Genomic DNA, 57,671 nt, shown 5'->3' on the forward strand with positions numbered 1-57,671 from the left:
AGATGATCCCCCTCCTGTCAGGCCTTGCGCGGCTTTCGCAGCCATAGGTCGCTGCAAAACAGCAGCACGCCGAGCCAGATCAGACCAAACGACACCAGAGATCCGACGCCAACGGGTTCATGATACATGAGCGCTCCCACCAAAAACTGGCCGGTGGGGGCGATGAACTGCAGTACACCCAGCAGTGCAAATGGCAGCTGCCGGGCACCATGCGCAAAACCGAGCAGCGGAATGGTGGTGATGACGCCCAGCCCCGTGATGAGCAGCAAGTCGTGCGCCGAGGCCGTGCCCCAGATGGGCGTGCCGCTCTGCTGCGTCCAGATCAAATAGATGACCGCCACCGGGATGCCGACCACGGTTTCCACAGCAAGACCCGGCAATGAGCCCAGGGGAGAACGCCGCCGCGCCAGGCCATAAAGCGCGAAGCTTCCCGCCAGCAGCAGACCGATCCATGGGATGCGCCCCACGAGCACCAACTGAGTCCCCACGCCAGACGCCGCGGATGCGATGCTGAGCTTTTGCAGCCTCGACAGGCGCTCTCCCAGCAACCGGCTGCCGATGAGCACATTCAGCAGCGGATTAATGAAGTAGCCGAGGCTGCACTCCAGGATGCGCCCATGCTGTGCCGCCCAGACGAAAACGCCCCAGTTGATGGCCAGCAGAAAGGCGGACCAGGCATGTGCTTTGACCAGGCGCATGTCCCGCATGGAACGCAAAAAGCCCGGCCACTCGCCGCTCAGCACCAAAACAGGCAGCACGGTCACCATGGTCCAGACCACGCGCTGCGCCAGCGCCACATCGCTGCCGAGGTGGCCGAGCTGCTTCCAGTACACAGGCAGCACACCCCAGAGACCAAAGGCGACCACGGCGCTCAGCACGGCATTGGCGGATGGTTTTTCAGGATTCATGAGCTTGAGATTTACGTGTGTAGAGAATGAGCAGTGCCGCCAGAATGCCTAGTGCGGCATTGATGCTCCAAAGCAGGGATGGATGATGATCGTAAAGCGACATGCCAAGTGCCGAGCTGGCGGTATTGCCCGCGCACCACGCCAGACTTTGGAAGCCCACATAGCGGCCGCGCATATCCTCGGGAGAGAGGCTCGCTGAATAGGCCTGCTGCCGTGAAAAGGCGGACATCTCCCCGAAGGTGAACACCACCATCATCAGCACAAAGGCCGTGAGCGATCCGCTGACAAGGAAGGTGAGGAAGCTGAACCCCATGAGGATATAGCCGAGCGCCAGCACCCGTTTCACAGGCCAGTGCCGCAGCCCGCCGGCCAGCGGCACCTCAAGCAGGCAGATCATGACTCCGTTCAGCGCCAGCACGAGTCCCAGCTGGTCCACCGGCAGGGCGCTCCGCTCAAAGTGCAGCGGGAAGGTCGTGTTCGTCTGGCGGAAAATCCACGCGGTGCAGATGCACGCCGCGAACAGCGCCAGGAAGGCGTGATTTCCACGGATGGACTCCCACGCCCGGCCCCAGCCCGCATGCTCCCGCGCCGTCCGTCTGCCGCGCGGCAGAAACACCCAGGCGATGACACCAAACACGACCGACGTCGCGGCATCCACGGCGAACAGCCAGAAGTACGATGAGTTTTTTGCCAGAAAACCGGCGGCTGCCGGTCCCAGCGACCATGCGAGATTAATGGCAAACCTTTGCACCGCATAGGCAATCACGCGATGCTCCGGCGGCACAAGGTCCTGCACCAGCGCGGCACTGGCCGGACTGCCCGCCTCATTAATGGCGCCGGTAATGAACGCCAGCACGGCCAGCGCCTGCCAGCTCACCGCCTGAGACATGGCCATCATGCATGCAGCCCCGGCAAGAGACGAAACCGCCATGGTAACGTTCCGCCCCAGACGGTCCGCCATCCAGCCACCGCACCAGGCGGCGATGAAGCCCCCCACGGAGTAGGCTGCCACGGCATAGCCGGCCTGGGCGGCCGTGTTGCCATTGTGTGTGATGAAGAGCGCCAGAAACGGCACGACAAAGACGCCGAACCGATTCACAAAAGTCGCGCCTACGAGAACCCAGAAGGGTCTGGGCAGGAAGTGCAGTTGAGAAAACAAAGACATGGTTGGAAGATGAAAAAAGAAGTCATGGGAAGCAGGGAGGTGAGCAGGAACGCAAAACGGGCCGGCTCTGGTGAGCCGGCCCGTCGAAGGCTTTGAAGGGTGTCTGTGTTCGGTTAGATTACAAGCCTTTGCTCACAATGTATTTCACGAGATCGACGACTCGGTTGGAGTAACCCCACTCGTTGTCGTACCAGCTCACGAGCTTGAAGAACTTGTTGTTCAGCTCGATGCCGGAACCGGCGTCAAAGATGGAGCTGTGCTGGTCGTGCATGAAGTCGGTGCTCACCACTTCGTCGGAGGTCCAGTTCAGGATGCCCTTGAGGTAGGTTTCGCTGGCCTTCTTCATGGCGGCGGAAATTTCCTTGTAGCTGGTTTCCTTCTCCGTCTTCACGGTCAGGTCCACCACGGAAACCGTCGGCGTCGGCACGCGGAAGGACATGCCGGTCAGCTTGCCCTTCACTTCGGGGATGGCCAGGCCGACGGCCTTGGCGGCACCGGTGCCGGAAGGAATGATGTTGATGGCGGCGCTGCGGCCACCTTTCCAATCCTTGGCGCTCGGGCCGTCCACAGTCTTCTGCGTGGCGGTGTAGCTGTGGATGGTGGTCATGAGGCCTTCAGCCACGCCAAATCCTTCCTTCAGCAGCACGTGCACGATCGGCGCGAGGCAGTTCGTGGTGCAGCTTGCATTGGAAACGACGTGGTGCTTGGCGGCGTCATACTTCTCGTGGTTCACGCCCATGACGACGGTGATGTCCTCGTCCTTGCCAGGAGCGGAGATGATGACCTTCTTGGCGCCTGCGTCGATGTGGCCCTGGGCCTTGGCACGCTCGGTGAAGAGACCGGTAGACTCGATGACGATGTCCACGCCAAGCTCTTTCCAAGGCAGAGCCGAAGGACCCGCGCGCACGGCGAGGCATTTGATCTCATGGCCATCGACCACCAGGATGTCGTCTGCAGCCGCGTCTGGGCTGGACTTCTTGGAGGAGACGTTTTCACGGGCCTTGCCCTGGGTGGAGTCGTATTTGACGAGGTAGGCCAGGTTGTCGGCAGGCACGAGGTCGTTCACGGCGACGACGTCGATTTCCTTGCCCAGGAGGCCCTGGTCACAGATTGCGCGAAACACGAGGCGGCCGATGCGCCCGAAACCATTAATGCCGATTTTGACCATGTTGTTTAGAGGTAGTTTGGATTTTGAGGGGAATCAGGCTTACCGCCGGGGAGGGGGGGTGTCAACCGCGAGGCAGCAGGTTTCGGGCCGGATTAGGCTTTCCCAATGCCCGTATCCTGTCCTAGTCTGTTCCTATGAATAGGTTCGCCGCCGGGGTCTTTTTGGTTGCAGGCATCGCCCTGACCCTGTGCTGGCTTTGGCGTGACAAAGCCGTGCCTGTGGCGGGGCGGAGAGTAGCGGCTCGGAGCCAGACCTCTTGTGACACTCTCCCTCAGTAGCATCTCGCTTCATGACGCCCTTTGATACATCGCGGAGCTATCAGGCCACAGGCTCTCCCTGGAGAACAGACGTTATGTCCTGAGTCCTCCGTAAGGTTTGCGACAAATAATCGCACCCTTTAAAAGGAGATTCACTACATTTGTAGTTGTCACATCACGACAAATGTAGTGAAATGCGTTTAATTCCAATAAATCATGCCAGACGCACCTGACATCTCCGAATCTGAATGGTCCATCATGGAGGTTCTCTGGGAGTCTTCCCCGAAGACCGCTTCTGAAGTCACCAAGGCTCTGCGTGCCTCCACGAACTGGGCGGAAAACACCGTCCGCACCCTGCTGACACGCCTGGTGGAGAAGGGGGCGCTGAAGACCGCCGAAAACGCCAGCGGCACCCGCACCTTCCTCCCCGCTGTAAAACGCGAGGCCTGCGTGCGTGCCGAGAGTGAGTCTTTCATGCAGCGCATCTTTGGCGGCGCGGCCAAGCCCTTGCTCGTCCACTTCGCACAAAACAGCAAGCTCACCGCTGAAGAAGTGAAGGAGCTGAAAAAGCTGCTCGACCAGTCCCTCAACTCCTGAACTGCCATGAACACGCTCACCCACCTCTTCGACTGGCTCCTCGCCGCGAGCCTGCGTGCGTCGCTGCTCACTCTGGTGACCTTGCTCATTCAGGCCGCGGTGCACCGCCACCTCGGCGCACGCATGCGCTACGCCCTGTGGCTGCCCACGCTCATCGTGCTGCTCATGCCGGTGCTGCCACAGAGCCGCTGGAGCATCGAACGTGTGTTTCAGTCACCGGCACCAGAGGTAAACCTTTCTCCGCTTCCTGTGTCACCCGTGACGACAAACTCGGAAACTGTCGTGTTCGAAGCGCCTGCCCCCCACGTCGAGCCGATTCCTTGGGAGCGGCTGTTTCTCGTCGCATGGGCAGTCATTGCCGCCTCCATGCTCCTCCTGGGGAGCTTCTCCTTCATCCTCACCTTGCGCCGGTTCAAGCACCTCCGGCACCCAGTCAGGAAGGAACTCCTCGACACCCTCGCTCAAATCGCCTCGGAGGTGCGCCTGAGCTGCGTGCCGCGCGTTCTCATCGCCCCGGCTGTCAGCAGCCCTGCTGTCACCGGCCTTCTGCGTCCCACCCTGCTGCTTCCCGCCGAGTTTGACCATGAGTTCACACCTGCCGAAGCGAGGCTCGTTCTCAAGCACGAGCTCATGCACATCAAGCGCGGAGATCTCCCTCTCAATGCCCTCATGTGTGTACTGATGGCGCTGCACTGGTTCAATCCCCTGCTCTGGATCGCCTTCTTCAAAGTGCGTGCAGATCGCGAAGCCGCATGCGATGCCCAGGTGCTGCATGATGCGCCCAGCGAACGCCGCATCGCCTACGGCCATGCCCTGCTGAAAGTCGAAACCGCCTTCTGCCCTCGGGGCCTCAGCCTGGGCTTTGTGGGGATTTTTCAGCGGGGTGCCGCGCTGCGTTCACGCATTCGTTCCATCGCCGCTCACCGGAACACCCATCCCGTCATGAAGTCGCTGCTCATGTTGTGCATGGTGGTCATGACCTTCTTCGGGATCACCCGCGCGCAGCAGCCAAAACCCGCTGAGGACGCACCGCTGATCGCGCTCGAAATCAAGATCATCGAGTTCAAGAAAGCGACCGACTGGAATTTCGGCGGCAGGTTGCCACCAGAAGAAACATTGTCGTTCCTCTATTCAGAAATGTCCCCTGAGGATCTCGCGGTGCAACTGCGTGAAGCCATGAAGAGCGATGATAGCAGCGCCACCTCTTATCCACGCATCGTCACAGCCGACAAAAAAGAAGTCGTGGTGAAGAGCGTCGTAAACACCCCGGTGAAGGGCACCTACCTCCCCATCGGCCTGGTCTTAAAACTCACCCCTGCCCTGCATGGCACCCATGTTGGCCTGAACATCGACATCACTGACTCCGATCTCATTGATCCCGCAACCGGCGCGGTCATTTCAGAGCTCAAGGGCGACTATCCCACGGCGCGCAGCCGGGTTTACAATGGCAACCACGAGATACGCGACGGCCACTGCTGCGTCATTGCTGGCTGGGAGAATGGCAAGCCGCAAAGCAAACTGCCGCTGATTTACGTCATCACGCCGCATGTGATCGATCCCAAGAAGGGCGGCCTCCCAGCCGGCATGAATCTCACCAGCGAGCTAACCGTCGGGAAATCCGCATTCCGTCCCGGAGACTCCATCGTCATCACCTCCATGTCCCGCTCAGACGACGTGCTCACCATCGGGCTGGATTATGAACTCGCCAGCACGGACCAGGCCGTGGCGGGATTGTACTTCAAGTCAGCCCCTGGCAGTGAACCCCCGCCCTTCAATGCCGGGCAGAATATGCTCGTCAACCGTGGCCGCGGCAGCGTGACCCTGCGGCACTCCATTCCATCCGAAGGGCTGCCTCATGTCTTGCTGTACGATGCAAAAACGCGTGCTCCCCTGGGTGGAGTCTATTTTGGGGACGCCGAACAGGCCGCCAGGTCTCAGACGCTGGATCTGAGTTACCTGACTGCTTCCGCCCCAAAGGCAGCAGCACCTTCCACCAATGAGAAAGGCAGCGAACTCGTGATCACAGCGGAAACGATTTCAACCGACAGGCAGGGCGAAATCCAAACCGCTGCAGGAAACGCCATGTGCGAGGTGCCCGGCATGTCCGTAAAGGCACAAGAACTGGTCTATGATCGCAAAGCACGCCAGCTCACCATTCGCGGTCCGTTCAGCATCCTCATGGGGTCCGGAATCAAGCACAGCAGCACGTCATCAAGTGCATCCGCCGTTGTGGATCTGTCCACCGGAAAGCTGACCACCTCCGGCCGGCATGAAACGGAAATGCCCACTCTTCCCACGGGAAAGATCGTTCCCTCAAGCGTTGCCGGGGTGCCCGCGAAAAAAGACGAGATTCCCGCCGCAGCGGCGAACGGCGCCGAATTCAAAGCTGCAGAACTTCGCAAAGCCCCTGCCCAGCAATATGACTTCAGTAAAGCGTCCCTTGGCGATGTCCTCCGCTTTGTCGCCACCGATGCCAGGATTGATTTCTTCGCCCTCCCGGATGACAATCCTGTCAATCAAAGGCTGGTCACCTTCAGCATCCGCAGCAGCCCGTTTGAACTGCTGGAAACTCTTTGCCGCGCCAATGACCTGGTGCTGATGCTGGACCACGAACGCTGGTTCATCCGTCCATCGGAAGATTCGGCGATGGTCGAGAGGGCCTACGCACTCCCGCAAACGCAGGCAGGCATCGACATCATTCTCAAAGACATCAGCCTGCTCCTGGGGGACCAGGAAGCCAGGCCCGGAGCAGACGCCGCCAAGCCAAGTGTGACTTATAGCAAAGAGAAGAACGCATTTCTGGTGAAGGCCAGCAGAGTGCAGCAGACCTGGGTCGGCGGCTATTTTCGGGGACTGGCAGGCGGGGCACAGGCCGGCAAGACCAGGTGATCCCCGGTTGAACTTGCCCCAATGCTCGCTCTGGATGCCACGCTCATGGCATCCACTTCTGACCTCGACCTCACCCAGCGCCTCCGTGAAAACGCCTGGATTGGCGATGCCGTGCTGGAGCTGTATGTCCGCAGTTTCATTCTGCGGCAGTTTGGCAAAGTGGATGCCGAGATGAAGATGCGCTTCACCTGCAATCAATTCCTCTCCTGCACCGGCAATCCCACCGCTGTGGAGGCAGACATCGGCGTGATCTATCAGCGCGAAGGCTTGGAAGCCGCGTTCACCTGGATTCGTGACACCTTGGAGCCGTTGTTCCTCAAACAGGAAGCCAAACGCAAGCGCACTGGCAAGTAATCACACCCGCTGCCCGAGCGCCTTCAGCTTGGCCTCGGCTTCACTCCATGGGACATCATGCGGCAGGCGCCTGGATATTGCCGCCAGCGCCGCCGTCACACCCGCAGCCTCGCCCGTCGCCACCGAATTGCCGGTGACACGATAACTTGCATGCGCGATGAAATCTCCGCTGATGTTGCGCCCGGCCATCATCAGGCCGTCCACATCTTTCGCAATCAGGGCTCTCAACGGGATGTCATACGGCTGCATCTTCACGCCCGCGTTGCTGTAGGCGGACTTCTTGTTTACCTCCGCACTGAGCGCATGAATGTCCACGCTGAAGGTCGGACGCACCACCGCGTCTTCATGGCGCGCCCCGGCGATCACATCCTCCTTGCTGACGACATACCGCCCAGCAATGCGCCGCCCGTCGCGCACGCCGATCTGCTCCGCTGTGGCTGCAATTTGGAGGCCTTCCCATGGGCCGCCAAGCTTCCGCAGGCCGTTCACGATCTTGTTCATCTCCAGACGTGCCTGCACCGTCGCCTCGGTGATCTTGGCTGCATCAAAGCAAGGGACCGCATATTGGTGATTCATCATCACCAGCAGCAGATTGTCCCGGACCTGCCACAGCGTCGGTTTTGCATAGGAGGGAAAGTGCCCGGAACGCTGGATCTCCGCCAGAAAGGCGTCCTTGGACAGACCGTCCGTTTTGCTCGGGTCAGAGCCATGAATGAAGGTCTTCAATGCCGCAGCCTCCTTGCAAACCAGCAGTGCATTGAGAGACATCGGCTGGCACGGGCAGGAGCCTGCCTCGCCGTACTCAAACGCACATCCAGCAAGCGCCCCAAGATCGCCGTCGCCAGTCGTGTCAATGAATACGGGCGCCTTCCACGCCTGACGTCCCGACTTGGATTCCGTAACCACTGTCGTAAGCCGCCTCCCTTCGCGGTATGCAGCACAGATCTTTGTATGGAGCTGAAACTTAATGCCCGCTTCGACAAACATTTCCTCCAGCAGCAGCTTCATTCCTTCAGGCTCGTAGACGACGCTCTTTTTGTTCGTGCCGCGCCGGATGCCGCCATCCTCCAGGCGCTTCAGCAGTTCCTGGTTGAAGCCAGGCTTGTCGAAATCCAGCAGATACCCCAGCAGCCCCGCCGTCCACACGCCGCCGAGACACCCGCGCCACTCAAACACTCGCACCCTGGCGCCAGCGCGCGCCGCAGTGATCGCCGCAGCAATGCCCGCCGGACCCGCGCCACATACGATCACGTCTGCATCTTCCCCCAGTGGCAGATCTTGCGCGGGTTCATGAAACTTCCCCACAATGACTTTCTCCACCTCCGCAGCGTTCATCACCCCCGGTGTGACGAGCGCGCCGGAAAAGGCGGCACGCAGAAAGGATCGGCGTTTCAGATCAGGGGAAGACGGCTGGGGTGTCATGATGGATGTTTAGTTATCAGGAGGACGGCCTTGGACACCATTTCTTTTCCTGGAGATTGAAGCGGCAGCCAGACCGCGCCAAGGCTCCCAGATGCAGCACTACCTTGTCCGCCCAGTGAGTCAATCCGGCCTGAACTGGTCCGATGCCGATCTGTTGACCCAGTTTACTTTCGCCTGGGAGCAACGCACTGCCCCTCTCACCGAGTTTCGCGCCCTCTGGGATGAGACAAGCCTTCACTTCCGCTTTGACTGCGTGGACGACGATCTCGTGCTTCCCGACGGTGCGACTCCAAAAGATCGCGTCCTCGGCTCCGACCGGGTGGAAATCTTCTTTGCTCCCGATCTCAGCCTGAAACCGTACTACTGCCTCGAAATGTCTCCGCGTGGAGATGTGCTGGCCTACGAGGCGAATTATTACCGCGAGATGGACTGGGACTGGAAATGCGAAGGCCTGCAGCTCACCGCCAGGGTCGAAGGCAGCCGCTACTCAGTCACCGGCAGCCTGCCTCTCGATACCTTGCGCAACTTGAGAGTGCTGAAGCCGGATGCATCCGAACTATATGCCGGGCTTTACCGTGCTGAATTTCATCACAAAACGGATGCCACTGTTCATTCAGGATGGATGCCTTGGGTGAATCCCAAAACGGAACGCCCGGATTTTCATGTGCCTGCTTCATTTGGGGTATTGAAGCTTATTCAATGACCGCGTTTGGAAACAAGGCCCGTCCTTTAAGCCCGAGATAGATCACCGGGGTGACGATCAAAATGTGCAGCAGACTGCTGGCCATGCCGCCAATGATCGGCGTGGCGAGCGGCTGCATCACCTCGCTGCCGGCCCGATGGCTCCACATGATGGGCAGCAGGCTCGCAATGATGGTGGCCACGGTCATGATCTTCGGGCGCAGGCGCAGACGCGCGCCTTCTTTGACAGCGGCCAGGAGATCCGCCTGCGCAAATGCGGCGCCAAGCTGCAGTCGTTTACGGCTCACCGCCTCTTCGAGATACACCACCATCACCACAGCCGTCTGCACCGCCGTCCCCAGCAGGGCGATGTAGCCCACCCACACCGCCACGCTGAAATGCCAGCCGAGTGCATATTGGACAAAGACCCCGCCGCTAAGAGCAAACGGCACCGCCAGCAGCACATGCGCTGCATCACGAGCACCACCATAAAGCTGGAACAGCAGCAGAAAGATGATGAGCAGCACCGCCGGCAGGATGAATTTCAGCGTGCGTGCCGCATGAAGCTGCTGCTCATACTCACCACTATACTCCAGTGTCATTCCTTGCGCGGCGAGCCGGGGTGCCATTTCTTTTTCCAGGCGTGATTTCACATCTTCCACGAATCCTGCCAGATCACGCCCGTTTACGTTGGCCTGCACAAAAGAGCGCAACTGGCCGTTCTCGCTGGCAATTTCATTGGGGCCTTCCATGCGGCCGATGGTGGCCAGCTGGCCCAGCGGAATGACTTTGCCATTGGGCGCTGTGACCAGCACGTCCCCAAGCCGCTGAATGTCTTCTCTCTCACTGCGTTGCAGCCGCACCTGCACCGGCGCTCGCCGGCGGCCTTCGATCACGCTGGTCACCGTTGCGCCACCGAGTCCGGCCTCCACCACCTCGAGAACATCCTGCGCATTCATGCCCATGCGGGCGATGGCTTCACGATCCACCTCAATGTTCAGATAAGGTTTCCCTATGACCCGGCTGGGCGCCACTCCCGCGGCGCCAGGGACTTCTTGGATGATGCGCTGCACTTCCAGAGCTGCGTGCTGCAGTTTTTCCAGATCCGCCCCATAGATCTTCACCCCGAGCTGGGAACGGATGCCCGTGGAAATCATGAGCACACGTCCTTCAATGGGTTGCAGAAATCCCGGAACACTTCCAGGCACAAGGCGCAGCGCTTGCATCATCTCGGCCACCAGCTTGTCCCTCGTCATGCCTCCGCGCCACTCGCTCTCAGGCTTGAGCATGATGGTGGTCTCGATCATTTCGGTGGGCGCGGGATCTGTCGACGTGTCGGCCCGTCCCAGCTTGCCCACGGCGCTGCGGACTTCCGGAAAGGAGGCCAGCACCTGATCTTGCCAGGCCATGACGCGCTTCACCTCATTCAGCGATGTGGCAGGCACAAAGCTGGGCATGAACATGAGGCTGCCTTCATTCAGCGGCGGCATGAACTCGCTCCCCATGCGCGGCACCAACGCGAGCGCTACCGCCAGAATCACACACGCGATGCCGAGCACGGCCTTGCGATGCCGGAGTGCGAAGTCGAGCGCGGGGTCATAGAGCCGCAGAAGAAAGCGCATGACCACATTGCGATCCTCCGAGTGAAACGGCCCGCGCACGAGCAGTGTGCACAGCGCCGGCACCAGCGTCACGGCGAGCAGCGTGGCGCCGAGCAGCGCACACGTTTTCGCATAGGCGAGCGGATGAAAGAGCTTCCCCTCCTGGCCGTTCAGAGCGAAAACCGGCACAAATGCGAGGATGATAATGCCCATGGCATAGACGATGGGACGACCCACCTGCTTCGCGGCTATCAAAATCACAGACTCGTCGTGGCTCCCAGCCTGCTCGCACTGGCGGATGACATTTTCGGTGATGACGATGGCTGCATCCACCAGCACTCCGATGGCGATGGCGATGCCAGAAAGGCTCATCAGGTTTGAGCTGATCCCAAGCTCCTTCATGAGGATGAACGAAATCAGAAGGCTGACCGGCAATGGCAGCGTGACAATCAGAATGCTGCGGAAATGAAACAGGAAAATGATGTGGGCGAGGATGACGAGGATGATCTCCTCCGTCAGCGCGGTCTTGAGCGTATCGATGGTGCGGTCGATCAATTCGCTGCGATCATAAAACGCCTTGATGCTGATCCCCGGCGGCAGGCTGGGGGCTATCTGCGCGATCTTTGCCTTCACCCGGCCGATGACCTCGCGCGCATTGGCCCCGTTGTGCATGACGATCATGCCGCCGACCACCTCGTGTCCGTTTGAGTCGAGTGTGCCGCGGCGGAAGTCGCCTCCGAGTTCGACGCGGGCGACATCCTTGAGATAGACTGGCGTGCCGCCCTTTTCCATGAGCACGATCTTCTCGAGATCCTGCGCACTCTTGACCAAACCGATTCCACGCACGACGAACTCCATGCCGTTTTCCTCGATGGTCTTGCCACCCACGTTCAGGTTTGAGCGCCCGACAGCCATCATGACCATGTTCAGAGACACTCCGGCGGCACGCATCTTTTGCGAATCCACCTCGATCTGATACTGCCGCACGAAGCCGCCCACGCTCCCGACCTCAGCCACTCCCGCCACACTGTTGAGCTGATAGCGGATGTGGTAGTCCTGCAGGGAGCGCAGCTCACCCAGATCATACGTGTGGCCGGCCGCAGGGTCCACATCGAGGTAATATTGATACACCCAGCCGAGCCCTGTGGCATCCGGTCCCAGCTTAGCCTTCACCCCGGCTGGCAGTTCCAGCAGATCAAGGCGCTCGGAAATGCGCTGACGTGCCACGAAAGATTCCACCTCATCCTCAAAGATGACCGTGACGAGCGAGAACCCAAACATGCTCGTGCCACGCACGGTCTTCACACCCGCGATTCCCTGAAGATTCACGGACAAAGGATGCGTGACCTGATCCTCCACCTCCTGCGGGCTGCGCCCCATCCAATCCGCATACACGATGACCTGCCGCTCGCTGAGATCTGGAATGGCATCCACGGCGGTCTCGCGCAGCGCTTTGATGCCAAAAGCGATGATGCACAGCGTTGCGCAGACCACGAGGAAGCGGTTGCGCACTGACCAGGTTATCAGTGCGTCGATCATGGCTTCACTTCCGTTCCGCACTCCAGCATCTCCGCACCCCAATAGGGATTGCGCGCTTCGGCGCCCAGCTGGATCCAGGCCGCGCTGGACGGCGCCCCCTCCCACAGCTTCCCCGTCATGGCGCAGCGAAACACACGCAGCTCTGGCATCTGAGCCTTTCTTTGAAGCGCTTGCACGGCTATTTCCTGGCTCCAGGGCAGGAACACTTTGCGCAGCGCTTTAAGATCAGGGCTTCCGCTTGGTGCGGTAGTTTTGATGAGGCGGTCGGAAGCCTGAGGCAGCCTGCTCAAGATCGCGTTTGCAGCCGCAAGATCATCAGCAGCCAGCGCTGAGCTGAGATCGGCAGCGACCTTCAGGAGATTCATCCACACGGCATCATTCCCCGCCTGAGGTGCGGACGCCATTTCCTTCCCGTCCGGCCGTGCCATGGCATCCAGCTGCGCCTGGCTGTCGAGGAGCATGCCGCCACTGATGACCACCTGTTCGCCCGCTTTTACTCCATCCAGCACTTCATAATGACTGTCTCCCACGCGGCCCACCTTCACCAGGCGCTGCTGATACGACCCCGCTGCTTTCATGACATACACACGCGCCTCATTGCCAGGCCAGAGCACCGCGCTGCGGGGAACCGCCAGCACTTCGGGAGCTTCAACTTCCACGACCCCCTGGGCAAACGAGTTGTTCTTGATGCGGCGTTCAGGGTTTTCGAGCACCACCCTCACCATGGCTGAGCGGCTCATGCCATCCAGATTCGGGCTGATGAAGGCGACGCGGGCCGTCAAAGTTTCCCCTGGAAGAGACGTCGCACTAAGCTTGGCGATCTGCCCAACTTTCACCAACGGAAGGTCCTGTTCCGCGACCATGCCCGTGAACCACATGCGCGTGAAATCCGCGATCTCAAACAGCCTCTCGCCTTCCTTCACCTGCTGCCCTTCGTGTACATAGCTTTTCACGATGACGCCGGAGAGAGGCGAGAGCACCCCAAAGTAAATGTCTCCAGGCTGGCGCTGCGGGATGCTTTTAATCTGCTCCCACACCAGCCCGTATTGTTCCAGCGTTCGTTTGGCGGGTTCTGCGGCCTGCTCCCCCTGCGGCAGCATGGCTTTGTAGGCATCCGCTGCTTTCAGCAGCGTGCGACTGAAAATCGTGGCCAGCGGCTGCCTTCGCGTGACCTGCTGGCCTTCGTGGTTCATCGAAAGGCCGTCGATGCGGCCCTCGACGGGTGCGCTGATGATGCCGTGCCTCGATTCATCCTCGCCGATCATCCCGGAAATGCGCAGCGTCCGCGTCAGCGTCTGCAGTTTCACCTCCGCCGTCTGCACCCCGATCACATTTGGACTGCCGGGCGGCAGCATGACGATATCCGTGACCGCATTCTCAAAACCTGTGCCGCCTTCATACACCGGCACCAGGGCCATGCCGCAGACGGTGCACTGCCCCGGCTGCTCAGACTTTACCCAGGGGTGCATGGGACTTTGGTAGAACAGGATCTTGCGCCCGCTTTCAGCCGCATGCCTTGATGAGGAGCCGTAGTGCAGGCCTGCAAACCAGCCGCACGCTGCAGCCACCAGGCCGATGATAAGAAGAGTCCGCTTCACGAGCCCATGATGCTGAACGGACCCGCAGCCACAACGGGGAAATTCACACAAGCCCTCTCTCGTTGGCTGCTGACCGGGATGATCACCCGGCGGAATCCGACCGTCGACCTCCCCGAATTTCACGCGCGGGAATCATTTGAAGCGCTGGGACCGGCCTGAGGCGGATCTTTCAAGCCGGCCGTGGGGGGTATTTTTTTCTTGCGTCGGCCCCCATTTTTTTGGCAGCATACGCAAATTCCCGAGCTGGCACCTCCCTTCTCCTTTAGCGGATGATGCCATCCCAACCTAACCACGCGCCTCATCATGCACACCACCCGACCCCGTTATTCCCGTCTTTTGACGATTGCGGCATCGCTCCTTGCCTGCCTCAGCCTGCATGCGCAGACCACGACTGCTGATGACTATGGCAACACGACGTCCACTGCGGCCTCGGTCACTTTGCCATCGGTGAAGACGGGTACTTTGGAGAAGGCTGGGGACGTGGACTTTTTCAAGTTCACCCTCACTACTCCTTCAGTGGTGACGGTGACCTCGGGAGGCACGACCGATGTGGTAGGCACACTCTGGCTGGGAGGCGCAAAGGGCGCTGCCACAAATATTGTCACCGACAACGACAGCGCGGGTGCGCCGAACTTCCGCTGTCAGCAGCTGCTCCCTGCGGGGACTCATTACCTGAGCGTGTTTCCGGCGGTCTATGGCACGCTGGGCGGTTATACCGTGAATTTCACGGTCAGCGCTCCTTCCATTCAGCAGCCGGACATCTCACTGGGCCTGGGTGGCGCAGATTTGCCCGCAGGCACGACGGTGGATTTTGGCACTGCGGCTCCTGGCGGCACGGTGAACAAGGATTTCTCGGTGGGGAACGCCGGTAACGCGACACTCATCGTGTACGGACTGCGTTTGAGCCTCACGGGCACACTGCCGGCTGGCGCTTCGTTTCCGTTCCGCATCGTCACCTCGCCTGCGCCATCGGTGGACGCCGGGCGTCAGACGACCTTCCGCATTGCATTTCAGTCAAACGTGGCGGGCACCTACTCGGGCAAGCTGACGGTTGTCAGCAATGACGGCGATGAAATCTTCTATGATATCCCGCTGCAGGGCGTGTCCTCCGGTCCTCTGCCACCTCCGGAAATCGAGGTCCGCGATGGCACGACCAGCGTGGCCAACAATGGCACCATCAACGTGGGCTCCACCATCCAAAACACCCGCCTGAACAAAACGATCACCATCGCTAACACCGGAACAGGCGAGCTCAAGATCACCAGCAACAGCCTGATTCCCGTGAGCACGACCGGCACGACAGGAACGGCTGCCGACTCAAACGCCACTGCAACGGCGGTGCCGATGGCCTTCTCGATCTACAACTCGACCATCCCGACCTCGGTGCCCGCAGGCGGGCAGGCAACCTTCCAAATTTCGCTCTTCAATCTTGTGGCCGGAAACTATGCGGCCAAGCTCACGCTCTATAACAATGACACCGATGAAAACCCGACTGTCCTCAATTTCACCGGCACCGTTTCGCAGGATCCAGTGCAGGGTGAAATCGGCCTGAAGGTGGCAGGCACGGATGTGGCGACGAACAGCACGGTGGCCTATGGCAACAACGTCACGGGCGTGGGCATCTCGAAAGATTTTGTGTTCACCAACTCCGGCACCGCGACGCTGAACCTGACGAGCTGGCAGCTTTCGATCCCGCCGCCCGTGATGGTTTCGACCGCGACCACCACCACGGTGGGCAGCACGACGGCGACGGTGGCTAATGGCGCGGTGCTGGCGGCGGGCATGGGTGTCTCGGGACCGTTCGTGTCCGGCACTTCGATCACCGCGGTCTCTGGCAACACGGTGACCTTCTCCAGCCCGGCGACAGTGGCCATCAGCAACGCTGTGCTCTACTACTACGTGGGCGGGCCGAATGCGACGGTGAATGCCTTTCGCTTTGACTCGGGGCTGCCAGCCTCCCTTGCCGCCGGAGCCAGTGCGACCGTGAAGGTGACCTACCTGCCGCTGCAGGCGGGGGATCACACTGCGACGCTGAAGGTCTACAACAATGATGCGGACGAAAATCCCTACACCGTAACGCTGACCGGCCATAGCGATGCGAACCCCAATCCGGGCGACATCGCGGTGACACTGAATGGAGCCAATGTGGCCATGGATTCAACGGTGGACTGGGGCGGCCTGCCGGTGGGCATGACGGCGCTGCGCTCCTTCCTGGTGTCAAACACCGGCACGGGCGAACTGCGCCTGACGGGCTTTTCCGCTTCGCCAGTCCAGCCGCTGCTGAGCAGCACAACACCGATGTACTTTTACTTTGGCGGCACGCCATCCGCGGTGCTGCCTGCGGGTCAGTCGGGCTCGCTGGTGATGATCTTCAAGCCCAGCGTCGCGGACACGGTGTACAAATCCACGCTGGTTATCTCCAGCACGGACCCGGATGAAACACCCTACCGTATCAACCTGACTGGAACGGGCACTGCCAGCACGTCTCCTGTGCCAGACATTGATGTCACCGTGAACGGCGGCTCCGTGGGGAACAACGGCAGCTTTGCCTTTGGCTCGTCAAACTCCGGGACGATGGTGCAGAAGTCGCTGACCCTTTACAATACGGGCACCGCCACGCTGACCATTACCGGTGCAACGGTGACGCAGCCGGTTGGCACCACGACGGGTACACCGCAGCCTTTCAGTGCGTGGGTCACTCCGCCGGTGTCCATCGCTCCAGGATCGAGCTACAGCACATGGTTGAACTTCGCCCCAACGGTGGCCGGCACTTACAACGCAACCTTGCAGCTCACCAGCAACGACCCCGATGAAAGCCCCTACACCATCAGTGTCTCCGGCACCGCCGTGGGCACGGTCACTGCGCCTGAGATCGATGTCTCTCTCGCGGGTGTGGACGTGCCAACGGGAAGCGGCGTGGCCTCATTCGGCAGCACCGCCTCAGGCACGCCGGTCAGCAAGCAGTTCACCATCAACAACACGGGCAACGCGGCGCTGACCTTGAGCAGCTGGGCGTTCCAGCAGCCTCTTGGCACGACCACCGCTGTCGCCACCACCACCACCCTCGGCAGCAATGTGGGCACTGTGAGCAGTGGCAGCACGCTCGTTGCCGGAATGACGGTGGCAGGGCCATTCCCGACAGGCACCTCTGTTGTTTCAATCTCTGGCACCAGCGTCACCTTCTCAGCGGCGGCCAGTTCGACGACGTCCAATTCCTTCCTCACCTACTACCAGCCAGGGGTGCCGGCGGTCAATCCCTTCCAGTTTACCGGCACGCTGCCCACCAGCGTGGCTGCGGGTGCCAGCGCCACTTTCACCGTCAATTACGCGCCGCAGAGCGCCGGCAGCCACTCCATGATCGTGCGCTTCAGCAACAATGACCTCAGCGAAAATCCCTACATGTTCACCGTCACGGGTTCCGCGACCGGAATTGCCCCCACGCCCGAAGTTGCTGTGGCGGTGGACGGTCTGGACATCCCGGTGAATACCGGCGTGGCTTACGGTGGCACCTTCATCGGTGTGCCGGTCTCGAAGCAGTTCATCATCAGCAACTCTGGCACCGCTGCTCTGAGCCTCAGCGGCTGGAGTTTTGTACAGCCAGTCTCTCCCGTGGCGACGGTCACAGGCGCCACGACGCTCGGCTCTCCCACAGTGACCTTCGGCAGTGTCAGTAATCTGGCCCCCGGCATGGTCATTACTGGTCCGTTCCCGGTCGGCACCACGATCTCTTCAATATCCGGCAATGTGGTGACGTTCTCCGCTGCGGCGACTTCGACGCTGAGCAGCACCACGTTCAGCGTCTACCCAGCGGGAACCAACACGCTTAATCCCTTCGTCTTCTCCGGCACCCTGCCCTCCAGCGTGGCGGCCGGCAGCACCGCCACTGTCACCGTGAACTACTCACCCACTGCGGCTGGCACTCACAGCATGAATCTGCGGTTTACAAACAACGACAGCGACGAAAACCCCTTCAACATCACACTGACCGGCTCAGCCACAGTCAACACCGCGGCTCCAGAGATCGGGGTGGCCGTTGCGGGCACGGATGTGCCGCTCAATGGCAGCGTGGCCTATGGCAGCACCAACGTCGGAACCCCTGTCTCCAAGCAGTTCGTCATCAGCAACACGGGCAACGCCGCTCTCAACCTCAGCGGTTGGAGCTTTGGGATTCCAGGCACACCGGTCACTTCGACCGGATCGACGACAGCCGGCAGCACTTCGGTGACGCTGGTGAGCACCAACGGCCTGAGCGCCGGCATGGTCGTTCTTGGCCCATTTGCTGCCGGCACGACGGTGACAGCGATTTCTGGCAGCACGGTGACCTTGTCCACCGCCGCTACATCGACGATCGCCAGTGTGGCCCTCAGTTTCTATCCATCGGGGACGAACACGCTGAATCCGTTCCAGTTCGTTGGCACTCTGCCCACCACGGTCGCCGCCGGGGGCAGCGCCACCATCACGGTCAATTACGCCCCCTCTGCTGCAGGCACGCACAGCATGCTGCTTCGCTTCACGAACAACGACAGCAACGAGAATCCCTACGTCATCACCTTGAGCGGCTCGGCCACTATGCTCGTGCCTGAGATTGGTGTTTCGGTGGGTGGCGTGGACGTGCCGGTAAACGGAACTCTCGCTTATGGATCCACCACCACCGGCACGCCGGTCTCGAAGCAGCTGGTCATCGCCAACACCGGCAATGCCGCGCTGAATCTCAGCGGCTACGGCTTCTACTTCACGGCCAACGCCACTCCCGTCGTCACCACCACCACGCTGGGAAGCACCGTGGCGACGGTGGCCAGTTCCGCCAATCTGTCCGCAGGCATGACGGTGGTCGGTCCGTTTGCTGCAGGCACTTCCATCGTTTCAATCTCCGGCGCGAATGTCACCTTCTCATCGCCGGCCACCTCCAGCATCTCTGCTATTTCGCTCGGCTACTATCCGGCGGGCACCAGCACGGTGAATCCCTTCCAGTTCTCCGGCACGCTGCCCACCACAGTGGCCGCGGGAGCCACCGCCACTCTCACGGTGAACTACGCTCCGACCACCGCCGGCACGCACAGCATGATTCTGCGCTTCACCAACAACGACAGCAATGAAAACCCATATAGCATTGTGCTGACAGGCTCCGCCACCGCCTCCACGGCGGTTCCAGAAATTTCGGTGTTCATCGGCACTGCCGAGCAGGCGCGCAACAGCACCCTGGATTTCGGCACCATCGCCCGCGGCACCACCGCCACGAAGGACATTGTCATTAAAAACACCGGCACCGCAAACCTCACCACCAGCAGTGTGATCACCGCGATCGCACCGACGGGCACCACCAACGCGCCTGCCTTCTCCTCGCAGATCATCTCCGGCTCCACCACCATCGTGCCCGCTGGCAGCGCCACCGTGCGTGTCACCTTCAAGCCGGGCGCGCTCGCCACGAGCTACAGCTCCTCCTACAACATCAACAATAACGACGCCGACGAGAATCCATACGGCTTCACGCTCACCGGAGCTTCGCTGGCGACCGACAGTGAGATCAGCGTCAGCTACAACAGCGCGGACCTGCCGATCAACGGCACCATCGACTTCGGCAGTGCGGTCACGCTTGGCAGCACGGTCACCAGGAGCTTCACGGTCAGCAACACCGGCGCAGCCCCGTTGGCCATCACTGGCTGGAGTGTTGCACCTGCCTCAGGAAGCTTTCCAACGACGTCCGTCCCTCCCTTCTACATCTCGAACCTGGTCTCGACGCTCGCTCCAGGAGCTTCCGCCACCATCAATGTGGTTTACCGCCCGATCCTCGTTTCCACCGTGGACAATTGGATCATCACCATGACCAACTCCGATGCCGACGAAGGCACCTACAAGATCAACCTCACCGCTGCGGCAATCGCCAGCGCCACTCCTCCCGAGGTTGGCGTCAGCGTCGGCGGCACGGACATCGCCAGCGGCGGATCGCTTGCCTTCAGCACAGCCGTCAATGTGGCGGTCACCAAGGACATCATCATCAGCAACACCGGCACGGATGCACTGCTCATCGCGGCCTACTGGACAGTCAATTCCACACCGACGGGCAGCATCGCCTTCACCACTGTGCAGGCGCCGCCCGCCAGCATCCCTGCCGGCGGAACAGGAGTATGGAGGGTGAAATTCCTTCCCACCGCCGCCGGTTCTACGTTTGCCGCAAAGCTCACGCTGCAAAACACGGACCCCGACGAGGGCACCTACATCATCAACCTCACCGGCGCCACCACGCCGTGATGCGCGTGCGCGTATTTGAAGCATGAACCGCCGCCGCCTCATCATCGCCTCTGCTTCCAGCGTCGTGGTCATGGCCGCGGCGCTGCTTTTTTTTGCCATGCGGCAGCCGGCGTCGGAGACAAAGCCTGGCGTTCAGAAAAAGATGGCGCCTTCACAGGCCGGGCTCGACACCGCTCCAGTTCAGAATCCTGGCACAGTCGTGCAGCAGCCGTCTGTGCAGACCAAGGCTGAGGTGCTGGCAGAGGTCGCCCTCGCTGCGGCTGATCCCAGCATGGGCCGCAGGCTGGCCATGGTCGAGAAACTCGCCGCCCTCGGCCCGGGCTTCGAACGACTGCTCGGCGACGCATTGCAGGCGGCCCGCAGCAATGCAGAGCGGGCTGTTCTCGCGGACGCCCTAGCCCGCATCGGCACCGGCGAGGCTGTCCAGACTCTCTTTGCCGCCGTGCACTCTGCTTCCGATCCCGCTGCGCGCGCACAGCTGCTCCAGGCACTCAATGCGTTGCCGCCGGGCCAGCCGCTCGAGACACTGGCATCCACCCTTGCCCTGCCGCTGGAACCCCAGGTACGCGATGCCGTCGTCGCCACCATCTCCCGGGCCGCAGATGCGAACACCGTGCAGTTTCTCGGTGAAATGTATCACGAGCCCGAGGCAGCAGGCGGCCAGAGTGCGAATATTCTCGCCGCCCTCGGCTCCATCACCAATCCTGGCTCCACCTCTGCGCTCAGCACGCTGCTGCGCACCAGCGGCGAGGTGCCCATCATGCAAAACGCCGCCGCCTCCCTCGGCAAGATCGGCACCAGCGACTCCCTCCAGGCCGTCGCGGACTCGCTTCACGTCATCGGTGCCACCAATCCCGAACTGCGGCAGTCCTTTCTCAACATCATTCAGTCGGTGACCAGCACGGAGGCCCGCGACTGGCTGCAAAAAAATGCGACCTCCACCGACCCCGGGCTTGCGCAGGCCGCCTCCGCAGCCCTTGGTGCGATGCAATCCTCCGCCACGCAATGACCCTCCGCTCGCTCTTTGTTTTGCTCCTGCTATGCGTGCTGGCCGCTGGCAGCGTGCATGCGGTGCCGCCCTCGAACGACAGCTTCGCCACCCGTACGAACCTCGGCAGCGGGGCGTCTCTCTCGATTTCTGGCGACAACACCGAGGCCACGCTGGAGGCGGGAGAGACCACCTTTGGCAGCATCGCCGGCAGCTCTGTCTGGTATGAGTGGACTGCCCCCGCATCAGGCTGGGTGAACGTTTCGACCACCGTCGCCCTCGATACCGATACCGTTCTGGGAGTCTTTACCGGCAGCAGCGTCGCCGCGCTGACTCAGCTCGGCTTCAATGACGATGCCGCCCAAGCCGGGGAGCAGGAGCACTGGTCATCTCTCACTTTTCTCGCCATCGCAGGCACCAGCTACAAAATTTCTGTCTCCGGCTATGACGACGGCTTTAGCGTGGCCACCGGCGCTTTCACGCTCACGCTCGCCCCCTCCACCACCACCTTTGGAGTTAACAGCCTGAGCTTCTCGCCCGCCTCTGCCAACGTGACGAATGCCGCCGCCAGCCTGGCGCTCAACCTCACCGCCAGCAGCAGCGTCAGCCCCGTCTCCATGCGTGTGCGCCTCATCTATCCCACCGGTCTGAATGACGAGGATGAAACTCGCTATCTCGAACTCCCACTCACCGATGCCCAGCGCATCTCCGGCACCGCCGCCAGTGGCAGCTATCAGCTTCCCTTCACGCTTCCGCGTTACGTTCCCCCCGCGGGTTGGAAAGCGGTCGTCTTTGCCAACAACGGCTCACGCGATGCACGCTGGTCCTACGGTGCCGACACCCTCAGCGACGACTTCGCACTGCCGCTTGCCTCATCGCCCACAGTCACCGTCACCAACACCGGCCTCGTGGACAACGCCCCGCCCGTGCTCACCACCTTCACCGCATCATCCACGAGCATCAATGGCGGAAGCGTCGCGGAGTCAGGTCGCGTCATCACCTTTCAGTTCGCTCTCACAGACGATCTCTCCGGATTCTCCACCGGCAGCATCGAGCTGGTCTCCTCCCAGCTTCCCGCACCGGTTGCCGTCGCCTATTTCTCCACGGCCAATCTGACGAGTGGCAATGCTTTTAACGGTGCCGGCACAGTCAGCGCCGTCGTTCCTTATGGCCTCGCTGCTGGCACCTACGATCTTCGAGTCCGCGTACTGGATGCCAGTCTTGCGCCCGACAGCATTTCGAACATCCCCGGCGTCTCCGAAACGTCGTTCCCGGATGGAGCCGACAGCCAGATCACCATCACCGGCACAGCCGGTTATCCCGCCTGGGCCAGCACTCAGCTGTTTCCCTCCGGCAAGTTCGGTCCAGATCAGGATGAAGATGGCGACGGCCTCAGCAACCTTCTCGAATATGCCTTCAGCCTCAATCCGGCGGCCGCCAACTCCTCTTTTGTAATCACAGACACTTACAGCGGCAGTCCGCCAGCGGTGTCTCTCCTTTCTTCGCCCAGCAGGCGTTTGAGCATTACCTTTCTCCGTCGCAAGGCTGCCTCCAACAGCGGCCTCACCTACAGCGCCCAGTTCTGCGACACGCTCCTCGCCACCGGCACCGGAGGCTGGACCGACGCCACCGGCACTCCCGTCATCACCAGCATCGACGACACCTGGGAACTCGTCGTCATCGAAGACACCACGCTGAACGCCGCCCGCCGTTTCGGCCGTGTGAAGATCATCTACGCACAGCCGTAGCCATAGATCAGCGTTCTTTGTTTATTGGCTGATCACCGGGATGATCACGCGGTAAAAACCACGAGCCTGCCCGAGCCGAGTCGCATCTGTTTCCGTAAAGCTCACAGAAGTGCCATCGCTCGTCACTGAGCTGACATCCACCCAGCTCCCCGTTGTCATGTTCGGCGAATACTGCAGCGTGTAGGTCGTCCCAGGCGTGGATTTGACCTGCAGCGTGACAGTGGGGTCGGCGCCTCTGCGGGTAAAGCTGGCCACGGCCATGTCTTCCACCGCATTATTCTGCACCAGAAACTGGCCCATCAAGCCGCCGTCTTCATGCTGCAAAAAGTGGCAGTGAAACATGAAGGGATTCGAGTTGCTGGCAAAGTCATCAAATTTGGTGATGAAGGAGATGTTTGAACCTGCCGGGGTATAAAAGGTGTCCTTCCAGCCCTGCATGTAGGCCGGCACGCCTCCCGGCATTGAGGTGAGATAAAACTGAATGTCGTGAATGTGGAAGGAATGGGAGAGATTGGAGACATTCGCCAGAGTCCACTGCTCCACGGCATTGTAGTTCACCGTTTGATTGATCACCGAAGGGCTGTACACCAGGTTGTCAAAGCTCAGCGGTGCACCACCCACGCCGGTCAGGTTCACCGTGCGGCTGTTCGTCACATCCGCGTTCGTCCAGTAAACATTGTTCGCCAGCGTGGTCGGAATGGTGGTCACGGCGTTCGCTGTGGCTGCGACGATGTTGATGTGCAGGTCCACAAAGTCGATGTTGTTGAGCAGGCTGCCATTAGCACCGGTGGTGGCAGCCTGCCCGCCGGAATAGCCCGCCGCCTGGTTCGAGTTGTAGGTCATCAGATCAATCGAAGTCCCCGGCGTCATGCCGCGCAAATCAACCAGGATCTCATAGCGTTCCGCCGGCGTCATGATCATTCGCGTCACCGGCACCGGAGCATTCAGCAATCCTCCATCGGTTGCTATGACATAGAACGTGCGGTTGTCGCTGAATCCCAGATTGTGATTGCGGGCAATCTCCGCATCGAGAATGCGCAGGCGCACAATCTGCGCTGGCAGGCTCACCTGCGGACTTAGCGTGCCGTTTACCAGCATGAAATCGCCGAATGCACCATTTGTGGCAAACTGATTGGCATTCGCCCCCTGGCCCTGCGTGCGCCGACTGGTCAGCACGATGGGAAAATCATCCACACCATAAGTGCGCGGCAGCGTCAACGCCGCCTCCTCATCGTCCTGAATGATGATCAGACCACCTGCCCCCATCGTGAGCTGCTGCTGCGTGGTGGTGTGAAGATGCGGATGATACCAATAGGTCGCCGCATTGTTCTTGATGTAAAAAGAAGGCGACCACGTCGTTCCTGCGGGAATCGTTTCATGCGGCCCGCCGTCCATGATCGCGGGAATATGAAAGCCGTGCCAGTGCGTCGTTGTCGTATCCACGAGGTTGTTCGTGACGTTCAAACGCACAAAGTCCCCCTTCTTCATGATCAGCGTCGGCCCCCAGAAGAGGTGATGGTTGTAGCCATAGGTCTGCGTGAGATTGCCGGCAAAGAACTGTTTGGCGTTTTGATCAATCGTGAGATTGAAAGTCGTGCCGGTCATTGTGTACGGAATGTACAGCGGGTTGTAGGTTTGCGCGGTGGTCAGCGTGACGAGCACCGGTGAGGTCGTTGTGTTGTTGCCAGCATTGTCGCTGGCGGTGGCCGTGATCGCATTCGTGCCAAAGCCCAGCGGCACCGTGGCCGTCCATGTGGCAAAACCATTGCTGCTGGTGGCAAAGACGTTGTTCACCCGCACCGCCGCGATGCCAGACGGCGTATCGGCGCTGGTGCCAGTGACCGTGATGCTGTTCACCGCCGTGCTCGTTGCCGTGGTGGGGCTGGTCACAGCGACAGTCGGCGGCGTGCTGTCCTGCATCGAGGAAACCACATTGCTGTAACTCGAGGACCCGGCCACATTCGTGGCCAGCACGCGGTAATAATAGGTCACACCATTGGTCAGATTGGCAAAGCCTGCTGTCGTGCTCGTCACCGTCTGGGAGGCCAGCGGGTTGGCAAAATCAACGGTGGCGGAAACCTGCAAGGTGTAGCTGGCAGCGCCTGACACCGCAGGCCATGACAGCGTGCTCCCGGCGCCTTGAGTGAAGGCCTTCAGCGCATTCATCACTGGCGCGGCAGGCACACTGACAATGCTCAGGCTTGCCGCACGCGTCGTTGTGCCCGTGCCGCTGGTCGTATTGGTGAAGGTCAGGGTGTCACTGTAATTGCCAGCCGCCAGACTGTTCGCACCACTGTTGACCGAAGCCGTCACACTCGTGCTGCTGTTTGCCGCAAGCGTACCGCTCGTGCTGGAAAGCGTGAGCCATGCCGCAGTTTTGCCAGCCGTCCAGTTCAGCGAACCGGTGCCCGTGTTGGTTAAAGTATAGGTTGTACTGGCCGTGACTGGCCCGCCCAGCACGCCGCTGGCGCTAAATCCCGCAGCGGGAGATACAGAGAGCACCGGTGCCACCGCCGTCACGGTGTAGGAGTTGCTGCCACTCGTGGTCGTCGCGGAAGCACTGTCCGTGGCCGTGAGAGAATACGTCACCGTTGTGCCGCCTGTCTGTGCTGGAATGACAGTGCTGTAAACAGCCCCTGCCCCCTGCATGTTCACCGTCACCGGCGGATTTCCCGTCGTCAGTGTGACGATGACGTCATCAATGTCACACACCGGCTGGCGTGCAGGATTCGCTGCATTGTAACCGCTGAACTGAAAGCGCATCTTCAGGCTGCTCGTCATCTCGGCGGCGACCAAATCATAATGCTTCAGCGTGAAGCCATGATTGATCGTCGTGGCATCCAGCGCCAAACCGGTGCCAGAATAGAAGGGCGTCGCGTTCAGCACAAAGGTCGTGCCATTGGTGACAGAGGCGATGGTGGTGTTCGCATTCAAATAGTTTGCCAGAACACTCACCGTGGCGCTGGCGTTCGCGTTGGCATTCAGCGTAAAGGAGGTGTTCGTCACGAAGGAAACCACACGCGAATTGGCGGGAATGCCGTTGCCCGTCACATACATTCCCACGCCGAGTCCGGTGGTGTCGGCACAGGTCACCGTGGCGCTGGCGCTCGTCGTGGTGCAATTGTTGAGACGCAAAGCCGCCCCCTGCACCGTCATGCCTGCTGCCAAACCCGTGGTGCTCGCGCAGGTGACGGTCGTCGTGGCGTTCAGCGTGCAGTTGGTCAGGCTCACCGTGCTGCCCGCGTAGTTTTCGCTCACCCGGGTATTCCACGTCGTGCCCCCGTCGGGAGAAACTTGAAACGTCCACCCGTTGTTGGAAATCAGATCGGAAGTGCGCACATAAAACTCCACATTGCCAGCACTCGCCGCCCCCGCGTTGATCGCGTTCGTCGTGGTGATCATCGTGTCCGTGTAAGTGCTCGTCCCCGTGGTCAGCTCTGCACCACAGCCAGATGCCGTCAGCGTGAGACCCGTGGAGGTCGCAGTCGCATTGGCATTCATTACAAAGGTGGTGCCATCCGTGATCGACTGCACCGTCGGATTGTTGGGATTGGTCGTCACACCGCTGATTCCCATTCCGACGATCAGGCCGGTGGTGCTCACGCAGGTGACCGTGGCGCTGCCCGCGGTGGTGGCGCAGCCCGTCAGCGTCACGCCCGCCGCTGTCAGGGACAAACCCGTGCCGCTGCCCGTGGCGGCTGCACTGAGCACGAGCATAGTGCCATTAGGAATCGAAGTAATCGTCGTGCCCGCCGTAATGTTGGTGCCGCTGATGCTCATGCCTGGCCACACACCGGACGTGCTGGCACACGTCACGGTTATGGAGCCGCTGGTGGTCGTGCTGGCGGTCAGCACCACTGGCACGGTGTGGTTGGCCGTGCCACTGCGTTGCTTCACATCGGTCGCATTGCGCACCGCCGTCACCGTCCAGGCATTCTGCGCACCCGTGCCATTCCACGAAGTCGTGAATGGCGTGCCACTCATCGTCTCACGCATCGCTGTCCCCGTCGTGACCGCACCCACGCCATACGTCAGCTGCACCTGCGAGATCGTGGTGCCAGCGGAGGGCTGCACATTCGCGCTGACGGTGACGGCGTCGTAGTTGGTTGGTGCGGCAGGATTGTTTGCGATGCCGCTGATCGTCGGCGCGGCGTGCAACAGCGCAGACGGTCCAGCCACGATCATTGCAAAAGCAATCGCTCTAAGGGGAGAGTTCATGAGATCAAATCACTGAGCGTTGGCCACCGTGATGCCGGAAATGGAACCGTTGGTCACGAAGTCTTTGCCAAAGGCGAGCTCCACCTTGGCCGCCGCGCCGTTCATCCCTGGCACAGACACCGTGGGCGCTGTGGTGTAGCCGTAGCCGCCGCTCGTGACTTCATAGCCAATGATGGCGCCGTCTTTCACCAGCGCGCTGGCCGCCGCAGGCTGGTTTTTCCACAGATTGCGCGATCCCGGCGGGTAGCGGTAGAAATTGGAAACCTCATTGAGGCGGTCGTTGGTCACCCCATGTTTTCCCAGCGCATTCATGAGCACGGCCTTGTTCGCACGTGCTTCGCTCTCGGATGGCCCACCGCTGCCCGGCCCTGCCGGATGCACATTGCTGAAGGCAACGCGAAACACTTCGTCCTGCACACCCAGAGCAGCCGCGATCAGCTTCACCGGGCGGCCGTGATCCACCGGGACAGTCTCATGACCACCGGTAAACTCCACCGGCACACGCGTGACTCCCGCTGGCAAAGATTGGCTGACGGATTTGGGTGCATCTTCAGCAGGCGGGCGCTTGGTCGCACCTTTGGCATCAGGGGCTGCCGGACGCTCGCCACCTCCAGGAGGCTGCGGGCGGAAAGTCTTGAGCTGCTCAAGCTGGGCCGGCGTCAAAATCTTCTCCACCTTCGCCTGCACTTCGGCCTCCAGGTCCTTCAATTGCTGCGTCTGCTCCGCCGTGAGGTTCAGCGCCTTGTCTGCTCCACGTGGCAGCACATGAATGCCGCCCCCGCCTCCAGGTGGCGGCGGCGGTGGTGGCGGCGGCTGCCCCTCCTGGCCACTGACGGTGCCAAGGGCAAATTGAAGGGTGAGAGCAAGTGCGATCAGGTTCCGGTTCATAAGATAAGATGCGGCGGGTTGAATCTTGAATGCGCCAGCACAGAATGGCTGGTCAACGCCGGGGATTTACATGAAGCCGGATGAATGGAAGATGAATGGCGCAAAAATAATCGGCCTGTTTTTTCTGAAAACTTTCCTCACGCCATTCATCTGCCATTCATCCAAGCCGTGAGATGCTTCCCGGCACCCTCGAAATCCAGCACCTCTTCCACGTCATAATCCATGCGACTCCTCATTGTCGAAGATGATCCCGACCTGCAGTCCGTGCTGGTGCGCTCCGCCCGCAAGGAAGGTTACTCCGTGGACGCCGCCTCCGATGGCGAGGAAGGACTCTATAAAGCGCAGTCCACTGACTACGATGCCATCGTCCTCGACATGATGCTTCCCGTTCTCGATGGCTGGGAGGTCCTCTCCCGCCTGCGCAAAACCAAAACCACCCCAGTGCTCATTCTCACAGCACGAGATCGCAGCACAGATCGCGTGCGCGGTCTCGACATCGGGGCGGACGACTATCTCGTAAAGCCTTTCGACTCTCCGGAGCTGTTTGCCCGGTTGCGTGCCATCATTCGCCGCGGCGCTAAACAGGCACGCGTCGTTCTGGAACTCGGTGAGGTATGCATTGACACCGCCGCACGCGCTGTCACTCGCGCTGGCAAACCGGTCACGCTGACGGCACGCGAATACGTCGTGCTCGAATACCTCGCCCTCCATCGTGGCGAGGTCACTTCTCGCACCACGCTGTATGAGCACCTCTTCGACGAGGAGGAATCGACGCTTTCAAACATCCTCGACGTCCACATTTACAACCTGCGCAAAAAACTCGGCCAGGAGTTCATCGTCACCCGCCGCGGCCACGGCTACTGCATCGAATGAGATACCTCCAATCCATCCGCTGGCGGCTGCAAATCTGGCACGGGCTGCTGCTCATCACCGTGCTGGCAGGCTTTGGCGCGGCAATCTATCGCGTGGAAAAGGACCGCCAGTTTCGCCGGATCGACGGGGATCTGCAGAATCGTCTGCAGGTGCTCTCATCTTCACGGCGTCCGGTACCCGGAGCGTATCCACCACGCCAGGGCTTCCGCCTCATGCCGGAAAACGCCGCTCTCTTCGACCAGGCCAATGACAACGGCTACTACTACATCGTCTGGCTTCATGGCAATGCCGAGCCCATTTATTCCAGCACCGCCCCCAAAGACGCCACGATGCCGGAAAGCAACAAAGCCTCCGACACACGTCAGCGCGGCCCGCTGCGCGAGGCCTTTCTCATCCCCGCCCCGAATGACTGCCTCCTCGTCGGCCACCACACCAGAGCCGATATGGACGAGCTGCATCACCTCGCCTGGTGGCTGGCCGTCGCCGGTGGCGGCGTGGTGCTGCTGGGTTTGATCGGGGGCGCCCTTCTTGTGCATCGCGCTTTGAAACCCGTGCGCGACATCAGCGATGCCGCTCAGAAAATTGCCACGGGCGATCTCACGCAGCGCATCGCCAGCTCTGGCTCTGGCAGTGAGCTGGGCCAGCTCGTGCAGGTGCTGAACTCCACCTTTGCCCGTCTCGATGCCGCCTTCACCCAGCAGGCCCATTTCACCGCCGATGCCGCACACGAGCTTCGCACGCCCGTCAGCGTCATGCTTGCCGAGGCCCAGTACGGCATCGCCAGCACCTGCGAAAACAGCGAGCACCGCGAAGTCTTCGAAGCCAGCGAACGCGCCGCCAACCGCATGCGCAGGCTCATCGACTCACTCCTCAAGCTCGCCCGACTCGACGCCGGGCAGGAACCTCCAGAACGCACGCCCCAGGATTTCGCTGCGATTACATCGGAATGCATCGAAAGCATCCGCCCCATGGCCGAGGCACGCGGCATCCACATTCACGCAGAGCTCGCCCCCGCCGTCTGTGCCTGCGACGCCGACCAGCTCACGCAAGTCATCACCAATCTCCTTTCCAACGCCATCCACTACAACATCGATGGCGGCGAGATTCATGTGTCTGCCCACGCAGGCCAGGACACAGTCACACTGCAAGTCCACAATACCGGCCCCGGCATCGCCACCGAAGATCTGCCTTACATTTTCGACCGCTTTTACCGCGCGGACAAAGCGCGCAGCGGCGCCACGGGCCGTACCGGCCTGGGCCTGGCCATCGCCAAAGCCATTGTGCAGGCTCACGGTGGAAGCATCCAGGTCACCAGCGCTCCAGATCAGGGTGCTACCTTCACCGTCACGCTTCCAGCCTGAAATTCACTTCACTCCCGCCGGTGGATAGTTTGAGACCGTCTCCCACGCGATCTTTTGCAGAATGGCATGCTGTTCATGCGAAATGCTGCGCTCAGGTGCAATATGGCCAACCGGGCTGATGCGATAGATCGCCGCAAAGTTGCAGTAAGCCGTCAGCGCCATCACGTGCCCCTGGCCATGACCAATGGGATCGCGAAAGAGCGCGGACTGTTTGTTGATGCCTGGAAACTCACCTGCCACCACCATGGCGCGCAGCTTCAAAACCGCATCGCCCACCGGCACGATGAACACACACGTCTTGCCATGCTTCTGATTGAGTTCGGCGACCTGCGCCTCGATCTTCTTGCGCCAGCCATCGAGCGCCGCCTTTAGATCCTCGATCTTGATGTTGTCGCGCTGGGCATTGTCCTTGATGCGCAGATCAGGCCTGCCCGGTTCTGGTGCCGGCAGGTCAAAGGGATACCATGAACCCTGCACGAGAAAGCGCATGTTCGGATTGTGCTCCAGGCCCAGGTTCACGAAATTCGTGATGCCTTCATCCGGGCTGAGCAGATGCGAGGCCATGGTGAAGACATCCACATCGCCCCGCATGAGAGCTTGCTTCGCCATGTTTTTGTCGTCCGCCAGCTCCCAATGCTGAATCACCTTCGACCCGCCAATCCCCTGCTTCCCAGCCAGCTTGTGCCCCTGCAGGTCCATCGTCTTGACCATCTCCTCAATCATTGCCGGCACAAACATGTGGAAGCTGTGCCCCGTGTAAAAAATTCGCTGTCCAGATAGGGAACTCTGGGCGTCAGCAGCCACGGCGCACGTGTGAACCAATGAGACAAGCAGGCAGGCAATGAGCGAACGGTAGATAGGCATGAGAGTTGTCTTGGAACGTGCAACGCCGGCCTTACATTGCGTTTAATCACTCTCAGGGCTGGCTTACCGCCTCCTTAGAGCGTAGCGATGTTCCACAGCAGCATTGGGGAGGTCGTCCCGCGTTACTCCAGGCACGATAGATCTTACATACTCCACTGCGGTCTCGTCCGGTCCCACCTTCACACGCACGTGCCCTGAGCTGCCCAGGATCGTGCCGGTGTAGCCATACTCTACCGCGCTGCGCGTGCCGCCGCTGGGGTGCCCAGGTTGCGGCACCTCCTGATAGATGACGCCGTCGAGTTCTTCCCTGGCAAAAAGATGATCGTGCCCGTGGAATACAATGCTCACACCGTTTTTGACCAGAAGCTGATGAATCGGCAGCTCCCAGCCGGTTCGGTGTTGTGTGAAACCTTCGCTGCCATCGGCATTTTTGCCCCCCCATTCCATATAGGGCGCAGGCTTGACTCCTCCGCGCACATCTTTGCCCAGACCTCCCACGAGATGGTGCAAAAAGACAAACTTGAAAGGGGCTTTGCTTGCCGCCAGCGTCTTTGCCAGCCAGCGATACTGCGCCTCGCCAAGCGTCATGCTCCAGTTGTCATCGCGTTTGCGCTCTCGTGTGAACCAAAAGGGATCCAGCACGACAAACAGAGCGCCACCCCACTCAAAGGCATAATAGTCCTCAAGCATGCCAGCACCTTCCTCCGGCGATTCGTTCCCCAAATAAATCCCTCCCGGCTCCGGATTTGGGAAATACTTCTTCCTCATGCCAATGGACCACAGCGGCATGGAGTTTGGCTCGCCCGTCAGCCTTGATCCCTGTTCGCCATCGTGATTTCCCAGCGCGAGCAGAACGGGCACGCTGTGTGCGATTCGGCCGATGTAATAGCGCTGCCCTTTGTATTGCGATTCGGCCCGCGTGTAGAAATGGCCAAATTTGTCCACCATCGTCGTGTCCCCGAGGTCGATCATGAAGTCCGGCTTGTCCGCGAGCATGTTCGCCAGGGTCTGCTGATACACCCGTACATCCGTGCTGACATCCAGATGCGAGTCAGCCTGCAGGGTGAAGGTAAAAGAGGATGAAGGCGCGCGCTGCGTGTGAAATCCACGTATTTCATCACGAACAGCTTCACCATCCCCGATGCGATAGGCCAGCTGGTAGACATAGGCGGTGTCCGCCTTCAAGTTCTTCAGCAGAATCAACTGCGGCTCTCCCGCACGCATTTTCACCATTTCCGAACGCTGCGTCATCGAGTCTGGACTCGTCCCATAGGAGATCAATACTTCCATCTCCTCCCACGCCAGCACGCTTAGCGTCATGGAGTCTGCTCCCGGCCGGCAAAGCCAGACATTAAAAAGATAACGCGGCACCACAGCTGGCTCCACCTGTCCTCCCGGCCCCGCTCCCTTTCCTTTTCCTCGATCATCTTTCGCAGGCTTGACTTCATTTTGCCCGGACGCCACCACCATCAGGGCGGCGACTGCAAGAGCGCATAGCAGGGGTAGATGCTTCATGGCCGTTCACTCGGGCTTCAATGTCAATGTCCCATCAGGCGACATCCAAATATTTGTCAGTGTTTCGTCAAGGGTTCCGCCCTTCCTCTTTCATCCAGCTCTGCCAGCTCCCGCAGCAGCGCCGTGGCATAGGTTCCTTTGGGAAGGTCAAAACGAAATTGCAGATCGCCATTCTCCATCACCTCGAGCTCCGGGCGAAGCGGCCGCAGCCTCATGACACGCCGTTCCTGCCGCAGGCCACAGGCCTCCAGGCCGGCGGCGATCTCGGAAAAGTCCGCCAGCAGTTCCTGCTCGATAGTTCTCACCTCCCCCACGCTTTGCAGCTCGCCATTGCCCCACAGCGGCGCAGTCAGTTCGACGATGCCCTTTTCAAACCGCGCCACTTCATCGCCGCGCTGGTTTTCCGGAAGGAGAATCGTCCCATTGTCAGCAAAGCCAAAGACCTCGCCCGCCAGCGGCTTGTCCCACGTCCCTCCAGCCATGCGCCCCGCCACCACGGCATTGAAAAGATGGCTGCGCGCCGCGGAAAGCAGCAGCCCGCGCAGCAGGCGATCCCCCGGCGTGAACTCTCCGCGGAACATCGCCAGCGCCTTTGCCACATTTTGCCCTTCGTTGCCAAAACGCTGCACACCGAAAAAATTTGGCACACCCTTTTCCGCAATCTCCCTCCACCGCTGCATGGCAAGTGCCACATCGAAATCCGGCTCACGCAGACGAATGGTGAACCGATTGCCCAGATGAATGCCGCGCCGCAGCTTGCGTGTATTCCGCGTGATGCGCAGCACGCTCAGCCCCTCAGACTCCAGCGCCACAGCTTCCGGCGACGCCTGCCCCGGCATATGCAGGCTGAACCACTGCCGCGTGACCGCATGCCGGTCCTTCAAGCCGCAGTGGCTGACCAGCCGCCGCCGAATGCCCACGGCGTCAGCCAGCCGAGCCGCCGCCGCATTGCTCTCCAAATTTCGCTTTTCCGCCCACACAAGGCAGTGCTCGCCCTCGCCTGACGGCTCAAACCCCAGCAGCTCCTCCACCACAAAATCCTCCGGCTCTGCTTTGAAACAGGCACGCCCCAGGGGGCCGCCATGCAGAAAGGGAAGATCGTTCGAATCAGGCGCCATGTTCAAGACTGTGCGCCATTCACCAGATGCTTTGGCAGGTCCGCCACTCGCTCGCAGCCCACCTGTTCCATCACCTGTTTCAGCTGCCGCTTCAGCATTGTCATCGTGTGGTCACCCCCGTCCCTGCCCAGCGCTGCCACACCATACATGAAGGAGCGGCCCATGAAGGCAAACTTCGCCCCGCTGGCAAGTGCACACGCCACATCAGGACCGGCGCGCAGACCACTGTCGATCATCACCGTCGTACGCTGCCCAAACTTCTTCGCCAGTTCCGTGAGCGGCTTGATCGTGGACTGCCCCGCATCCAGCTGCCGCCCTCCGTGGTTGGAAACGATGAAGCCGTCCACACCGAGTCCCAGCGCCGTTTCCGCATCCTCATCGGTCACCACCCCCTTCACCACCAGCTTGCCCTTCCACCGTTCGCGTATGGCCTTGATCTTCGTCGGGTTCAGACGTCCCGAGAAGGTCTTGTTCATGAACAGCCCGAGGTGCTTCATGTTCAGCCCCTTCGGCAGGTAAGGCTTCATCGTCTTGAATTCCGGCGCACCCGCCGCCAGCTGGCTGAAAGACCACGTGGGGTGCAGCATCATCTGGATCACGTTCCTCACGGACATGCGCGGCGGAATCGACAGCCCATTACGGATCTCCTTCGGCCGATACGCAAAGGTGGGCGTATCCGCCAGAATCACCAGCACCGGAAAACCCGCATCACGCGCGCGGTCCAGCAGCTTGTCACGCAGCGATTCCTCCGTCGGATGATAGAGCTGAAACCACGCCTTCCCCTGGGTAAGTTCCGCCACGGTCTCGATGCTGGCCGTGCCCACCGTGCTAAGCGTAAACGGAATGTTATGCTGATGCGCCGCCTTCGCCAGGATCTCGGTCGCCCTTGGCCAGATCAGGCCTTGCAGTCCAATTGGCGACACGCCAAACGGTGCGTCGTAGGTCATGCCAAACAGCTCCGTCTTCAGGTCTGAGCCAGGATAGTCCCGCAAATACCATGGCCGCAGCTGCACCTCACGGATTTCGTCCGTGTTGCGCTGAAGGTTGATGTTTGAAAAGCAGCCGCCCTCCAGGTATTCAAAGGCAAACCGCGGCACCCTCTGGCGTGCTCTCTCGCGAAGGTGCTCGATGGAGGGGTAGTTGGAATGGAAGACTTCAGGCATGGAAATGAACGCGGAGTGAAAGCGAAATCGGCCGGCAGATCAACTCCGGCACACATTCCTTTTCATCCGCACTAAACGCCGGATTTGCAATCTTCCAGCACCCACACTGCAAATACCGAAATGCACCCGTGCCTGCTCACTGCGCATTCTTCGCCTGTCCCTTCTTCCAGCCTCCCGGCCCCATGCCCTTTCCGGGTCTCGGCCCCCGGACTTGGGGAAACTCACCTCGCTCCAGCGCGGCATAGGCCTGCTCCCCGAGTCCGGCCCGGAGGTGTGCCTTGAGTTCAGTTTGCAGCTTTCCGGCCACTTCAGGATTTTGTCTGGCCACGTCACGCGTTTCTCCCAGGTCCTTCACCACATCAAAAAGCAGCCCCTCCTTCGTGTCCCAGAAATAGAGCAGCTTGTAGTCTCCCACACGGATCGCCGACTGCGGATGCGCCACCTCCAGCACCTGGTGCCACACAAAGCGATCAATCGGCCGCCTCACCGGCTCCTTCCCCGCGCTTAGCAGCAGGGGCTTCCAGCTGCCGCCTTCGACGCCTTTCGGCAGGGGAAATCCGGGAGCGGCAAAATCCAGCACGGTCGCCGTGAGGTCATAGCTTATCACGGGAGTGGTGCAGTTCACTCCCCCTTGGATTCCCGGCCCCCGGATAATCATCGGCTCACGAATGCCGCCTTCACCGAGATCACCCTTGCCACCGTTCAGCAGACTGGTGCGCCCGCCGTTGTCTGAGGTGTAGACGACGAGCGTGTTTTCCGCGATTCCCAGGTCATCAAGCTTTTTTAAAACCGCGCCCACACAGGTGTCGAGGTCTTCCGTCATCGCCGCCATCATTGCACGGTCCCCCTTCCCGCCTTTGGCAGCACCCGCCATGCCTTCGTATTTTTTCAGCGTCGAGGCCAGCGCCTGCGGCGTCTGGTGCACGGCATAATAGGAAAGCTGCAGGAAAAAGGGATGCCCCTCCTTCACCTGTGCCTCCATAAACGCACCCGCTCTCCGCGTGATGCCAAAGGACTGCTTGGGATCTTCCGGATCTGTCGTGTCGCCATCTTCATTCATCGTGATGCCGTCACTCGCATCGTAGCCCATCGATGCCGGAGTGTGAAACCACTGCCATTTCCCAAAATGGGCTGCACGATAGCTGCGATCCGCTTTCTTGAGCGTGTTCACCAGCGAGTCCGTGACCGGAGCGTTCCAGTTTCGCGAGCTTTTGTCAGTGGCGTTCAGCGTGCTCGTTGTGCGCCCCATCTGGATCGCCGCACGCGAGCACTCGCACTTGCAGTGCGCCGCATACGCCTGCGAGAAGGTCATGCCTTGCGCTGCAAGTTTTTCGAGATTGGGAGTGCGAAACTCCCGGCTCGCACTCCCTGCTTCTCCCGGGATCATGCGCACCGAGGTGCCGCTCCAGGACTGGTCATCTGCCAGGATGAAAAGAATGTTCGGGGCCTTGGCCCAGGCGCTGCCGGCCACGAGCAGCAGCATGCTTGATGCGATCAGCGTTTTCATTTCAGGGGTGCTCCGGTGACGTCGAGATCTGGCTTTGTGTTCCAGCGCGGCTGCCAGCCGGGCTTTTCAATCTTGGTGCGGAAAATGATTGTGTTGTCCAGGGCCAGGTCATCCGTCCAGATGAACTTCGCTCCTTCGAAATCATGATCAAAATATGGCTGCTTTGGGTCCACCTCCTCCACCGCGTACTCTTTGGCGTTCTTCCAGGCGCTGTCGTCAAAATCCACGGCCCACCAGTTCGCAGGCAGCGCTTCCTGTTTTACCTGCGGGTTCGCGGTGTCACCATTGACCGGCCCGTGAAAGAAGCTTTTGGCCTTCCAGCTCGCATTAGTCACCGTGCCGTCGGCAAACTTCAGGATGAACCCGCCGTCCCCAATGCTGCTGCCGTATTCGAGCCCGGTTTTAGGATCCGCGTTGTCCTTGGCCAGCACTGCGATCGTCATTGGATATTCGGGAAGGAAGTCCACGCTGACCACATTGTGCGGTGTGAACTGGATCGGGTCCACCGCCACCAGACGCCCGTTCACGTACAGCATGAACCAGTTGTCTGCATACACGTTGAGCCTCATCGTGTCCGCGATGCTCGGTTTGATGAGTCCTGGCGGACCTCCTCCCTTTTTCTTTTTGCCTCCGCCTCCTTGTTTCGTCCCAGCTTGCACCGGCGGCGCCCCCACCGCACTGCTGCTTGCAGGCGGCATGGCGCCTCCGGGAGCGGGCGGAGGAGGTGGTGGTGCATTGCCTAGCGGTGCATTCGGAGCGTTCTGAATTTCAGTATTGCCTAGCTTGCCGTCACGGTCGAGATCCGCAGAATCAAAAAGGTATTTCGCCGCCTTTTCGAGTTCGCTGCTGGTCAGCTGGCTGTTCTGATCGCCATCAAGCTCAAAAGCATGGCGGTAAATGAATCCCGCAAACGCAGCCCCCTCACGGATGTCACCCGCTGTTTCGATCTCTGCCGGCGTGATGATGCCATTTTTGTCCGCATCGTACTTGGAAGCCGCAGTCTTCATATCTGCGAGAGTCTCTTCCAGCGTCACGCTGCCATCGCGGTTGCCATCCAGTTCTGCGCCATGCATTTGCATCCAGGGTTTGCGCTGTCCGCCAGGCTGCTCTGCTGCGCCTGCCTGAGGTGGCGCGGGCGGTGTCGGTTGAGGCCCCCGGGCAGGTACCATGCCACCACCGCCGCGCGAGTACACCACGCTTAGATCGGCCTTCGCCAGGACTTTGCCTTCCATGGCGGCTAGCAGCGCCTCACGCGTCACGCCTCGGCCTGCACCACTGGGCTTTGCCTCGCTTGAGAGCGCATAGACATGCAGCACATACTTTTTTGCTCCCGGCCCCTTCGAGTGCGGCGGCTCGTATCCAGACTCCCCTTTGAACCCCACTCCCAGCTTGCCCACACTCTTCACATTCTTCGGCAGGCTTGTCACGCTTGCGGGGATGTCCCACATCACCCAGTAGCTCTTCATTTCATTGCCCGGCGCCAGATGATCCATGATCAGGGCATAGCTCTTCGTCCCGGCGGGAGCACCTTTCCATTCCAGCGGCAGGGTCGCTCCGCTGCCATCACCCGTGAATTCAACAGGCAGACTGCCCCCGTCGGTTACTTCAGGACTGGTCAAAACAAATCCTTCCGCCGCGGCAGCAGGTGCTCCGCCCCGACGACCGCTCGACGGCTCCGCTGACGCCTGCAGTTCGCTGCCTTCCAGTCTGCCGTCACCATTTCGATCCAGCGCCGAAAACTCACCGCGTGCCTTCGCCAGCGTATCCGCCAGCGTTCCACCACCCCTGCGTTTTGCGGCATGCTCATGTTTGACATTTTCCGCAAATTCCTGCGCTGTGACGACGCCATCGCCGTTTGCATCCATCACGCTTCCTGTCTCCCGTCCTTGCGGCGGCGGCGGTGCTTCACCTTGCGGCGGAGGCGGATTTCCGCCAGCCCTCATGCCTTTGCCTCCCTCTCTCCCTGGCCCTCTCCCACCACCACCGCGTCTGGCATAGACCTCTTTCACCGTGCCGGCTGCGCCATTGTTGAACTCAAACGGATAGGTGCCGTCACTGTTGATGCTGTAAGAGATGAACCTCTTTTCACCACCCACCTGATAGCTCAGTTTGTAGCTGCCGGGGCCCGTGCTCTCAAAGCTGGTGATCTCCGCTCCCCGCAGTGGCGGAGTATCGGGCCGCACCGGTTGCGCTCGTGGCTGCGGATCCACCTGCCCTTCAGCCTCCACCACTTCTCCGTGAAACGCACTTTGCAGATACGGCCGCTTCGTTGAGGCATGGTAGTGGTAGCCCACCTTCGCATCCTCATGCCCGTGGCACTCGTCCAGCTTGCCCAGCGGCGCACCGTCCGGCTCCGTGAGGCCATAAATGGGATACCCGTCCAGCGCATACGCGATCGGCATCCCCTTCCCCACCGCCGTCTGCAAATGCAGCGGTGCAATGTGGTAGTGATAATCATCCGCGCGTCCGCAGTGCCCGCCCCATTGATCCAGCTCGCCAATCTCATACGAGACCTCGCCGCGATTGTTCTGCGGGTTGAAAATCGGAATGCCATTCACCCCGATCGCGATGGCCCCACGCAGGAAATGCCCCTCCACGATGGCAGGCTTCTTCGCCGGCACAGGATGCAGCGGGATCCTCCACGCATTGTCTCCTGTGTAATTCTGCGGCAGCGGCACCTGCTGCTGCCAGGCCGTGATGCCCACCATCATGTTATGATCCGGCAGCCCGTTCGATCCGATGAACAAAAAATCCCGGTCCCACTTCAATTCCAGTTTTGGAAAAGCCAGGAAAGGTTTCGCTGCCGCCGGTGCGTTTGCCGCATTGGCCGCCACAGCAGCCGCGAGGTTTAGCGAGCCAGCCGCCGAAGCCACCCGCACTGGCTTGATCTCACCTTCTGAAGGCGGTGCATGCGCCTGCATCCATTCTTCCAAAATATGCTGGCGCAGGGTCTCCTGGTCCTGGTCGCCTGAGTTCCCAGCTTTCCACGGGTGGGCGGAGAGACTGGTCGTAAGCAGCAGCAGCGCGGTAAGGGCTTTCATGCTCTCATTCTGCCTCGGTGCTGTCAGCCGTTCATCAGTGAAATGCCGCAGATTTGTCAGCAATCCGTAAAGAAACTCGCGAAACCGCCCTCGGAAGCTCATACTTCCTCATGCCTGCCGCCACGCGCATCCTCGTAATCGACGACGACACCGAGCTCTCCCAGCTCGTGGCGGACTATTTGAAGCCGATGGGTTTTGAGGTTGAATGCGAGCACGATGGCAACAAGGGCGCCGAGCGCGCCATCAGCGAGCCTTGGAATGCGATCATCCTTGATGTCATGATGCCCGGCTGCGATGGCTTCGAGGTCCTTCGTCGTATCCGCACCAAGTCCAAAGTTCCGGTCATGATGCTCACCGGCCGTGGCGAGGAGGTTGACCGCATCGTCGGCCTCGAACTCGGTGCGGATGACTACCTGCCCAAAACCTTTTCCTCCCGCGAGCTTCTCGCCAGGCTCCGTGCCGTGCTCAGGCGCTCCGGCTGGGTGGCGGAAAACACACCGCAGCCCCCCATGAAGGAAATCGTCGTCGGCCCGCTGCGCATCAATGCGGATTCGCACGTGGTGGTGCTTGGGGACACGCCACTCGACCTCACTCCAGCAGAATTTGGCCTGCTGCTTTCCCTCGCAAAAGCTCATGGCCGCGTTCGCACGCGCGAGCAGCTCATCGAAGACGTCGCCGACCGGGAATGGGATGTGTTTGACCGTGCCATCGACATGCACATCTCCATGCTCCGTCGCAAGCTCGGGGACGATCCCAAGAACCCGCAGTTCATCAAAACCGTGCGCGGCTACGGCTACCAGCTCGTCACCCCCACCCGCTGATCTTTCATGCCTCGCCCACGCCTGCCTTTGTATCTGAAGATTCTGCTCTGGTTTGGAGTGAATCTTCTGGTGCTGGCGCTGCTCTTGGTTGGCTTTCTCAGCATGCAGTTTCGCATGAGTCTGGACTGGATGCTCTCAGGAGAGGCGGGCGAGCGCATCGCGGCCATCGGCGACATCCTCACGGACGAACTTTCCCGCCTGCCAGAGCAGGAATGGCCGGCCGCGCTGAAGCGGTATGAAGCTCAGCACGGCGTGGCCTTTGCCCTCTTCGGCAGCAACGGCGCTCAAGTCATGGGTACCGAGGTTCAGGTTCCTCCAGGCGTCGTGCCAAAGCTGATCGACAGACGCAGCCCCGGCGACCACCCGCCGCCTCGGCGTCCGCCATCCGGCACCACCAGAAAACGCCCCACCGATGCTCCGCCCAAGCCGCGTTTTCTTCTGCGAGCAGGCGACCCCGCCCACTATTGGGCCGGCATTCATCTCGACCTCACCCAGCAGAGCGGGAACCGGCCCCTGACGCTGCTCATGGTTTCCAACACCATCACCGGCGGCGGTCTGTTTTTTGATTTGTGGCCTTGGTATGGACTCGCCGCTGCCGCGCTGCTTGTCTCAGCCTTGGTATGGATGCCCTTCGTCCGTGGCATCACCGGTTTCATCGGACGGCTCAATCATGCCGCAGGCCGCATTGCCCAGGGAAACTTTGGGGAGCGTGTCACACGCAGCCGCAATGATGAACTGGGCGAGCTATCTTCCTCCGTCAACGCCATGGCTGCGCAGCTTGGCGAATACGTCGCCGAGCAGCGCCGCATCACCGCGGATGTCGCGCATGAACTCTGCTCCCCCATCGCCCGCATGCAAATGGCGCTCGGCGTGGTGGAGCAGCGCAGCACGCCGGAGCAGGCTGGCTACCTGCAAAAGCTCGACTCCGAGCTCCAGCACATGGCTCGTCTGGTCGAAGAAGTGCTGGCCTTCTCCAAAGCCGAAACTTTGCCGGATCGAGAAACCGCCGAAGACATTGGTCTGCATGATTTGATTGTCGCCGTCATCGCACGCGAAGCGCCTGACGCGAATGTCCAGCTCCACGTGCCCGCAGAGTTGCAGCTGCATTCACTGCATGGCGCGCTGGACCGCGCCATCGGCAACGTCCTGCGCAATGCCGTCCGCTACGCCTCTGAATTCGGCCCCGTTCACATTTTTGCTGAACAGCAGGATGGCATCACCCGCATCCGCATTGCCGATCAAGGCCCTGGTGTGCCGCCAGATGCGCTTTCACGTCTGTTCGAACCTTTCTATCGTCCCGAGTCAGCACGCCGGCGAACCACCGGCGGCAGCGGCCTCGGCCTGGCCATCACCAAGCGCTGCATCGAGGCCTGCCGAGGCACCGTCACCGCACGCTTGCGCCAGCCCGCCGGACTGGAGATCGAAATGTGCATTCCTTCCGTCTGAAATCGCTCACTCCGCCTTCTTCAATTCCGCCATCATCTCCAGCAGGTTGTTGGTGAGAATGACGCTCGTGTCTTCCTGCACCTGATTCGTCCCAAGCCATGTCTCGTAGCCTCCAAGTTTGTGCTGTTCCAGGGTGGGCAGGTAGCCATGCCGTCCGTTCGCCAGTCCCACCACCATCGTCTGCGGAAACGGACTGCGTTTCTTCAAATCGAGGCCGATTTCCACAAACGTTTCAAATGGGATGCCGCACACCACAAAGTCGCCAATGCGGATGGCCTGCAGGGGCACGGTGACCGTGTCCTCTTTGCGCTCCGCCGCAGAGACGACGCTGCCCGCATAGTTTTTTGCGAGCCTCGGCAGCTTCTCGGCGGCCTCCTTGTCCTTCACCGCCAGCACCGCCTTTGCCGCCGCCACATCCTGCTCCGTGGGACGCCGATACTTCAGCGTAATCTCACGCTGGATCATCCCCAGAGCCACGTCGCCGCGATGCTTTTCAATCTTCCTGTGCGCCAGCCACGCGGTGTCAGCCGCCTTTTGCGCCACGATGCGAATCTGTTCAAACGGCTCGCGCGGCGGCCGTGTCACGCCAAAGGGAATGTTGTTGATGTCTCCTGAGGTGCCGTTCGACATCATCGCCACGAAGTTTTCACCTCCGCGCACTCGCGAGGGCATGACGCGCGCAAATTCCCCAAAGTAGTCCGACGACATTTCTCCTTCAGGCGCACCGCCCACATAGTGCAGCGAGTAGTTCGCATACACAGCGATCGGTTTCCGCCTGGCGTCCTGCACGGAAAGGATCGTGATGTCCGGATCGGTGGGGCCCGCAGGATGGTCGATTGTGTTCGGATCGGTCCCTGGATTCATCTTCACAGCGTCCAGGCGTCCAAAGGGATTGAGCGGCATCTTGCCGGGTTTCAGATACCAGCGCCGGTTAAACACCTCATCTGGCAATGGATGCGCCGCCGCTCCAACCAGCGCCGGTTGCAGGGCCGCGTGCGCTTTGATGATCGATTCCGCGATGCCCTCGACAAACCTCTTGTAGTAGCGCGCCGCCATCTCACTGCGCGTGTTTACGGAAGGCCCGCTGTGCGTGTGCGTGGAGCTGATCAGCATTTTGTCCGGCTTCATGCCCGTCTTCTCCGCCGCGATGGCCTTAGCCTCATTCAGCACGTCCGGCCCCGCGCCCAGCACGTCCACCACCACCATGGCCAGCGTCGTTTTGCCATCATCCAGCACCAGCGCCCGCGCATGAAACGCATCATGCGCCTTGCTCGCCGGATTGGCGCTGAATCCTCCCGGCATGTTCATGGGAAACTCCGTGGGTGTGATGTCCACCGCCGCGGCACCAGCGCGTAGAACGGAGGTTGGCGCCGCGAAGGCGGCAAGGGGAGCAAAGCATACGGCGAGCAGCAGAAGTTTCATGGCGAAGGGTTCAATTGGATAATAGGGATTCGACTTGGATGGCGACGCTTTCGTCGTGCCGTTTGAGCGCCTCGTTCAGTTTCTCCCGGTCTGCGCCGAAGCGCTGATAGAGAGCCTGCGCGATGGCAAATGCCGACTGGAAATATCCGTCTCCATCCGCATCGATCCAGATGGGATTCGTCGAACCGATGACACGCGGCGTGAATGTCTTGCTCGCCGCCTGGTATGGCCGTGGAATCTCCCAGAAAGCCTCTGAAACTCCCGGCCCTGTGGCGATGGCCACCAGATGCACGTCATGTGCCGGCCGTGGCAGTTCCCACACAATTCTCGCCTTCTCACCGGCTTGATGTTCATCCTTCAGCGCTTGTTCGCGAATGAGAATGCCATTGGCAAACAGCTCCACGCGATCCGCCTGCACCCATGAAGGACCGCTGACGGCAACCTCGACTTTGATTTTCTCGCCCAGTCCGGTGGCCAGGTCAGCAATGCCAAACCGGTCATCCACCTTCATCGTGCACAGCAGCCCCAGGCTCACCAGCAGCTTTCCGCGCTGATAGCTGCGCCAGACTTCATCCAGATCGACCTGTGCAGGATTGGCATCGTTCGCGGCCGCATAGGTGCGTCCCTGGCCCAGGATGAACCGGTTCACGTCATGACTGTCGCTCGATGCCACCGCCGCGATTCGGTGCCCGCGATTGAGCAGCGCAAACCAGTCCCGATACAGCAGATGGATGTCCGACTGCATGGCAGCGGAGGTCACCACCTCGATCGCATCCACGTCCAGTGCATGCGCCTGCCGGTGCTTGCCAGTTTTGGCATTGAACTGCACGGCGCCGAACGGCACAAAACCGCTGTGCAGATCGCGCGGATGATTCAGCGTGATGACCTTCACACCCGGCGTGGCTCGAATGGCAGGCATCAGTCTGGCCCAGTCCTCTTCCCGGCTGTCCACCACCGGCGCGCCCGCCTGAATCGGAAAGGCATTGAAGTGCCCGTGCTTCGTCGTCACCTCGTTGCCGGTCACCGGGGTGAAATGCTCCGCCACACCCGCACTCGCCGCGGCAGGCGCGTAGTCTGTATGATGATTGTGATCGGTGGAGATCGCCAGTTCAATCCCTTCGCCTGCAATGGTCAGCATGCGCTCTTCGATTTTCGCATCGCCATGTCCGCTGTAGGTGAGCGTGTGAATGTGGCTGTCCGAGGCGATCCAGCCGCGCGTGTCCACCTCTCGTTTCAGGCTCATGCGCACTTCCTTGGTCTCCTTCGCCTTCACCGACACCACGTCTTTCTCCACGCTCCACTCAAAACCTCGACCCGCATGCAGCAAATAGTCTCCCGGCGGCACAGAGATCACAGCATGTCCATCCCTGGCATAGACCACGCCGGGGCGCACCGCCGTGGCGCCCGCAGGTTCCGCACGCAGCGGCTGCAGCGTTCCGTCCGTTTTTGTCAACGTGATCCGGCATGGCGTGGGCTTTCCTTCCGGAGCGGCCAGCACGGTCACATCAATTCGCGCACCACTCATCGCCTCCGTCACCGGTTTCTCCATGAGCACAACCGGCCCCACGTCGATGTCATCCAGGCTGGCGGGCGCCTCAATCAGAAGAACATTTTCGCCGTCCCTCAAAGCCCCCGCGGGCACCGCCAGAACACACTCCTGCGCCGTCTCGGCCGTGGTCAGCACACCCAGCTTGCGACCGTTAAGGAGCACCGGCCATGTCAGCTTCACCTCCCGCTGCCAGATGCGAAGCGTTTGCTCCGCCGCGTTTGCCTTCGACTGGAAGCGGAGTTCCAGCCGCTCCGCATCCACCGTGCGGTTCTTGTTTTCCTCCCACTCATACTGTCCCTGCCTCCCCAGATGGAGGCGCCTGCCCTCCACCACCATCTCCTGCGCAAAAGCGGGAAGGGCGTGGGCGACGCACAGCATCAACAAAAGGCGGTGTGAAAACATGGGCGCGTACTAACGAACCAGGAGGGCAGTCTCTCGCGCCTCTCATCGCAGCATTTTTTCATGCCATGCAACCATTCGCAAACTCACTTTTTGGCCCTTAGCGCCAGCTCCTCTTTCGCCAGTTCCTCCAGCTGGTGCTGGCGCTCCTGCAAGCTTTCATATGAGTGGCCGCCGTTCATCATCGAGCTCATCTTTTGCATCTGCGCGTCACCTGGATAGCTTTTGCCCATCATGTCTCTCAAAGCCACCTGGGCGATGCTGCGCACAGGGTAAAACTTCTCACGCAGGGTGCCGCAGGCGCCATTGACCACGAAATGGTCGTCTTGCAGCGCGGTTAGAAACCACTCTTTTGTGCGTGGATCCTTCAGGCGGCGCAGCGTTTTCGCCGCGCTGATGCGCACCGCCGGATATTCTGACCAGGTCATCTCCCGCGAGGCCTTCTCGATGGCCTCATCATCCCCCAGGGCGGCAGCAATCACGATCAGCATGCCGCGGACTTCATCGTCTGTCTCCCGCTCGATCTGGTTGCGCACCTCGGACAGCATCCTGCCGCCCAGCTTGCGACATTCCTCGATAATGGCCTCACGCTTCCGTTCAGTGGGCATGGTGCCCTGTCTCCAGTAGTATTCTCCATCAGGATTGCCAGGATCACATTCATGGCGCAGCCGGGCGAGAATGCCCGCAAATAAAGGACTTGGAGCATCGTTCCACCGGAGCACCAGACATGGCACCAATAAGAACAGCAGGGCGGTGATGAGGTGATTGCGGTTCATGCCTCTGAAACGTCCGACCCAGCTCTTTCATTAGAAGAACCACTGACATTTATCTCTGGGGATTCTCATACCAGAACACCCCAAGCTGATCCCGTTCCTCGCAGGTGATGACATCCAGGTCTCCGTCGCCATCCAGGTCCAAGGTCTGCATGAGGTCATATTTCAGTCCCTCCGGCCCGCCCAGGGTGTGCTGTTTCCACGGCCCCTCCCGCTGCTGCTCCAGCCACACGATGCCCTCCCGTTCTTCCTTGGCGTTTTCACAGGTGAACAGGAGGTCTGGCAGCTTGTCGCCATTCACATCCGCTATTTTCACCGCCTTGGCATCGCCGAGGTTTGCACCTTCCAGCTTCACCACACGCTCCTGCCAGCCGCCATCGGTCTTGCGCAGGCAGAGGATGATCTCCACCGGCTTTGCCGCCACGGCCACATCCAGCAAGCCATCGCCATTCACATCTCCGAGGTCGGCAAACATGACCTGCTTGCCCAATCCGCCCACGGCATGCTCCTTCCACACCGCATGTTCCCGGTTCGCGGCTGCGCCCGGATTTTCCAGCCAGAAGACGCCCGTCCTCTCGCCCTTGCGATCACTGATCACCGCATCCGCATCACCATCTCCATCCATGTCCTGGGGTGTGACAGACATCACCCACCCGGCATCACGCAGCTTGTGCAGCGTCCAGGCCTTGAGGTCGTCCGCTTTCTGCGGTGCCTGCAGCCAGCTCACGGCCGCCCCTTTGTTTTTTGACGCCACCAGCAGATCAGGCCCAAACTGACCGTCGAGATCCAGCGCCGCCGCCTGCATCCACATCTGAGTGTTCGTCGCCACTGGGAAGGCCTGCGTGCCCCACTTCCCATCTACCAGCCGGTGCCAGTAAAGCGTGCAGGTCTTGCCCTCAGTGCCACTGACGACCTCCAGCTGGCCGTCGCCATCCAGATCCGTAAAGATCGCCTCCTCGACATTCTTCACTTCTCCCACAGTGATCTGCTCCCACGCCTCCCGCGCCTTGGCAGGTCCCGGATTGACATAGATTTTCACCACACCACCTTCCTCCCAGCCGGTGACGATGTCCTGGAGTCCGTCCTTGTTCCAGTCCCCCAGTTTCACGCCATCGGCTCCGCGTGAAGTATTGTCGATCGAGTGCCGTTTCCACGGCGTGCCGGGCGCGAGAATGACGGCATCATCAGCTCTCAGTGAGGCCCCATAAAACAGAAGGCAAAAGGTGACTATTGGACGCATGCCTCCCCTGAACGCGCAAAGACACCGCAAATCGCAGCATTTTCCTGCGGTCTGAAACCACCCAAAATAACTTGTAGAAGCCTTTGGAAATACACTAAAATCCCCTCACCTCCCGCTGCCTATGAAAACACGGCTCTTGATTCCCCTGACGGCGCTTCTTTGTTTCACCACCCCTCTTGCGGCGGACACACCCGTGCAGGAGGCGCGCAATCACCTCGAGCATGCCATAGGACTGCTCAACAAGAAGGAGGAGGGCGCCGGCAAAAAGCGCAGGACTTCCATCCCAAACATCCTCAGCATTCTTTCCAACACAGAGACGCGCCTCAATGAGGTGAAGAAGAACAAAGGCACGAACGTCAATGCGGCGCTGGAGTATGTGGCCACTGCAAAAACCGAGCTCGAAGCTGCGAAGTCCGGCTCCGAGTCCGAGCATCTGGACAAAGCGGAGGCCGCTCTTCAAGAAGCCCTGAAAAGAGTGCGAAAAATGGCTCAGATCAACCGCGCCAAATAGGCTCACTCAAGGAGCGCTCGTTAAAAACGCCAGCAGGTCCCGCAGTTCCTCATCCGTCAGGGAGACGGCAAGCCCCTGCGGCATGAGCGAGGTCCTGAGCTCTGTCCTTTTGACGATGTCTGTCTGCGGGAAAGACCGTTCCTTGCCGGTCAGATCTCGAAACACCTCGGTGTTCGACGAGCGCAGCATGATGCCGGTGAACTCGCTTCCGTCCTTCAGCTTCACCTGCGAGGGATAATACTGCGGCGCCACCTCGCGGCTTGGCTCAAGGATGGATCGCAGTATCGCCGCACGGTCTCCCTGCTTTGAGACGAGGCTTAAGTCCGGCCCCACCACATTGCCACGGCCGCTATGGCGGTGGCAGCTGGCGCATAGTCCCACCTTGGAATGGAAAAAGATACGACGACCGGCCTCCACATCCGGCTTCCCTGGCAGCGCATCCAGCATCTTCAGCCAGGCATCCGTGTTTTCAAAAACGGGGCGGGAGGTGCTCATTTGAAACGAACTGTCCTTGTCAGTGTAGCGCAGTGATCTCCGTGCCTCGTCGCGCAAAATCGCATCCTTGCCGCCGGCCAGTTTCACCAGCAGCGCCTGCTCTTCCGCCTTGCTGGTGCTGGCGAGCCCCTCGATGGCATCGGCACGCACCCCGGTTTTCTGCGATTCATCTCCGGCGATTTCCGCCAGCACCGCGCGGGCATCATCTGCATTGCGCGCCGCCAGGGTACGCACGACCTCCTGAGACAGCACCTCATCCCCCGCTGCGAAAAGCTCTCGTAGCAGCGGCACGGTGATCTGCTTGTGCGCCGCCGGCGCAAGCCTCAGCGCATAGCCCTTGATGCGAGCCGGAGTTTTGGGATTGATGATGCGCTCCACGAGCACTTCAGGATTTGTCACTCCAGCCCCCGGATCACCTCGCAGGGTGTTCCAGGTGGCAAGGACGGCCTCAAACAGATGGTAGTCCAGCGCTGGATCGGCGAGCAAAGCTTCCACCTGCGGCGTGAACTTGGTCAAGACCGCGTCCGCGATCCAGCGGAGGCACTCAAACCGTATTTCTGGGTCCCCGTCATTTAAAAAGGCCTCCACCCATTTTCCCTCGTTCAAATCCACACGGCGCAGCGCCACCAGCGCATAAACGCGGTCTTCTGCCGGCATCTTTTTCAGCGCCTCCACCGACCACGTCTCACGCGCCAGCGCAGTCAGAGCAGCATCTGCGAGGTACGCATCCTTGCCCCGCGCCAGTTCGAAAAGTTTCTTCACCTCTGGCTTGGCCTTGCCGGTGCGCAGGTCGTTCGCCAGACGCGCCTCCGCATTCAGCGGATCAGCGGCCGGCTTCACCCATGCCGCACTTGCCCGGTCAATCTCCAGCTTCCATAAACGGCCGCGTTTATGAATGGGATAGGAGCTGAACACCCAGTCATTAAAGTAAAACGCGCCATCAGGTCCCGCAGCCATGCACGTCGGTCGGAAGAAATCGCTGCCTTTGATTAATGGAATGCGTTCGGATGAATAACCCGCTCCCTGGCGTGTCAGCGGAAAATAATCCACGCTGTGATCGCTCCAGCTCGGGATCAGCACGCCTCCGCCCAGTTCCACGATTGCACAGGGGCCTTCACCAGATGGGTGCACCATGCCCAGCGTGCCGCGCAGCTCGCCATTCCATGCCACAAAAGGATGCACCGGCGCGCTGCCATACACCCACTGGAAGCCATAGTCCGCTCCTTCGACGACATACAGCAGCCGGCACGGCGGTCTGCTGCCGGGATCATTCTCCGCAGCGAAGATTTCCCCATCCTTGCGCACCATCAGTCCAAACGGATTCCAGAAACCACGCGCAATGCGTCGCATCTGGCCGCCATCCGCCGTGCAGCGAAACACACCGCCTTCACCACGGCCGCTCACCTTGGAGCCGTCCCTGGCGGTTAGCGTCCAGTCCTTGCCAAAATTCTCTCCGAGCGAAAACACCAGCCCTCCATCCGGGTGCCAGGCCATGCCGCTGAGCCCGTTATGCGGATAATCTGCCACCGAATCCAGCGTGGCCAGATTTTCCTCCACATCCCCCACGCCATCGCCGTTGCTGTCCTTCACGCGCAGCACGCGGTCCCGCTCTGCGAGGTAGACCCAGCCGTCCGGCCCGATCTCCACATGCATCGTGGCATCGGTTTTGTTGTAAAACACCCGCCGGTTCTTCCCATTCGCATCGAACACCAGCACCTCATCGTGCTCGGGCCCTTGGTAGTCCTCCGGACGGAAATGCGTGTGGCAGGAGATCGAATAAATGTTTCCGTTCTTGTCCACGGCGATGCCTGTCGGTGTGACAAGATCCGGATGCTCCGCCAGCAGCGTCAGCTTCACTCCCGGCTGCAACGTCTCGATCTGTGGCGGCACCTCGGCCGGCACCTCCGGCGATTTGGTAGGCGCGACACGGGGAGCACCAAGCGCGGCGGCAGCTGGCAGGAGGAGAAGCAAAGAAAGTAGTTTCATGAAATTAGGCAGAGCGGACACGTTCGAGAGCAGCGGCGATTTCTTTTTCGATCACCGGCAGCGGATTGAGCAGGGCGAGAGGATCAGGCACAGGCGTGACCTCATTGCTGCGCGGATCCCAGTTCACTGGTCCAAAGCGGCAGGGCGCAGAATTCCCGGTAAGGATGTGCATTCCGGCGTCATCTTTGTCGAAATGCCAGAACTCGAACGGAAAGTGAATGAAGCCATGCTTTTCCATCATCGCTGCGATCTCCAGCCTGGTGGCCACATGTTCCGGCGCGACAAAGGGCGACCTCATCGGCGTGCATTCGCTCATTTCCAGATACGGATATCCGCGCCACACCTCCGTTCCGTCGTCACGTCGAAACACCGAAATGTCGATCGCTGAGCCGGACATGTGCGCGCCGATCTTCGGCATGTTCGCCGTCAGCACGATGGCACGCCGGAACATCATTTCTGTGCTCGGAATTTCTCCGCCGAGCTCCCAGATGCATTTTTTCAATACCGTGTCGAAGACGGATGGCTTGCGCACCAGCTGCCGCTGCATGTCCAGCGAACGGAAGCCGTCCTCGATTTTCAAAATCCAGCCACGCTCGTTCATCTCGCGCCCGATGGTGATGACGTCGCGCACCAGGCTCTCGCGCAGGAAATAAACACGCTCCAGGTCTCCTGCGATCTTGCTGGTGGAAAACAGCATCTCCACACCCGCCGCAGCCGCGGCGTCAGGGATGGATGCGAACCTCTCACCGCATTCATGCACGGGAAACTCGATGAGCTTCTGCACGATTGCATAGCCTTGCTCCATTTGATCCGCCCAGTAGGCGCGGCGTGCTGCTTCGTCGTGGTTCATGCCGGTTCAGTGGATGGCCGTTTCAGGGTTTCGCGGGAGAGGTGAACTGCAGGCGCGCCTTTTCTTCGGCCTCGCGTTTCTGCATGTCTTTCGGATGTTTCGAGAAGCTCGCAAACACATCACCCACCACACGGTCTGCCAGTGCGCCAAGCTTTTGCAGGATGATGGGTTCGGCTTCGGGTTTCAGCTTGGACAAGTTCGGCTCGTACCCGCCCACCTTATGAGCGTCTTCAGTGGCGATGTACCCGATGTTTCCGTTCGCATAACCGACGATGATGGGCGTGGCGCGGTTGGCGATGGCTTTTTCGAGCTTGAACCCATACTCCACCATCGGCTCTCCGGGCATTGTGAGCAGCAGAAAGGGGCCGATCTTCATGGCCATCAGCTCCGCGCGCACCGGCTGCTCCTTGCCGGGAAGCTCCACCACCTCGCTGGCGACCCGGATGGGGTAAAAGGTTTCACGTTTGCGCAGCTGCTCGCGTGTCACTCCATATGCGGCCGCGCGCGCCACTGCGCCGCCAAGATCGCGCCCTGCCCACTGGATGTCCGCTTCGTCAGCGCAGCGGTAGGGATAGCCCGGCAGATTGGGCCGGATGTCTCCCGCGCAGCCCTGCATGAAAAGAGCGCTCGTTTTCTGCGCGTAGCACATTTCCACAAAAGTTTGCGCTTCGCCCGGAAAGTCCGCGCTCAGCTTCGGGTAGCCTTTCGGATAAGGCTGCGAGCCTTTGTCTCCCCAGGTGAAAAAGCACGGATGGCAGACCGCATGCATGATCACAGCCATCGGCGTGAGCGTGGCGCCATCGTCAAAGCGCAGCACCTTCACCCGCGGGTCGTTCGGGCCCTCGGGGTTCAGGCTCACCACCGCCCGGCCATCGTAGGTCTTGCGGCGGTTGATGCCAAAGCTGATCCGATCCTCCCCATAGCCGATGTTCACCGCCTTCATGCTCCCGGCAGCCTCCTTGGCGGCAGCACCCAGCTTTTGAATCAATTCTCCAGCCCAGCGCATGTTCTCCAGATATCCAGGTGCGGAATGATTGTGCGAGGCGGCGATGAGAATGTTTGCGGAAGGCACGCCTGTTTCCGCCTCGATCCGCGCGCGCGCATCCCGCACCATGTCGTCCCACGCACCAATGGTGTCCATCGTGACGATCGCGGCCTTGGTTTCGCCGTCGTCCAGAATCAAGACTCCGGCACGCAGCGGGTCACGCACGGTGGTGACCTGCCGCACGTGGCCTACGATCTTGATCGCGCCCGCATCTGGCGGCGTGATGTCCACCTTCGCCACACCTGCCTTGAGATTCGACACCACGGCAAACTGCCCATCCTTCACCTCCTGTGCGTACGCATTGGAAAAGGCGAAAAACAAACCAAGGAGAAGGGCCGGCCGGAGGTGCATGGCACTCTTCTACGTTACCAGATGCCGTAAATCTTCACGCGATCAGTTCTGCGATCGGCCTTCCATTTTCCACAATGTGCACCGGACGTCCATTCAGGTCATCCAGGGTGACCTTGGAATAGTCGATGCCAAGATGGTGGTAGATCGTCGCAAGGAAGTCGCTCGCATTGCAGGGGCGCTCCACCACGTCCTCACCGCGCTTGTCGCTGGCGCCGATGACGCCGCCCGTCTGGATGCCGCCGCCGGCCCACACATTGGTGAAGGCGCGTGGCCAGTGGTCGCGGCCCGGTTGCAGCGTCCCCGTGGGTCCGCTGGCATCTCCCGCTCCGGTGCTGCGGTCAAAGCTGATCTTCGGCGTGCGGCCAAACTCTCCGGTCACGATCACGAGCACGCGCTTGTCCAGCCCGCGCGCATAGACGTCTTCGATGAGAGCCGAGACTGCCCGGTCATAAGTCGGCATGCGGAAGCGCAGCGCTTCAAACTGGTGCTGATTGACCGCGTGGTCGTCCCAGTTGTTCACCCGTCCGCACAGCGGCCCGCTGAGGCTGCTCGTCACAATTTCCACACCAGCCTCCACCAGTCGGCGCGCCAGCAGCAGCTGCTGGCCCCAGCGGTTGCGGCCATAGCGGTCACGGAGGGCGGGATCTTCCTTGCTCAGATCGAAGGCATCCCGCGTATGCGGATTCGTCAGCAGCGTGGCCGCCTGCGCCTCAAATTCATCCAATGCTCCGAGCTCTCCCTCGCGGTCAAATGCACGCTCCATTTTGTCCAGGCTCCTGCGCAGCGCTATCCGGTCGCTCAGACGGCGGGTTTCCGAATCATCCGAAAGCCCGATGTTCGGCACCTGGAAACTCGGCCGGTTCGGATCATCACTCACCGCGAAGGGTGCGTAGGCGTCTCCCAGGTACGCAGGGCTGGAATACTCCGGCGATGCAGCAGGCACCCCGATGTAGTTCGGCAGCGGATTGGAACGGCCGCCCTCTTTCGTGCGCAGGTAATGCGCCACGGACATCCAGTCCGGCAGCCGTGGCTTTGGCTTGTCGCGCGTGTCGCTGTCGCCGGAAAACATCTGCATGGTCCCGGCCGGATGACCTCCGGCGGACTGATGCATGGAGCGCACGATGGTGAATTTGTCCGCGATCTTCGCGTTCATCGGCAGAAGCTCGGTGAACTGCGTTCCCGGCACCTTGGTGCTGATCGTCTTGAACGGGCCGCGATACTCGCTGCTGGCCTCCGGCTTGGGATCGTAGGTGTCAATGTGCGACTGCCCGCCCGGCAGCCAGACCATGATGATGGATTTGCGCTCTCCCTTTGGCTTGGCCGCATTTTCCGCGCGCAGCTTGAGCAGCCCCGGCCAGCTCAGAGTCGCCATTCCCGACAGGCCAAACTGCATGAATCCACGGCGCGACAGCGGACCGGCACAACGAACAAGGGAAGGAGGCTGAATGATGGATGACATGCTCTTAAAAATACGCTCGGCGTTGCTTGTGTTTATCGGGTAATGCTTGGACAAAACTCACGCGATCAGTTCTGGGATCGGACGTCCGTGATCGACAATGGGTCTGGGCCGGCCGTTGAAATCCTCGATCGTCACTTTGGAGGCATCAATGCCCAGATGGTGGTAAATCGTGGCAAGAAAATCCCCGGCACTGCAGGGCCGTTCGATCACGTCTTCGCCTCGTTTGTCCGTGGCGCCGATGGCCGTCCCGGTCTGGATTCCACCGCCGGCCCAGATATTGGAAAAAGCCCGCGGCCAGTGGTCGCGTCCCGGCTGCAGCGTCCCCGCAGGTCCGCTGGCGTCCCCCGCGCCCGTGCTGCGGTCAAAGGTGATTTTCGGCGTGCGGCCAAACTCCCCCGTGACGACCACGAGCACCCGTTTGTCCAGACCGCGCGCATGAATATCTTCGATCAGCGCGGATACCGCCTGGTCATAATTTCCCATCCGGAACCGCAGCGCCTCAAAGATGTGATGATCGACCGCGTGGTCGTCCCAGACCTGCGTGCGCCCGCAGAGCGGGCCATGGAGGCTGCTGGTGATGATTTCCACACCCGCCTCCACCAGACGGCGCGCGAGCAGCAGCTGCTGCCCCCAGCGGTTGCGTCCATAACGATCCCGCGTCCGCGCGTCTTCTTTGCTCAGGTCAAAGGCATCGCGTGTTTGTGAATTCGTGAGCAGTGACATCGCCTGGGACTCAAACTGATCCAGTGCGTGCAGCTCCCCCTGCCGGTCAAACGCACGCTCCATCTTGTCGAGGCTGCGGCGGAGTGCGATGCGGTCGCTCAGCCGCCGGGATTCCGCCTCATCTGCCAGACCGATGTTTGGCACCTCAAAGCGGGGACGATTCGGATCTTCGCTCACCGCAAACGCCGCATACGCTTCGCCCAGATACGCCGGACCGCAGTAGGTTGCGTTGATCGGATTCACGCTGACGTAATTGGGCAGGGCCGCAGCTCGGGGAGCTTCCCTGGACCTCAGGTAATGCGCCACCGACATCCAGTCTGGCAGGCGCGGTGCCGGTTTGTCGCGGGTGTCGGGGTCTCCCGAGAGCATCTGCAGTGTTCCAGCAGGATGACCGCCCGCAGTCTGGTTCATCGAGCGCAGCACGGTGAATTTGTCCGCGATCTTTGCCTGCAAGGGCATCAGCTCCGTAAAGTGCAATCCAGGCACCTTCGTTGGAATCGTCTTGAACGGCCCGCGGTATTCGCTGCTGGAGTCAGGCTTCGGATCATACGTGTCCAGGTGGGACTGCCCGCCAGGCAGCCAGACCATGATGATGGCCTTGCGCTCTGCTTTGGACTTCGCCGCATTCTCCGCCCGGAGCCTGAGCAGGTCAGGCCAGCTCAATGCCACCATTCCGGACAGGCCAAACTGCATGAAGCCACGCCTTGACATAGGACCGGCGCACCGGATGCGGGATGGAGGCTGAATGAGGGAGGACATAGGAGGAGTTCACGCGGTCAATGATGAGTCGAAATTCCTCCCCGAACGGCTACTTCCCTCCAAACACCGCCAGTTCCTTTCCAGCGCCGTCCCAGATGCGCAGCATGCTGTCTTCACCACCGCCAATGATGGCGCTGCCATTGGGCGCGCAGACTGCGGCCTGCATGTAATCGGGCAGATTGGCCATGGCGCGCACTTCCGTGCCATCATCGGTCACGATGCGTATGCGGTTGTCACCCGCGGAGGTGACAATTTGATTGGTGGCGCCGATGAACTGCAGGGAGGTCACCTCCTTGGTCCAGCCTTCGATCTTTCGCTTCCGTTCACCGATGATCATGTCCCAGGTCACCACGGTGCCTTCCGCGCCAGCGGTGGCCAGCACCCGGCCGTCGCTGCGGAATGCCACGCCCATGACGTGATGTGTGTGCCCTTCAAAAAGATTCAACTGCTTGCCGGTGGCGACGTCCGTCACGCGGGCGATCTTGTCCGCACCACCTGATGCGAGGCGTTTTCCATCCGGGGAATAATCAAGGCACAGCACGGTGTCCGTGTGCTTTTCCTTCCAGGATTGCGTTACCTTGCCGGTGGCTGCGTCGAAGAAGATGATGTCCCCGCTGCGCGAGAGTTCGCCGCCACCGGTAGCGAGTATTTTGCCGTCCGGGCTGAAGCGCACGGCGTTCACGCGGTCGGCAAATAGACCCTTTTGATCAATTTTGCGCTCCAATGCCCAGCCTGGCGGGCTGCCCACCGTCTGGGTGCTCGCCTTGGTGGCGGTGAACGTGCCGTCCGACGTGGAGGTGATCGTCGTGATGGCGGCGGTCTTCCCAGAACTCTCCTCGACTGGCATGCCCGTGGCCGCAGCCCACACGCGCAGCGTGCCATCGTCAAACAGTGAGGCCACCCGCAGTGAATCGGCGGAGAATGAAACCGCGATGGGTTTTGCGCCGCCCTTGGTCTGTTCGAGTTTCGCCGCGGCAAGATCAGCCGTCGCCTTGTCCTGCAAGGTCTTCGCGGCGGCACCCGCCGCGTTTGCCGCGGCGATGGCCTTGGCATTGACGGCTTTGGAATCGGTGATGCGTTTCACATCGTCCTCGGCATCCTTCACGTTGCTCTGCGCGGCGTTGACGGCCGCAAGCGCGGAGACTTCCGTCATGTTTGCGGTGATGAACTTTTCCTGCGCATCTTTGAGCTGCTTTTCCAAAGCGGCGTCGGGTTTGCCTGCCGGAACGGCTTTGATCTTTGCGGCCACTTCATCGACGGCCTTTTGCGCCGCGGCCTTGGCCTCAGTGGTCGGTGGCACGGCTTTCTGCTTTTCCGGCAGCACCTTGCTCATGGCCACGATGGCCTCCTTGGCCTTGCCCAGCAAAACGTCGAGCGCCTTGTCCTGCGCTTCGATGCGCGCGACTTCGCTCTTTTGGAAAGCCTGCTCCAGAGTCTGCGCGGCGATGGTCCACTCCAGCTCCGCCATTTTCCTCGCAGCCGCCACACTGCCGCGCAGTTCGATGACCGGCTTCACGGCAGCCACATCCCACACGCGCACGGAACCGTCATCACAGCCGGTGACGGCCTGCTTGCCATCGGCAGACAGCGCACTGCTCAGCACGGTCACCTTGCCTGTGGTGGCGATCTTTTTGAGAAGATCCGCACCCGCAGGAGACGAGGCAGACTTTGCAGTGCTTGCCGCCGGCTTGGTTTCCGCCAGTTTCCAAATTTTCACCTCCCGGAAGCTGCCGCTGGCCAGACGTGTGCCGTCAGGGCTGAACGCAAGAGACTGCACCAAGGCGCGATGTGATGCGCCATTCTTCTCTGCAGGATCGCTAATGTGAGTGACGAACTGGCGTGTGGCCAGGTCATAGACGTCGATATGGTTGGACCGGCCGCAGGCCACATAGCGGCCGTCCTTCGTCATCGCCACGCAGTAGATGGGATCGATGCTGGCGGAAAACGCCTGAAGCACCACGGCACGCTCTTCCATGACGGAGCCTTTTGCACCCTGATCAATCCACAGCTTCAAGGTGGCAATCTGTTCCGGGATCAGGTTCACCGCGCCTGACTTGTTGTTCGGCGGCGGCATCTCCATGTCCTTCTGATGAAGTGACGCCGTCACGATAAGACTTTCGGCACCCTTTC

At 60.6% G+C, this 57,671-nt stretch carries 36 protein-coding genes and 1 pseudogene (1 of these 37 only partly in view); 12 read left to right on the forward strand and 25 right to left on the reverse strand.

Going from position 1 to position 57,671, the window contains the following annotated elements:
- Positions 1-17 precede the first annotated feature (17 nt).
- The 3 genes from rarD to gap form a co-directional block, all read right to left on the reverse strand.
- Positions 18-908 (reverse strand): EamA family transporter RarD, encoded by an 891-nt coding sequence (gene rarD / locus ACILSO_RS09300; RefSeq protein WP_395737113.1) that lies wholly within the window; start codon positions 906-908, stop codon positions 18-20.
- Positions 898-2,073 carry an MDR family MFS transporter gene (locus ACILSO_RS09305; RefSeq protein ID WP_395737114.1) on the reverse strand — a complete coding sequence of 392 codons (1,176 nt, stop codon included), beginning with the start codon at positions 2,071-2,073 and terminating at the stop codon, positions 898-900. The genes rarD and ACILSO_RS09305 overlap by 11 nt, the downstream gene beginning before the upstream one ends.
- Positions 2,074-2,191: 118 nt before the next feature.
- Positions 2,192-3,241 carry a type I glyceraldehyde-3-phosphate dehydrogenase gene (gene gap / locus ACILSO_RS09310; RefSeq protein WP_395737115.1) on the reverse strand — a complete coding sequence of 350 codons (1,050 nt, stop codon included), beginning with the start codon at positions 3,239-3,241 and terminating at the stop codon, positions 2,192-2,194.
- A gap of 473 nt (positions 3,242-3,714) precedes the next feature.
- On the opposite strand from gap, the gene ACILSO_RS09315 reads away from it, so the two are divergent.
- From ACILSO_RS09315 to ACILSO_RS09325, 3 genes are read left to right on the forward strand one after another with little or no spacing between them, the layout of a single operon-like run.
- Entirely contained in the window at positions 3,715-4,095 is a 381-nt protein-coding gene (locus ACILSO_RS09315; RefSeq protein WP_395737116.1) for a BlaI/MecI/CopY family transcriptional regulator, read from the forward strand.
- Between the two features lie 6 nt (positions 4,096-4,101).
- Positions 4,102-6,984 carry a M56 family metallopeptidase gene (locus ACILSO_RS09320; RefSeq protein ID WP_395737117.1) on the forward strand — a complete coding sequence of 961 codons (2,883 nt, stop codon included), beginning with the start codon at positions 4,102-4,104 and terminating at the stop codon, positions 6,982-6,984.
- A gap of 45 nt (positions 6,985-7,029) precedes the next feature.
- Entirely contained in the window at positions 7,030-7,338 is a 309-nt protein-coding gene (locus ACILSO_RS09325; protein WP_395737118.1) for a ribonuclease III domain-containing protein, read from the forward strand.
- Here ACILSO_RS09325 and ACILSO_RS09330 read toward each other — a convergent pair whose 3' ends face one another.
- Positions 7,339-8,760, reverse strand: coding sequence for an FAD-dependent oxidoreductase (locus ACILSO_RS09330; protein WP_395737119.1), 1,422 nt, complete (start codon positions 8,758-8,760; stop codon positions 7,339-7,341).
- Positions 8,761-8,851: 91 nt separating this feature from the next.
- Here ACILSO_RS09330 and ACILSO_RS09335 point away from each other — a divergent pair, with 91 nt between their 5' ends.
- Positions 8,852-9,463, forward strand: a complete 612-nt coding sequence (locus tag ACILSO_RS09335) for a carbohydrate-binding family 9-like protein (protein ID WP_395737120.1) — start codon at positions 8,852-8,854, stop codon at positions 9,461-9,463.
- Here the strand turns inward: ACILSO_RS09335 and ACILSO_RS09340 are convergent.
- Both ACILSO_RS09340 and ACILSO_RS09345 read right to left on the reverse strand, forming a co-directional pair.
- Entirely contained in the window at positions 9,453-12,581 is a 3,129-nt protein-coding gene (locus ACILSO_RS09340) for an efflux RND transporter permease subunit (protein ID WP_395737121.1), read from the reverse strand. The genes ACILSO_RS09335 and ACILSO_RS09340 overlap by 11 nt on opposite strands.
- On the reverse strand, positions 12,578-14,179 hold the full coding sequence (locus ACILSO_RS09345; protein WP_395737122.1) for an efflux RND transporter periplasmic adaptor subunit: 1,602 nt from the start codon (positions 14,177-14,179) through the stop codon (positions 12,578-12,580). The genes ACILSO_RS09340 and ACILSO_RS09345 overlap by 4 nt, the downstream gene beginning before the upstream one ends.
- Before the next feature lie 303 nt (positions 14,180-14,482).
- Here ACILSO_RS09345 and ACILSO_RS09350 point away from each other — a divergent pair, with 303 nt between their 5' ends.
- From ACILSO_RS09350 to ACILSO_RS09360, 3 genes are read left to right on the forward strand one after another with little or no spacing between them, the layout of a single operon-like run.
- Positions 14,483-20,428, forward strand: a complete 5,946-nt coding sequence (locus ACILSO_RS09350; protein WP_395737123.1) for a choice-of-anchor D domain-containing protein — start codon at positions 14,483-14,485, stop codon at positions 20,426-20,428.
- Between the two features lie 22 nt (positions 20,429-20,450).
- Positions 20,451-21,437: a HEAT repeat domain-containing protein gene (locus tag ACILSO_RS09355; protein ID WP_395737124.1), complete on the forward strand. Its 987-nt coding sequence runs from the start codon at positions 20,451-20,453 to the stop codon at positions 21,435-21,437.
- A complete protein-coding gene (locus ACILSO_RS09360) occupies positions 21,434-23,164 on the forward strand; it encodes a hypothetical protein (protein WP_395737125.1) in 1,731 nt (576 codons plus the stop codon). Before ACILSO_RS09355 ends, ACILSO_RS09360 begins: the two co-directional genes overlap by 4 nt.
- Positions 23,165-23,185: 21 nt before the next feature.
- Here ACILSO_RS09360 and ACILSO_RS09365 read toward each other — a convergent pair whose 3' ends face one another.
- Complete coding sequence (locus ACILSO_RS09365) at positions 23,186-27,382, reverse strand: multicopper oxidase domain-containing protein (protein WP_395737126.1); 4,197 nt, start codon at positions 27,380-27,382, stop codon at positions 23,186-23,188.
- A 9-nt stretch (positions 27,383-27,391) separates the two neighbouring features.
- Positions 27,392-28,270, reverse strand: a complete 879-nt coding sequence (locus tag ACILSO_RS09370) for a hypothetical protein (protein WP_395737127.1) — start codon at positions 28,268-28,270, stop codon at positions 27,392-27,394.
- A gap of 222 nt (positions 28,271-28,492) precedes the next feature.
- On the opposite strand from ACILSO_RS09370, the gene ACILSO_RS09375 reads away from it, so the two are divergent.
- Positions 28,493-29,143: a response regulator transcription factor gene (locus ACILSO_RS09375; protein WP_395737128.1), complete on the forward strand. Its 651-nt coding sequence runs from the start codon at positions 28,493-28,495 to the stop codon at positions 29,141-29,143.
- Entirely contained in the window at positions 29,140-30,504 is a 1,365-nt protein-coding gene (locus ACILSO_RS09380) for a sensor histidine kinase (protein ID WP_395737129.1), read from the forward strand. Before ACILSO_RS09375 ends, ACILSO_RS09380 begins: the two co-directional genes overlap by 4 nt.
- Before the next feature lie 3 nt (positions 30,505-30,507).
- On the opposite strand, the gene ACILSO_RS09385 is transcribed toward ACILSO_RS09380, so the two are convergent.
- From ACILSO_RS09385 to ACILSO_RS09415, 7 genes and pseudogenes are all read right to left on the reverse strand, one after another.
- Complete coding sequence (locus tag ACILSO_RS09385; RefSeq protein WP_395737130.1) at positions 30,508-31,242, reverse strand: hypothetical protein; 735 nt, start codon at positions 31,240-31,242, stop codon at positions 30,508-30,510.
- Between the two features lie 189 nt (positions 31,243-31,431).
- Positions 31,432-32,883 carry a metallophosphoesterase family protein gene (locus ACILSO_RS09390; RefSeq protein WP_395737131.1) on the reverse strand — a complete coding sequence of 484 codons (1,452 nt, stop codon included), beginning with the start codon at positions 32,881-32,883 and terminating at the stop codon, positions 31,432-31,434.
- A gap of 56 nt (positions 32,884-32,939) precedes the next feature.
- A complete protein-coding gene (gene truD / locus ACILSO_RS09395; RefSeq protein ID WP_395737132.1) occupies positions 32,940-34,001 on the reverse strand; it encodes a tRNA pseudouridine(13) synthase TruD in 1,062 nt (353 codons plus the stop codon).
- A gap of 2 nt (positions 34,002-34,003) precedes the next feature.
- Positions 34,004-35,164, reverse strand: a complete 1,161-nt coding sequence (locus ACILSO_RS09400; protein ID WP_395737133.1) for an alpha-hydroxy-acid oxidizing protein — start codon at positions 35,162-35,164, stop codon at positions 34,004-34,006.
- 136 nt (positions 35,165-35,300) lie between these two features.
- A complete protein-coding gene (locus tag ACILSO_RS09405; RefSeq protein WP_395737134.1) occupies positions 35,301-36,671 on the reverse strand; it encodes a sulfatase-like hydrolase/transferase in 1,371 nt (456 codons plus the stop codon).
- Positions 36,668-37,369: a hypothetical protein gene (locus ACILSO_RS09410; RefSeq protein ID WP_395737371.1), complete on the reverse strand. Its 702-nt coding sequence runs from the start codon at positions 37,367-37,369 to the stop codon at positions 36,668-36,670. The genes ACILSO_RS09405 and ACILSO_RS09410 overlap by 4 nt, the downstream gene beginning before the upstream one ends.
- Before the next feature lie 501 nt (positions 37,370-37,870).
- Positions 37,871-39,814, reverse strand: a pseudogene (locus tag ACILSO_RS09415) (YHYH protein); the annotation flags it as partial.
- An 8-nt stretch (positions 39,815-39,822) separates the two neighbouring features.
- Here ACILSO_RS09415 and ACILSO_RS09420 point away from each other — a divergent pair.
- Together ACILSO_RS09420 and ACILSO_RS09425 are read left to right on the forward strand one after the other, a co-directional pair.
- Entirely contained in the window at positions 39,823-40,533 is a 711-nt protein-coding gene (locus ACILSO_RS09420) for a response regulator transcription factor (protein ID WP_395737135.1), read from the forward strand.
- A gap of 6 nt (positions 40,534-40,539) precedes the next feature.
- Positions 40,540-41,979, forward strand: a complete 1,440-nt coding sequence (locus tag ACILSO_RS09425) for a sensor histidine kinase (RefSeq protein ID WP_395737136.1) — start codon at positions 40,540-40,542, stop codon at positions 41,977-41,979.
- Between the two features lie 6 nt (positions 41,980-41,985).
- Here ACILSO_RS09425 and ACILSO_RS09430 read toward each other — a convergent pair whose 3' ends face one another.
- The 4 genes from ACILSO_RS09430 to ACILSO_RS09445 form a co-directional block, all read right to left on the reverse strand.
- The gene (locus tag ACILSO_RS09430; protein WP_395737137.1) at positions 41,986-43,401 is read right to left on the reverse strand and encodes a neutral/alkaline non-lysosomal ceramidase N-terminal domain-containing protein; all 1,416 of its coding nucleotides are present in this window, start codon (positions 43,399-43,401) and stop codon (positions 41,986-41,988) included.
- A gap of 10 nt (positions 43,402-43,411) precedes the next feature.
- A complete protein-coding gene (locus ACILSO_RS09435) occupies positions 43,412-45,352 on the reverse strand; it encodes a CehA/McbA family metallohydrolase (protein ID WP_395737138.1) in 1,941 nt (646 codons plus the stop codon).
- An 83-nt stretch (positions 45,353-45,435) separates the two neighbouring features.
- On the reverse strand, positions 45,436-46,125 hold the full coding sequence (locus tag ACILSO_RS09440) for a HEAT repeat domain-containing protein (RefSeq protein WP_395737139.1): 690 nt from the start codon (positions 46,123-46,125) through the stop codon (positions 45,436-45,438).
- A 49-nt stretch (positions 46,126-46,174) separates the two neighbouring features.
- Entirely contained in the window at positions 46,175-47,362 is a 1,188-nt protein-coding gene (locus ACILSO_RS09445) for an FG-GAP repeat domain-containing protein (RefSeq protein WP_395737140.1), read from the reverse strand.
- 121 nt (positions 47,363-47,483) lie between these two features.
- On the opposite strand from ACILSO_RS09445, the gene ACILSO_RS09450 reads away from it, so the two are divergent.
- The gene (locus tag ACILSO_RS09450) at positions 47,484-47,873 is read left to right on the forward strand and encodes a hypothetical protein (RefSeq protein WP_395737141.1); all 390 of its coding nucleotides are present in this window, start codon (positions 47,484-47,486) and stop codon (positions 47,871-47,873) included.
- 6 nt (positions 47,874-47,879) lie between these two features.
- Here ACILSO_RS09450 and ACILSO_RS09455 read toward each other — a convergent pair whose 3' ends face one another.
- The 6 genes from ACILSO_RS09455 to ACILSO_RS09480 form a co-directional block, all read right to left on the reverse strand.
- Positions 47,880-50,354: a PVC-type heme-binding CxxCH protein gene (locus ACILSO_RS09455; protein WP_395737142.1), complete on the reverse strand. Its 2,475-nt coding sequence runs from the start codon at positions 50,352-50,354 to the stop codon at positions 47,880-47,882.
- Positions 50,355-50,358: 4 nt separating this feature from the next.
- A complete protein-coding gene (locus ACILSO_RS09460; protein WP_395737143.1) occupies positions 50,359-51,204 on the reverse strand; it encodes a M15 family metallopeptidase in 846 nt (281 codons plus the stop codon).
- Positions 51,205-51,226: 22 nt separating this feature from the next.
- Complete coding sequence (locus ACILSO_RS09465; RefSeq protein ID WP_395737144.1) at positions 51,227-52,600, reverse strand: hypothetical protein; 1,374 nt, start codon at positions 52,598-52,600, stop codon at positions 51,227-51,229.
- Positions 52,601-52,634: 34 nt separating this feature from the next.
- On the reverse strand, positions 52,635-54,059 hold the full coding sequence (locus ACILSO_RS09470; RefSeq protein ID WP_395737145.1) for a DUF1501 domain-containing protein: 1,425 nt from the start codon (positions 54,057-54,059) through the stop codon (positions 52,635-52,637).
- Positions 54,060-54,116: 57 nt separating this feature from the next.
- Positions 54,117-55,493: a DUF1501 domain-containing protein gene (locus ACILSO_RS09475; RefSeq protein WP_395737146.1), complete on the reverse strand. Its 1,377-nt coding sequence runs from the start codon at positions 55,491-55,493 to the stop codon at positions 54,117-54,119.
- 97 nt (positions 55,494-55,590) lie between these two features.
- A protein-coding gene (locus ACILSO_RS09480; RefSeq protein ID WP_395737147.1) for a c-type cytochrome domain-containing protein crosses the window boundary here: on the reverse strand, positions 55,591-57,671 show its 3' portion. 205 nt of this gene lie beyond the right edge of the window; only the last 2,081 of its 2,286 coding nucleotides appear in the window; the start codon falls outside the window, past its right edge — the gene reads right to left on this strand; the stop codon is at positions 55,591-55,593.

The sequence above is a fragment of the Prosthecobacter sp. genome (genome assembly GCF_044226605.1).
Lineage (GTDB): Bacteria > Verrucomicrobiota > Verrucomicrobiia > Verrucomicrobiales > Verrucomicrobiaceae > Prosthecobacter.

Excerpts from the sequence above, each read along its gene's own strand:
- rarD (WP_395737113.1), bottom strand. The coding sequence starts at position 908 with ATGAATCCTGAAAAACCATCCGCCAATGCCGTGCTGAGCGCCGTGGTC.
- ACILSO_RS09305 (WP_395737114.1), bottom strand. The coding sequence starts at position 2,073 with ATGTCTTTGTTTTCTCAACTGCACTTCCTGCCCAGACCCTTCTGGGTT.
- gap (WP_395737115.1), bottom strand. The coding sequence starts at position 3,241 with ATGGTCAAAATCGGCATTAATGGTTTCGGGCGCATCGGCCGCCTCGTG.
- ACILSO_RS09315 (WP_395737116.1), top strand. The coding sequence starts at position 3,715 with ATGCCAGACGCACCTGACATCTCCGAATCTGAATGGTCCATCATGGAG.
- ACILSO_RS09320 (WP_395737117.1), top strand. The coding sequence starts at position 4,102 with ATGAACACGCTCACCCACCTCTTCGACTGGCTCCTCGCCGCGAGCCTG.
- ACILSO_RS09325 (WP_395737118.1), top strand. The coding sequence starts at position 7,030 with ATGGCATCCACTTCTGACCTCGACCTCACCCAGCGCCTCCGTGAAAAC.
- ACILSO_RS09330 (WP_395737119.1), bottom strand. The coding sequence starts at position 8,760 with ATGACACCCCAGCCGTCTTCCCCTGATCTGAAACGCCGATCCTTTCTG.
- ACILSO_RS09335 (WP_395737120.1), top strand. The coding sequence starts at position 8,852 with ATGCAGCACTACCTTGTCCGCCCAGTGAGTCAATCCGGCCTGAACTGG.
- ACILSO_RS09340 (WP_395737121.1), bottom strand. The coding sequence starts at position 12,581 with ATGATCGACGCACTGATAACCTGGTCAGTGCGCAACCGCTTCCTCGTG.
- ACILSO_RS09350 (WP_395737123.1), top strand. The coding sequence starts at position 14,483 with ATGCACACCACCCGACCCCGTTATTCCCGTCTTTTGACGATTGCGGCA.
- ACILSO_RS09355 (WP_395737124.1), top strand. The coding sequence starts at position 20,451 with ATGAACCGCCGCCGCCTCATCATCGCCTCTGCTTCCAGCGTCGTGGTC.
- ACILSO_RS09360 (WP_395737125.1), top strand. The coding sequence starts at position 21,434 with ATGACCCTCCGCTCGCTCTTTGTTTTGCTCCTGCTATGCGTGCTGGCC.
- ACILSO_RS09365 (WP_395737126.1), bottom strand. The coding sequence starts at position 27,382 with ATGAACTCTCCCCTTAGAGCGATTGCTTTTGCAATGATCGTGGCTGGA.
- ACILSO_RS09370 (WP_395737127.1), bottom strand. The coding sequence starts at position 28,270 with ATGAACCGGAACCTGATCGCACTTGCTCTCACCCTTCAATTTGCCCTT.
- ACILSO_RS09375 (WP_395737128.1), top strand. The coding sequence starts at position 28,493 with ATGCGACTCCTCATTGTCGAAGATGATCCCGACCTGCAGTCCGTGCTG.
- ACILSO_RS09380 (WP_395737129.1), top strand. The coding sequence starts at position 29,140 with ATGAGATACCTCCAATCCATCCGCTGGCGGCTGCAAATCTGGCACGGG.
- ACILSO_RS09385 (WP_395737130.1), bottom strand. The coding sequence starts at position 31,242 with ATGTTTGTGCCGGCAATGATTGAGGAGATGGTCAAGACGATGGACCTG.
- ACILSO_RS09390 (WP_395737131.1), bottom strand. The coding sequence starts at position 32,883 with ATGAAGCATCTACCCCTGCTATGCGCTCTTGCAGTCGCCGCCCTGATG.
- truD (WP_395737132.1), bottom strand. The coding sequence starts at position 34,001 with ATGGCGCCTGATTCGAACGATCTTCCCTTTCTGCATGGCGGCCCCCTG.
- ACILSO_RS09400 (WP_395737133.1), bottom strand. The coding sequence starts at position 35,164 with ATGCCTGAAGTCTTCCATTCCAACTACCCCTCCATCGAGCACCTTCGC.
- ACILSO_RS09405 (WP_395737134.1), bottom strand. The coding sequence starts at position 36,671 with ATGAAAACGCTGATCGCATCAAGCATGCTGCTGCTCGTGGCCGGCAGC.
- ACILSO_RS09410 (WP_395737371.1), bottom strand. The coding sequence starts at position 37,369 with ATGCCGCCTGCAAGCAGCAGTGCGGTGGGGGCGCCGCCGGTGCAAGCT.
- ACILSO_RS09420 (WP_395737135.1), top strand. The coding sequence starts at position 39,823 with ATGCCTGCCGCCACGCGCATCCTCGTAATCGACGACGACACCGAGCTC.
- ACILSO_RS09425 (WP_395737136.1), top strand. The coding sequence starts at position 40,540 with ATGCCTCGCCCACGCCTGCCTTTGTATCTGAAGATTCTGCTCTGGTTT.
- ACILSO_RS09430 (WP_395737137.1), bottom strand. The coding sequence starts at position 43,401 with ATGAAACTTCTGCTGCTCGCCGTATGCTTTGCTCCCCTTGCCGCCTTC.
- ACILSO_RS09435 (WP_395737138.1), bottom strand. The coding sequence starts at position 45,352 with ATGTTTTCACACCGCCTTTTGTTGATGCTGTGCGTCGCCCACGCCCTT.
- ACILSO_RS09440 (WP_395737139.1), bottom strand. The coding sequence starts at position 46,125 with ATGAACCGCAATCACCTCATCACCGCCCTGCTGTTCTTATTGGTGCCA.
- ACILSO_RS09445 (WP_395737140.1), bottom strand. The coding sequence starts at position 47,362 with ATGCGTCCAATAGTCACCTTTTGCCTTCTGTTTTATGGGGCCTCACTG.
- ACILSO_RS09450 (WP_395737141.1), top strand. The coding sequence starts at position 47,484 with ATGAAAACACGGCTCTTGATTCCCCTGACGGCGCTTCTTTGTTTCACC.
- ACILSO_RS09455 (WP_395737142.1), bottom strand. The coding sequence starts at position 50,354 with ATGAAACTACTTTCTTTGCTTCTCCTCCTGCCAGCTGCCGCCGCGCTT.
- ACILSO_RS09460 (WP_395737143.1), bottom strand. The coding sequence starts at position 51,204 with ATGAACCACGACGAAGCAGCACGCCGCGCCTACTGGGCGGATCAAATG.
- ACILSO_RS09465 (WP_395737144.1), bottom strand. The coding sequence starts at position 52,600 with ATGCACCTCCGGCCGGCCCTTCTCCTTGGTTTGTTTTTCGCCTTTTCC.
- ACILSO_RS09470 (WP_395737145.1), bottom strand. The coding sequence starts at position 54,059 with ATGTCATCCATCATTCAGCCTCCTTCCCTTGTTCGTTGTGCCGGTCCG.
- ACILSO_RS09475 (WP_395737146.1), bottom strand. The coding sequence starts at position 55,493 with ATGTCAAGGCGTGGCTTCATGCAGTTTGGCCTGTCCGGAATGGTGGCA.